At 71.6% G+C, this 56,042-nt stretch carries 58 protein-coding genes and 1 pseudogene (1 of these 59 running past the window's edge); 19 read left to right on the forward strand and 40 right to left on the reverse strand.

From position 1 onward, the window contains the following. The 4 genes from R2740_RS12150 to R2740_RS12165 all read right to left on the reverse strand — a co-directional run. On the reverse strand, positions 1 to 748 hold a 748-nt coding region (locus R2740_RS12150), incomplete at its 3' end, for an ABC transporter substrate-binding protein (RefSeq protein WP_371302952.1). A gap of 128 nt (positions 749 to 876) precedes the next feature. Further along, complete coding sequence (locus R2740_RS12155; RefSeq protein WP_371302953.1) at positions 877 to 2,826, reverse strand: M13 family metallopeptidase; 1,950 nt, start codon at positions 2,824 to 2,826, stop codon at positions 877 to 879. Between the two features lie 10 nt (positions 2,827 to 2,836). Next, positions 2,837 to 3,787 (reverse strand): FUSC family protein, encoded by a 951-nt coding sequence (locus R2740_RS12160; protein ID WP_371302954.1) that lies wholly within the window; start codon positions 3,785 to 3,787, stop codon positions 2,837 to 2,839. After that, complete coding sequence (locus R2740_RS12165) at positions 3,784 to 4,281, reverse strand: potassium channel family protein (RefSeq protein WP_371302955.1); 498 nt, start codon at positions 4,279 to 4,281, stop codon at positions 3,784 to 3,786. The genes R2740_RS12160 and R2740_RS12165 overlap by 4 nt, the downstream gene beginning before the upstream one ends. Before the next feature lie 115 nt (positions 4,282 to 4,396). Here R2740_RS12165 and R2740_RS12170 point away from each other — a divergent pair, with 115 nt between their 5' ends. Further along, positions 4,397 to 5,476 carry an AI-2E family transporter gene (locus R2740_RS12170; RefSeq protein ID WP_371302956.1) on the forward strand — a complete coding sequence of 360 codons (1,080 nt, stop codon included), beginning with the start codon at positions 4,397 to 4,399 and terminating at the stop codon, positions 5,474 to 5,476. 12 nt (positions 5,477 to 5,488) lie between these two features. Here R2740_RS12170 and cls read toward each other — a convergent pair whose 3' ends face one another. The 3 genes and pseudogenes from cls to R2740_RS12185 all read right to left on the reverse strand — a co-directional run. Next, on the reverse strand, positions 5,489 to 6,967 hold the full coding sequence (gene cls, locus R2740_RS12175; RefSeq protein ID WP_371302957.1) for a cardiolipin synthase: 1,479 nt from the start codon (positions 6,965 to 6,967) through the stop codon (positions 5,489 to 5,491). A 35-nt stretch (positions 6,968 to 7,002) separates the two neighbouring features. Continuing rightward, complete coding sequence (locus tag R2740_RS12180) at positions 7,003 to 7,344, reverse strand: zinc-binding dehydrogenase (RefSeq protein ID WP_371302958.1); 342 nt, start codon at positions 7,342 to 7,344, stop codon at positions 7,003 to 7,005. Between the two features lie 367 nt (positions 7,345 to 7,711). Further along, positions 7,712 to 7,972 (reverse strand): annotated as a pseudogene (locus R2740_RS12185) (alcohol dehydrogenase catalytic domain-containing protein); the annotation flags it as partial. Between the two features lie 60 nt (positions 7,973 to 8,032). Here R2740_RS12185 and R2740_RS12190 point away from each other — a divergent pair. Further along, positions 8,033 to 8,491, forward strand: coding sequence for an MOSC domain-containing protein (locus tag R2740_RS12190; protein ID WP_371302959.1), 459 nt, complete (start codon positions 8,033 to 8,035; stop codon positions 8,489 to 8,491). A 32-nt stretch (positions 8,492 to 8,523) separates the two neighbouring features. Here R2740_RS12190 and R2740_RS12195 read toward each other — a convergent pair whose 3' ends face one another. Beyond that, complete coding sequence (locus R2740_RS12195) at positions 8,524 to 8,670, reverse strand: M15 family metallopeptidase (RefSeq protein WP_371302960.1); 147 nt, start codon at positions 8,668 to 8,670, stop codon at positions 8,524 to 8,526. A gap of 614 nt (positions 8,671 to 9,284) precedes the next feature. On the opposite strand from R2740_RS12195, the gene R2740_RS12200 reads away from it, so the two are divergent. Next, entirely contained in the window at positions 9,285 to 9,872 is a 588-nt protein-coding gene (locus R2740_RS12200; RefSeq protein WP_371302961.1) for a hypothetical protein, read from the forward strand. Here the strand turns inward: R2740_RS12200 and R2740_RS12205 are convergent. The 3 genes from R2740_RS12205 to R2740_RS12215 form a co-directional block, all read right to left on the reverse strand. Then, a complete protein-coding gene (locus R2740_RS12205; protein ID WP_371302962.1) occupies positions 9,869 to 10,837 on the reverse strand; it encodes an electron transfer flavoprotein subunit alpha/FixB family protein in 969 nt (322 codons plus the stop codon). The two genes, R2740_RS12200 and R2740_RS12205, sit on opposite strands and share 4 nt — an antisense overlap. Beyond that, positions 10,834 to 11,604: a hypothetical protein gene (locus tag R2740_RS12210; protein WP_371302963.1), complete on the reverse strand. Its 771-nt coding sequence runs from the start codon at positions 11,602 to 11,604 to the stop codon at positions 10,834 to 10,836. Before R2740_RS12210 ends, R2740_RS12205 begins: the two co-directional genes overlap by 4 nt. A gap of 131 nt (positions 11,605 to 11,735) precedes the next feature. Further along, complete coding sequence (locus R2740_RS12215; RefSeq protein WP_371302964.1) at positions 11,736 to 14,249, reverse strand: FAD-dependent oxidoreductase; 2,514 nt, start codon at positions 14,247 to 14,249, stop codon at positions 11,736 to 11,738. Positions 14,250 to 14,388: 139 nt separating this feature from the next. Between R2740_RS12215 and R2740_RS12220 the strand changes: the two genes are divergently transcribed. Further along, complete coding sequence (locus tag R2740_RS12220) at positions 14,389 to 15,507, forward strand: DNA glycosylase AlkZ-like family protein (RefSeq protein WP_371302965.1); 1,119 nt, start codon at positions 14,389 to 14,391, stop codon at positions 15,505 to 15,507. Positions 15,508 to 15,551: 44 nt separating this feature from the next. Here the strand turns inward: R2740_RS12220 and R2740_RS12225 are convergent, their stop codons facing one another. From R2740_RS12225 to R2740_RS12280, 12 genes are all read right to left on the reverse strand, one after another. Further along, positions 15,552 to 16,061 carry a DUF2690 domain-containing protein gene (locus R2740_RS12225; protein WP_371302966.1) on the reverse strand — a complete coding sequence of 170 codons (510 nt, stop codon included), beginning with the start codon at positions 16,059 to 16,061 and terminating at the stop codon, positions 15,552 to 15,554. Next, the gene (locus R2740_RS12230) at positions 16,043 to 16,525 is read right to left on the reverse strand and encodes a DUF2690 domain-containing protein (protein WP_371302967.1); all 483 of its coding nucleotides are present in this window, start codon (positions 16,523 to 16,525) and stop codon (positions 16,043 to 16,045) included. The genes R2740_RS12225 and R2740_RS12230 overlap by 19 nt, the downstream gene beginning before the upstream one ends. Before the next feature lie 237 nt (positions 16,526 to 16,762). Beyond that, positions 16,763 to 17,734 (reverse strand): ABC transporter substrate-binding protein, encoded by a 972-nt coding sequence (locus R2740_RS12235; protein ID WP_371302968.1) that lies wholly within the window; start codon positions 17,732 to 17,734, stop codon positions 16,763 to 16,765. 48 nt (positions 17,735 to 17,782) lie between these two features. Beyond that, positions 17,783 to 19,903 (reverse strand): ABC transporter permease, encoded by a 2,121-nt coding sequence (locus R2740_RS12240; RefSeq protein ID WP_371302969.1) that lies wholly within the window; start codon positions 19,901 to 19,903, stop codon positions 17,783 to 17,785. Then, positions 19,900 to 20,805 (reverse strand): glycine betaine/L-proline ABC transporter ATP-binding protein, encoded by a 906-nt coding sequence (locus tag R2740_RS12245; protein WP_371302970.1) that lies wholly within the window; start codon positions 20,803 to 20,805, stop codon positions 19,900 to 19,902. The genes R2740_RS12240 and R2740_RS12245 overlap by 4 nt, the downstream gene beginning before the upstream one ends. Next, positions 20,748 to 20,972, reverse strand: a complete 225-nt coding sequence (locus R2740_RS12250) for a hypothetical protein (RefSeq protein WP_371302971.1) — start codon at positions 20,970 to 20,972, stop codon at positions 20,748 to 20,750. Before R2740_RS12250 ends, R2740_RS12245 begins: the two co-directional genes overlap by 58 nt. Further along, complete coding sequence (betA, locus tag R2740_RS12255; protein WP_371302972.1) at positions 20,969 to 22,738, reverse strand: choline dehydrogenase; 1,770 nt, start codon at positions 22,736 to 22,738, stop codon at positions 20,969 to 20,971. The genes R2740_RS12250 and betA overlap by 4 nt, the downstream gene beginning before the upstream one ends. Positions 22,739 to 22,889: 151 nt before the next feature. Continuing rightward, positions 22,890 to 23,444, reverse strand: coding sequence for a DUF3349 domain-containing protein (locus R2740_RS12260; RefSeq protein WP_371302973.1), 555 nt, complete (start codon positions 23,442 to 23,444; stop codon positions 22,890 to 22,892). A 30-nt stretch (positions 23,445 to 23,474) separates the two neighbouring features. Continuing rightward, entirely contained in the window at positions 23,475 to 23,774 is a 300-nt protein-coding gene (locus R2740_RS12265) for a hypothetical protein (RefSeq protein ID WP_371302974.1), read from the reverse strand. A gap of 14 nt (positions 23,775 to 23,788) precedes the next feature. Then, positions 23,789 to 24,994 (reverse strand): anion permease, encoded by a 1,206-nt coding sequence (locus R2740_RS12270; RefSeq protein WP_371302975.1) that lies wholly within the window; start codon positions 24,992 to 24,994, stop codon positions 23,789 to 23,791. Positions 24,995 to 25,082: 88 nt separating this feature from the next. Beyond that, a complete protein-coding gene (locus R2740_RS12275; RefSeq protein ID WP_371302976.1) occupies positions 25,083 to 25,865 on the reverse strand; it encodes an IclR family transcriptional regulator in 783 nt (260 codons plus the stop codon). 110 nt (positions 25,866 to 25,975) lie between these two features. Continuing rightward, complete coding sequence (locus R2740_RS12280; protein WP_371302977.1) at positions 25,976 to 27,436, reverse strand: trimethylamine methyltransferase family protein; 1,461 nt, start codon at positions 27,434 to 27,436, stop codon at positions 25,976 to 25,978. 162 nt (positions 27,437 to 27,598) lie between these two features. On the opposite strand from R2740_RS12280, the gene R2740_RS12285 reads away from it, so the two are divergent. Genes R2740_RS12285 through R2740_RS12305 form a run of 5 tightly spaced genes read left to right on the forward strand, consistent with a single transcriptional unit; the run spans position 27,599 to position 32,599 of the window. Next, on the forward strand, positions 27,599 to 28,369 hold the full coding sequence (locus R2740_RS12285; RefSeq protein ID WP_371302978.1) for an IclR family transcriptional regulator: 771 nt from the start codon (positions 27,599 to 27,601) through the stop codon (positions 28,367 to 28,369). Beyond that, positions 28,366 to 29,031: a corrinoid protein gene (locus R2740_RS12290; protein ID WP_371302979.1), complete on the forward strand. Its 666-nt coding sequence runs from the start codon at positions 28,366 to 28,368 to the stop codon at positions 29,029 to 29,031. The genes R2740_RS12285 and R2740_RS12290 overlap by 4 nt, the downstream gene beginning before the upstream one ends. A 52-nt stretch (positions 29,032 to 29,083) precedes the next feature. Further along, complete coding sequence (locus R2740_RS12295; protein ID WP_371302980.1) at positions 29,084 to 29,998, forward strand: dihydropteroate synthase; 915 nt, start codon at positions 29,084 to 29,086, stop codon at positions 29,996 to 29,998. Beyond that, positions 29,995 to 31,995, forward strand: coding sequence for an ASKHA domain-containing protein (locus tag R2740_RS12300; protein WP_371302981.1), 2,001 nt, complete (start codon positions 29,995 to 29,997; stop codon positions 31,993 to 31,995). The genes R2740_RS12295 and R2740_RS12300 overlap by 4 nt, the downstream gene beginning before the upstream one ends. A gap of 7 nt (positions 31,996 to 32,002) precedes the next feature. Continuing rightward, positions 32,003 to 32,599 (forward strand): DUF1638 domain-containing protein, encoded by a 597-nt coding sequence (locus R2740_RS12305; RefSeq protein ID WP_371302982.1) that lies wholly within the window; start codon positions 32,003 to 32,005, stop codon positions 32,597 to 32,599. Between the two features lie 93 nt (positions 32,600 to 32,692). Here R2740_RS12305 and R2740_RS12310 read toward each other — a convergent pair whose 3' ends face one another. The 14 genes from R2740_RS12310 to R2740_RS12375 form a co-directional block, all read right to left on the reverse strand. Beyond that, the gene (locus R2740_RS12310) at positions 32,693 to 33,532 is read right to left on the reverse strand and encodes a methylenetetrahydrofolate reductase (RefSeq protein WP_371302983.1); all 840 of its coding nucleotides are present in this window, start codon (positions 33,530 to 33,532) and stop codon (positions 32,693 to 32,695) included. Between the two features lie 31 nt (positions 33,533 to 33,563). Then, positions 33,564 to 34,331 (reverse strand): sigma-70 family RNA polymerase sigma factor, encoded by a 768-nt coding sequence (locus R2740_RS12315; protein ID WP_371302984.1) that lies wholly within the window; start codon positions 34,329 to 34,331, stop codon positions 33,564 to 33,566. 70 nt (positions 34,332 to 34,401) lie between these two features. After that, on the reverse strand, positions 34,402 to 34,611 hold the full coding sequence (locus tag R2740_RS12320; RefSeq protein WP_371302985.1) for a DUF2892 domain-containing protein: 210 nt from the start codon (positions 34,609 to 34,611) through the stop codon (positions 34,402 to 34,404). Positions 34,612 to 34,695: 84 nt separating this feature from the next. Beyond that, positions 34,696 to 35,769 carry a hydrogenase expression/formation protein HypE gene (gene hypE / locus R2740_RS12325; RefSeq protein WP_371302986.1) on the reverse strand — a complete coding sequence of 358 codons (1,074 nt, stop codon included), beginning with the start codon at positions 35,767 to 35,769 and terminating at the stop codon, positions 34,696 to 34,698. After that, on the reverse strand, positions 35,766 to 36,878 hold the full coding sequence (gene hypD, locus R2740_RS12330; protein ID WP_371302987.1) for a hydrogenase formation protein HypD: 1,113 nt from the start codon (positions 36,876 to 36,878) through the stop codon (positions 35,766 to 35,768). The genes hypE and hypD overlap by 4 nt, the downstream gene beginning before the upstream one ends. Next, a complete protein-coding gene (locus R2740_RS12335) occupies positions 36,875 to 37,159 on the reverse strand; it encodes a HypC/HybG/HupF family hydrogenase formation chaperone (RefSeq protein ID WP_371302988.1) in 285 nt (94 codons plus the stop codon). The genes hypD and R2740_RS12335 overlap by 4 nt, the downstream gene beginning before the upstream one ends. A gap of 37 nt (positions 37,160 to 37,196) precedes the next feature. Then, a complete protein-coding gene (hypF, locus tag R2740_RS12340; RefSeq protein ID WP_371302989.1) occupies positions 37,197 to 39,623 on the reverse strand; it encodes a carbamoyltransferase HypF in 2,427 nt (808 codons plus the stop codon). Beyond that, positions 39,620 to 40,846 (reverse strand): NHL repeat-containing protein, encoded by a 1,227-nt coding sequence (locus R2740_RS12345; protein ID WP_371302990.1) that lies wholly within the window; start codon positions 40,844 to 40,846, stop codon positions 39,620 to 39,622. Before R2740_RS12345 ends, hypF begins: the two co-directional genes overlap by 4 nt. Before the next feature lie 4 nt (positions 40,847 to 40,850). Continuing rightward, positions 40,851 to 41,810, reverse strand: a complete 960-nt coding sequence (locus R2740_RS12350) for a NifU family protein (RefSeq protein WP_371302991.1) — start codon at positions 41,808 to 41,810, stop codon at positions 40,851 to 40,853. Then, positions 41,807 to 43,222 (reverse strand): hypothetical protein, encoded by a 1,416-nt coding sequence (locus tag R2740_RS12355; RefSeq protein WP_371302992.1) that lies wholly within the window; start codon positions 43,220 to 43,222, stop codon positions 41,807 to 41,809. Before R2740_RS12355 ends, R2740_RS12350 begins: the two co-directional genes overlap by 4 nt. Beyond that, entirely contained in the window at positions 43,219 to 44,373 is a 1,155-nt protein-coding gene (locus R2740_RS12360; protein WP_371302993.1) for a hydrogenase maturation protease, read from the reverse strand. The genes R2740_RS12355 and R2740_RS12360 overlap by 4 nt, the downstream gene beginning before the upstream one ends. Then, positions 44,360 to 45,988 (reverse strand): nickel-dependent hydrogenase large subunit, encoded by a 1,629-nt coding sequence (locus R2740_RS12365; protein ID WP_371302994.1) that lies wholly within the window; start codon positions 45,986 to 45,988, stop codon positions 44,360 to 44,362. Before R2740_RS12365 ends, R2740_RS12360 begins: the two co-directional genes overlap by 14 nt. Before the next feature lie 28 nt (positions 45,989 to 46,016). Then, complete coding sequence (locus R2740_RS12370; protein WP_371302995.1) at positions 46,017 to 46,988, reverse strand: hypothetical protein; 972 nt, start codon at positions 46,986 to 46,988, stop codon at positions 46,017 to 46,019. 15 nt (positions 46,989 to 47,003) lie between these two features. Next, entirely contained in the window at positions 47,004 to 47,618 is a 615-nt protein-coding gene (locus R2740_RS12375) for a DUF1641 domain-containing protein (RefSeq protein ID WP_371302996.1), read from the reverse strand. A 252-nt stretch (positions 47,619 to 47,870) separates the two neighbouring features. Between R2740_RS12375 and R2740_RS12380 the strand changes: the two genes are divergently transcribed. Genes R2740_RS12380 through R2740_RS12405 form a run of 6 tightly spaced genes read left to right on the forward strand, consistent with a single transcriptional unit; the run spans position 47,871 to position 51,529 of the window. After that, positions 47,871 to 48,947 carry an AraC family transcriptional regulator gene (locus R2740_RS12380; protein ID WP_371302997.1) on the forward strand — a complete coding sequence of 359 codons (1,077 nt, stop codon included), beginning with the start codon at positions 47,871 to 47,873 and terminating at the stop codon, positions 48,945 to 48,947. Next, positions 48,940 to 49,311, forward strand: coding sequence for a hydrogenase maturation nickel metallochaperone HypA (locus R2740_RS12385; RefSeq protein WP_371302998.1), 372 nt, complete (start codon positions 48,940 to 48,942; stop codon positions 49,309 to 49,311). The genes R2740_RS12380 and R2740_RS12385 overlap by 8 nt, the downstream gene beginning before the upstream one ends. Beyond that, on the forward strand, positions 49,311 to 50,099 hold the full coding sequence (gene hypB / locus R2740_RS12390) for a hydrogenase nickel incorporation protein HypB (protein ID WP_371302999.1): 789 nt from the start codon (positions 49,311 to 49,313) through the stop codon (positions 50,097 to 50,099). Before R2740_RS12385 ends, hypB begins: the two co-directional genes overlap by 1 nt. Before the next feature lie 7 nt (positions 50,100 to 50,106). Next, positions 50,107 to 50,952, forward strand: a complete 846-nt coding sequence (locus R2740_RS12395; protein ID WP_371303000.1) for a hypothetical protein — start codon at positions 50,107 to 50,109, stop codon at positions 50,950 to 50,952. A 54-nt stretch (positions 50,953 to 51,006) separates the two neighbouring features. Continuing rightward, the gene (locus R2740_RS12400; RefSeq protein WP_371303002.1) at positions 51,007 to 51,177 is read left to right on the forward strand and encodes a VOC family protein; all 171 of its coding nucleotides are present in this window, start codon (positions 51,007 to 51,009) and stop codon (positions 51,175 to 51,177) included. Between the two features lie 22 nt (positions 51,178 to 51,199). Next, positions 51,200 to 51,529 (forward strand): YbjQ family protein, encoded by a 330-nt coding sequence (locus R2740_RS12405; RefSeq protein ID WP_371303003.1) that lies wholly within the window; start codon positions 51,200 to 51,202, stop codon positions 51,527 to 51,529. 16 nt (positions 51,530 to 51,545) lie between these two features. Here the strand turns inward: R2740_RS12405 and R2740_RS12410 are convergent, their stop codons facing one another. Together R2740_RS12410 and R2740_RS12415 are read right to left on the reverse strand one after the other, a co-directional pair. Continuing rightward, positions 51,546 to 52,028 (reverse strand): SRPBCC family protein, encoded by a 483-nt coding sequence (locus tag R2740_RS12410; protein ID WP_371303004.1) that lies wholly within the window; start codon positions 52,026 to 52,028, stop codon positions 51,546 to 51,548. Next, positions 52,025 to 52,399, reverse strand: coding sequence for an ArsR/SmtB family transcription factor (locus tag R2740_RS12415; RefSeq protein WP_371303005.1), 375 nt, complete (start codon positions 52,397 to 52,399; stop codon positions 52,025 to 52,027). Before R2740_RS12415 ends, R2740_RS12410 begins: the two co-directional genes overlap by 4 nt. 188 nt (positions 52,400 to 52,587) lie before the next feature. Here R2740_RS12415 and R2740_RS12420 point away from each other — a divergent pair, with 188 nt between their 5' ends. Then, positions 52,588 to 53,583, forward strand: coding sequence for a class I fructose-bisphosphate aldolase (locus tag R2740_RS12420; RefSeq protein ID WP_371303006.1), 996 nt, complete (start codon positions 52,588 to 52,590; stop codon positions 53,581 to 53,583). Between the two features lie 232 nt (positions 53,584 to 53,815). Next, positions 53,816 to 54,559, forward strand: a complete 744-nt coding sequence (locus R2740_RS12425; RefSeq protein ID WP_371303007.1) for a DUF4184 family protein — start codon at positions 53,816 to 53,818, stop codon at positions 54,557 to 54,559. 111 nt (positions 54,560 to 54,670) lie between these two features. Here R2740_RS12425 and R2740_RS12430 read toward each other — a convergent pair whose 3' ends face one another. Beyond that, positions 54,671 to 55,045, reverse strand: coding sequence for a potassium channel family protein (locus R2740_RS12430; RefSeq protein WP_371303008.1), 375 nt, complete (start codon positions 55,043 to 55,045; stop codon positions 54,671 to 54,673). A gap of 233 nt (positions 55,046 to 55,278) precedes the next feature. Here R2740_RS12430 and R2740_RS12435 point away from each other — a divergent pair, with 233 nt between their 5' ends. Together R2740_RS12435 and R2740_RS12440 are read left to right on the forward strand one after the other, a co-directional pair. After that, positions 55,279 to 55,431, forward strand: a complete 153-nt coding sequence (locus R2740_RS12435; protein WP_371303009.1) for a hypothetical protein — start codon at positions 55,279 to 55,281, stop codon at positions 55,429 to 55,431. Positions 55,432 to 55,940: 509 nt separating this feature from the next. Next, positions 55,941 to 56,042 carry the start of an alpha/beta fold hydrolase gene (locus tag R2740_RS12440; RefSeq protein WP_371303010.1) on the forward strand. 309 nt of this gene lie beyond the right edge of the window, so 102 of the gene's 411 nt are visible here — the first part of the coding sequence; the start codon lies at positions 55,941 to 55,943; the stop codon falls past the right edge of the window.

The following is a 56,042-nucleotide window of genomic DNA, read 5'->3' on the forward strand; positions in this document are numbered from 1 at the left end:
TGGCCTCGGCGACGACGCCGGGCGCGGTCATGCCGAACTCCTCGAGGAACCCGGGCCGGGTGTCGTGGGAGGTGTAGAAGCCGATCTGGCTGAGGTCGCTGGTGTCCAACCAGCTGACGAGCACCGAGGACCCCTGGAGATCGGGATGCTCGGCGAAGGCCTCGGCGACGTCGTCCTCCAGCCCGGCAACCAGCTCCTCCCCCTCGTCCGCCAGCCCGATCGCCCGGCTGTTCAGCAGCGCCATGTCCTGCCACGAGGTCCCCCAGGCGACCTCGGGATAGGCCACCACCGGCGCGATCGCACTCAGGGTGTCGTAGTCCTCCTGGGTGAGCCCGGAGTACGCCGCCAGGATGATGTCCGGGGCGGTCTCGGCGACCGCCTCGAAGTCGATCCCGTCGGCCTCGTCGAAGAGCACCGGGGTCTCGGCGTCGAGCTCCTCCAGCCTGTCCTCGACCCAGGGCAGCACGCCGTCGCCGTCGTCGTCGCCCCAGGCGGCCCTGCTCATCCCGACCGGGACGACTCCGAGGGCCAACGGCACCTCGTGGTTGGCCCAGGCGACCGTCGCGATCCGCTCGGGCTTCGCGGGGATCACCGTGTCGCCGTAGACGTGCTCGATCGTCACCGGAAAGTCGGCGGCCGCCGCGGCGGTGCCACCTGTGTCGGGTCGGTCCTCTCCCTCGTCACCGCACGCGGTGAGCACCGAGGCGACGAAGAGGGCAAGGGCGGGAAGGCCGAGGGAGGGACGCATCGAGGCTCCTGAGTAAGGTGAGGCTAACCAAACTTGCTTAAGGTAAGGCTAACCTAACTCACCCATCGAGTGGGCGCGGCGTCTCCCCCACCGGACGCTCCATGGTCGGTGGGGGTCGGCTCAGCGGATCACCAGATGCGGACCCGCAGCTCGGGGTCGAGCCACAGACCGTCACCCGGCGCGGTGCCGAAGGCGGCGTGGTACTCGTCGAGGTTGCGGACGATGTTGGCGCGGAACTCCGCCGGCGAGTGCGGGTCGATGGTGAGGTACTGCAGCTCCTGCTCGCGACGGCGCTTGGTGCGCCAGCAGTAGGCCCAGTTGAGGAACAGCATCTGGCTCTCCTCGACCGGGACGTCGCGGCCCACGAACAGGGAGTAGGCGGTGTGGGCGATGGTCAGCCCACCGAGGTCGCCGATGTTCTCCCCCACCGTCAGCGAGCCGTTGACGTGGTGGCCCGGCAGGTTGCGCGGCTCGAAGGCGTCGTACTGGGCGATCAGCATCTTCGACTTCACCTCGAACGCCGCCTTGTCGTCGGGCGTCCACCAGTCGTGCAGGTTGCCGGCGCCGTCGTACTGCGCGCCCTGGTCGTCGAAGCCGTGCCCGATCTCGTGGCCGATGACGGCGCCGATGCCGCCGTAGTTCTCCGCAGGGTCGGCGTCGGGGCTGAAGAACGGCCTCTGCAGGATGCCCGCCGGGAAGCAGATCTCGTTGGTGCCGGGGTTGTAGTAGGCGTTGACCGTCTGCGGCAGCATGAACCACTCGTCACGATCGACCGGCGAGCCGATCTTGGCGAGCTGTCGGGCGGTCTCGAAGTACGACGCCGCCACCACGTTGCCGACCAGGTCGTCGCCCACCTCGAGCGAGGAGTAGTCGCGGAACCTCTCGGGGTAGCCGATCTTGGGCCGGAAGGTGTCGAGCTTGTCGTAGGCCCGCTGCTTGGTCTCCTCGCCCATCCAGTCGAGGGCGCCGATCGACTGCCGGTAGGCGCGCAGCAGGTTGGCCACCAGCTCGTCCATCATCGCCTTCGACGACGGGGGGAAGTGCCGGGCGACGTACTCCCGGCCGACGGCCTCGCCGATCGCGCCCTCGACGAAGGCGACGCCGCGCTTCCACCGCGCGCGCAGCTCGGGCGTGCCGCTCAGGGTGCGGCCGTAGAAGTCGAAGTTGGCCTCGACGAACTCGTCGGAGAGGTAGGCGGCCATCGAGCGGAGCACCCGGGAGACCAGCCAGTCCTTCCAGTCGTCGATCGAGACCTGCTCGAGCACGGTCGAGAGATGCCCGAAGAACGACGGCTGCTTGACGACCGTCTCCGCGACGGTGGCCGCCGTGCCGCCGATGTTGGTGACGTAGGCGTCCCACTCGAACGCCGGCGCGAGCGCGCGCAGCTCCTCGGCCGTGGTGAGGTTGTAGGTCCTCTGCACGTCGCGGGTCTCGGCCCGCTCCCAGTGACCCTCGGCGATCAGCGTGTCGATCTCGAGGATGCGCGCCGCCGCGGCCTCGGGGGCGGCGTGCCCGGCGAGGCCGAGCATGGTGGCGAGGTAGGCGACGTACTTGTCGCGCACCTCGGCGAAGGTCTCGTCGCGGTAGTAGGACTCGTCGGGCAGGCCCAGACCGCCCTGGTAGAGGTGCACCAGGTAGCGGTCGGAGTTGCGGTCGTCGGTGTCGACGTAGGAGCCGAAGAGGCCCACCCCGCCGTTGCGCTCGAGCTCCCCGACGAAGGCCGCCAGGTCACGCTTGTCGCGCAGCCCGGCGACGGCGTCGAGCATCGGGCGCGCCGGCTCGAGCCCGCGAGCGGCGATGGCGTCGGTGTCCATGAACGAGCCGTAGAGCAGCGCGATCTTGCGCTGCTCGTCGGTCAGCGAGGGGTCGTCGGCGGCGGCCCGCTCGGCGAGCTCCTCCACGATGGCGTGCACCTGCTGCTCGGCCTCGTCGGACAGGGTCACGAACGGTCCCCAGCTGGACCGGTCGGCCGGGATGTCCTCGGTGGCCAGCCAGCTGCCGTTGACGTGGCCGAACAGGTCGTCCTGCGGACGGATCGCCGGGTCCATGCCGGCGCGGGCGTCGTCGAGAATCGTCACGGGGACGACCCTAACGCGCGAGGTCGACCGATCGCTGCGCCGCGGCGTCCCCACGACGCAGCAGCCAGGCGAGCCCGACCGCCGCGGCCGCGGCGGCCACCGTCAGCAGCAGCCGTTCGGCGGCCACGTCGACGGCCGAGCCGGCGACCCCGGACGATCCCGCCAGCACCACGACGGGGGTGCTGAAGACGGTCTGCCGGAGCACATCACGACCGATCGCCCAGCCCAGGCTCATCAGCAGGCAGGCCGCCGCGAGCACCGCCAGCAGCGCCTGCGGCAGCAGCAGGACGCCGGCCATCGCCAGCAGCGAGCCGATCAGCGTGCCGAGCGTGCGGTCGCGGGCGCCGCGCGCGGTCTCCCCGGGGAAGGGGCGCAGGATCAGCGCCAGCAGCACCACCAGCCAGTAGCCGTGCGTGAGCCCGGCCTCCATGCTCACGACGATCGCGGTCCCGCAGGCGGCCGCACTGACCAGGGCATGCCGCCGGGCCGGCCCCGGAGCGACGGGGACGAGCGGCGCCCGCACCTTCAGCAGTGCCACCAGCAGGAAGAGGACGGCGACTCCCACCGCTGCTCCCACGGCGAACCCGGTCGAGTCGGTCACCCCGATCGAGGCTCCGAGCGCGGCGACGACCGGGAGCAGCGACAGGGCCGCTCCGAGCCGCGGTCCGGTCGGCCACAGCAACAGGGCGAGGCCGGCGACCAGCAGCGCGGCCGGCAGCACCCGACCCGCCGCGAGCACACCCAGGCCGGCCGCCGCCGGCACCGTGGCCGCCCACAGGAGTCGCGGACGCCAGCCGAGGTCGAGGACGGCCAGCTGCAACCCACCGACCACACCCAGCACGACGCCGATCGCCGGCGTGGCCCCGCCCAGCCGGCCGGCGAGGGCTGCGGCGCCGAGCACCGGGAGCAGGAGCACCACCGCGGCGCGCAGCGCGCCGCCCGGAGGCAGTACCCGGCTCACTCGACCGGTGGCTCGGCCGGAGCGTGTCGGCGTTGCCGGATGCTGTCCTGCAGCAGGCCCGCGAAGGCGCCCAGGAAGATCAGGTTGAACGCGATCTGCGCGGTGACCAGGCCGCGGGCGAGCTGGCCACTGGCGTGGACGTCACCGAAGCCGACGGTCGACAGCGTGGTCATCGAGAAGTACAGCGAGTCGAGTCGGGTCGCGAGCCCCTCGAACTGCCCGGCGTCGGTCGAGGAGACCACGTAGTAGGCCGCGGAGAAGGCCGTGAGCATCGCCTCCAGCGCCAACACCAGGTGCAGCGCGGTCAGCCGCCGCTCCTCCCGGCGTATCTCCATCACCACGACGACCGTGACGCCGACCATCGCAATCACGCTCGCCAGGATGCCGACGGCGACGCCGACCGGCGCCCGCCTCGGGTCGAGTGGGAAGGTGAAGTAGAGCAGCATCATGGCCGCGCCGAGGAGCGCCCCACTGAGCCAAGGATGCCGCCGCACGGGGTCGACACTAGTGCCCCGGGCGCTGGGGAATCGCGTCTCCGCGGCGGTCCGCGCGGCGGGTCCCGCCGAAGGGTCGTCCCTCTCGGACGCTCCTGGGTCTAGGGTCTCTCGCATGACGGATCGCTTCCCGCGCGCCGCGTTGGTGCTCATCGTCGCCGCCGCCCTGGTCATCACGCTGGCCGGGCTGCGCGCCACGGCCGGCATCGTCGGCCCGACGCTGCTGGCACTGGTGCTGACCATCACCGTGCACCCGGTGCGCCGCTGGCTGGCCGAGAAGAACCTGCCCGACTGGGCGGTCTCGTTGATCGTCGTCACGACCGTCTACATCCTGCTCATCCTGCTGACCCTGTCGCTGGTCTACGCCGGCGCCCGGATGGCCACGCTGCTGCCGTCGTACGTGCCGAAGATCCAGGAGTACATCAACGACGTCGGCGGCTGGCTCGAGGACAAGGGCGTCGGCGACTCGCAGGTGTCCGCCGCGGTCAACGCCCTCGACGCGAGCCGGCTGCTGTCCATCGCCACCTCCCTCGCCGGCGCGATCGTGGCGCTGCTCTCCAACCTGTTCTTCATCGTGACCCTGGCGCTGTTCATGGCCTTCGACACCCGCAGCACCGAGCGGGTGCTCGACCGGGTCCGCGGCGATCGGCCGCATCTGGTGGACGCCCTCGTCAGCTTCACCCAAGGCACCCGCAACTACATGGCCGTGTCGGCGGGCTTCGGCTTCATCGTCGCCGTCATCGACGGGGTCGCCCTGTGGGTGATGGGGGTGCCCGGCGCGTTCGTCTGGGCGGTGCTGGCGTTCGTCACCAACTTCATCCCCAACATCGGCTTCGTCATCGGCGTCATCCCGCCGGCCATCATCGGCCTGCTCGAGGGAGGGCCCGGGCTGATGATCGGCGTGATCATCGTCTACTCGGTGATCAACGTGGTGATCCAGTCGGTGATCCAGCCTCGCTACGTCGGCGACAAGGTCGGGCTCAGTCCGACGATCACCATGCTGTCGTTGGTGTTCTGGGCCTGGGCGCTGGGCGCGTTGGGTGCGTTGCTCGCGGTGCCGCTCAGCCTGCTCGCTCGCGCGTTGCTCGTCGAGGCCGACCCCGAGGCGCGCTGGGCTCTCCCGCTGATCGCGGGCAAGCCCGACTTCAAGATCGAGACGGGACCCGACGAGGTCGAGGCGGCCGCGGCCGACTGAGCCGAGCCCGCCTCACTGCAGCCCGGCGGTCAGCCGCATCACGTTGTCGACGTACTTCTTGCGCATCGGGCGCTGCGACCACTCCTCCGACGTCAGCTCGCGCGAGGCCGCGCGATAGCCGTCCTCGACCTCGCGCATCGCGGTGACGACGTCGGCCCCGAGCATCATCATGCTGACCTCGAAGTTGAGGGCGAAGGACCGCTGGTCCATGTTGCTGGACCCGATCACGGCGATGTGGTCGTCGACGGTGAAGTGCTTGCCGTGCAGGATCCACGGCGCGGGGTAGAGGTAGATGCGGACGCCGGCCTCCAGCAGCGCGCGGTAGTACGACGCCTGGGCGTGGCCGACCATGAACTGGTCGGACACCTCGCTGACGAACAGCTCGACGGCGACCCCCCGCCGCGCAGCCGTGGTCACCGAGTAGAGCAACGACTCGTCGGGCACGAAGTAGGGGCTGGTGATCGACAGCCGCCGGCGCGCGCCGTAGAGCAGGGTGTTGAACATCCGCAGGTTGCTCTCCCAGACGTAGCCCGGGCCGCTGGGCACCACCTGGCAGGCCACGGCGGTGAGGGCTCCCTGCGGGGTGGTGGCAGGGGTCTCCGCCGGCAGGACCGAGCTGACCTCGTCGGTCTCGGCGTACCAGTCCTGCGCGAAGACCGCGGCGAGCGAGGTGACCACCGGCCCGGTCACGCGCGCCATCAGCTCGACCCACTCGCGGCCCACCGCGTGGTTCTTCGGCTTGTTGTACCCGGGTTCGGTGAGGTTCTGCGATCCGGTGAACCCCACGCGGCCGTCGATCACCGCGAGCTTGCGGTGGTTGCGCAGGTCGGGGCGCCGGAAGCGGCCCTGCAGCGGTCGCACCGGGAGCATCGGATGCCAGGCGATGTCGGTGCCGGCGAGCCGCTTGAGGAAGTCCTGGTAGCCGGGGATGCCGCGTGAGCCCAGGTGGTCGAAGAGGAAGCGGACCCGGACTCCTCGCGACGCCGCGTCGGCCATCGCCTCGAACACCGGCGCCGTCACGTCGTCCCAGGCGGAGATGTAGAACTCGACGTCGACGGAGGACTCCGCCCCGCGGATCGCCTCGGCCATCGCGTTGATCGACCCTCGGTAGTCGGGCAGCAGCTGCACGGTGTTGTCGAGGGACAGCGGCAGCGATCCGAGCTGCTGGTTGAGATGGACCAACCCGGGCACGATGTCGGGGAGACCGTCGGGGATGGGGACGGCCGGCAGCGCGGCCACTCGGTCCACGATCAGGTCGTTGGCCCGCTGCTGTCGTTCGTGGCGGCGACGCTCCAGCTTGTTGCTGCCGAAGAAGAAGAACGCCAGCACCCCGAGCCCCGGGCTGAGCAGCACCAGCAGCAGCCACGCCATCCCCGTGGACGGCTTGCGGTTGCCCGGGATCACCCCGAGCGCGACGACGCGGATCGCGAGCCCGCCGAACACCAGGAGCAGCGCGAGGATGGCAGCGACCACGGACCAGTCGATCGACATGGGGTGACGCTAGCGGGTCGGTCGGCCGGGCGCTGTCAGTCGTGGACCCGCACCACGAGCTTGCCGGTGGCTCGTCGCTCGGCGAGGTCGGTGAGGGCCGCGGCGAACTGCTCGAAGGCGTACGTCGCGCCGAGGGGAGGCCTGACGATGCCGGACTCGATCATCGGGAGCAGCTCGGCCCACTGCTGCTGCATGAAGCCCGGCGTGACCATGGCGTAGGCGCCCCAGCCGACCCCGCGCACGTCGACGTTGTTGAGCAGCAGGCGGTTGACCTTGACCTCCGGGATGCCCTGGCCCGCCGCGAACCCGATCACGAGCAGGCGGCCCTGGGTGGCCAGCACCCGCAGCGAGTCGGTGAACGAGTCGCCGCCGACCACGTCGACGACCAGGTCGACGCCCTTGCTCTCCGGTCAGCTCCTGCACGGACTCACGGAAGCCGTCGAGGAGCACCACGTGGTCGGCGCCGGCGGCCTTCGCGACCAGCCCCTTGGCCTCGGTGGAGACGACGGCGATGGTCGTGGCGTCGTACCCGCGAGCGACCTGGAGGCTGGCCGTGCCGACGCCCCCCGCGGCGCCGTGGACCAGGACGGTCTCGCCGGGCCGCACCTGGCCGCGGGTGTGCAGGGCGAACTGCGCGGTGAGGTAGTTCATCGGGATCGCGGCCGCCTGGTCGAGGCCGAGCGTGTCGGGGATCGGGAACGTGAACGCGGCCGGCACCACGGCCAGCTCGGCCGCGCCGCCGTGGGGGACGACACCGGCGACGCGCTGCCCCGGAGTGAACGGCGCCGGCCCGGAGACCACCTCACCGGCGATGTCGACGCCGAGGGTGAACGGCGGTTCGGGACGCAGCTGGTAGAGCCCCTGGCTGAGCAGCAGGTCGGGGAACGAGACGCCGATGGCGTGCACCCTGATGAGCACGTCGGTGGGTCCGGGTTCCGGATCGGGGACCTCGCGCACCTCCACTCCCGACGGGCCGGTGGTCGTGGTCACCTGGATCGCGCGCATGGGGCGAGGCTACTGGTGCGTACGACGACGGGTGCTGGCGCGCGTGCCAGCATGTCCGTCGTGACCAGCCGACCGCCGACCGTGGCCGCGATCCACCTCGCGCCCGGAGCCCGGCTCCCGCAGAAGTCGGTGGAGCGGGTGACGGCCGAGGCCGGCAAGGGGCTGGTCGGCGACCGCTACCACGGCACCCGCCATCGCCATGTCAGCGTGCAGTCGGCCGAGCAGCTGGCCGCGGCGGCGGAGGCGCTGGGCCGTCCGGTCCCGCCGGCGGCCACCCGACGCAACGTCACGATCAGTCACGGCCTGGTGCCGACCGCTCCCGGCAGCCGGATCACCCTCGGCGAGGTCGAGCTCGAGGTGGTGCGCATCGCCGCCCCTTGTCGTCTCCTCGACGACAACCTGGGACCGGGAGGCGCCGCGGCGCTGCGCCGTCGGGCAGGCTCGATCTGCCGGGTGCTCGTGGGTGGGGAGATCGCCGTCGGCGACACGGTCACGCTGGCCGAGGCCCCCAGCGCCTGACGTCGACGCCTCACCGCACCGTCTGCGACGCCTCACCGGGGCTGGACGACGGCGTTCATCTCGAAGTGCATCGGGTCGGTCCAGGCCCAGTCGCCGCCCCAGGTGAAGCCCCACTTCTTGAAGATCCGGACCACATCGCGGTCGATCTCGCCGCGGGTGCCGCGGAGGTTGCCGGGCACGTTGAGGTCGAGGGCGATGCCGAACGCGTGCAGGGAGAGCTGGGTGGTGCCGGCGATGAAGCGCGGGTAGTAGCAGCCGGCGTACTCGCCGGGGTGGATCTTGTCGGCCAGCCCCGCTGCACCACCTCGGTGAGCGCGGCGCGCAGCTGCGGGAACAGGATCTTGTGGCAGGTCACGTCGCCCAGGATCGGCACCCGCTCGGTGCGGATGTTGGCGCGCACCCAGGCCGGGTCGGGCGCGATGCGGCCGCCGTCGAGCACGCGGTAGGAGAACGAGCCGACCGCCGACGCCACCGAGCCGCCGGTGAGGAACGCCGTCTGCTGCACCGAGATGTCCAGGTCGGGGCCGAGGATCTGCACCGACGCGTCGGAGCCGACGATCTTCTCCAGCACCGGCTGGACCTTCTGGGGCGAGGTCTCTCCGGTCCAGACGAGCAGCGCGTTGCCCAGGGGCAGCCCGAGATCGGCGGCCCAGGCGTCGTTGACGACGGCGTCGACCCGCGGTGCCTGGGGGCCACCGCGCCGATGTGGACGTCGGGGGCGGTGACGTCGTTGCCGAGTCGCAACCAGCCGTCCTGGTCGGTGAGCCGCGACAGCTGTCGGCTCAGGGTCGGCGTGACGGCAAGCTCACCGCCGGCCACCCGGTCCCAGACCGCCTCGAGCTGGGCACTGCCCTGCGGCGTGAAGCGCCGGTACGACGCCGGGTCGACGGCCGCGACCGAGATGACACGGTTCTGGATCGCCATGCTGCCGAGGCCGATCACGTCGGTGCCTTCGACGCCGGCGGCCGCCGCGACCTGGCGCCGCTGCTCGGCCGTGAACGGCTCGGCCCTGGACACCAGGAGGTCGGCGCCCGCGAGCCCCTCGGTCAGCGGACCCGGCGGGGACACGGCGTGGCTGGGGTCGACGACCGTCGGCGTGGCCGAGCCCGGTCCCGTGGACGCGGACGTCGACGGGGAGGAGGTGGAGACCGAGGGACCGAGCGACGTCGACCCGCTGGGCGCCTCGGTCGCCGACCCGGACGGCCCGGGGGTGCTGGCCGGCGCCGAGCCGCAGGCGGCGGCGACCAGGGCCACGGCGGCCAGCAGCAGCGCTCCGCGCCGCCGCGACACCCCCCGCGACCTGGGCATGCGTCCCCCCTCGACCCTGACTCCTCGACCTCCAAGGGTAGGTCGCCGAGGCAATCGAGCGGGAGCGGACTAGCCCTGCTTCAGCGCCTCGTTGATCGCGGGCACGATCTCGTGCATGTCGCCGATGACGGCGTAGGTCGCCTTGGTGACCATCGGCGCCTCGTCGTCGGTGTTGATCGCCAGGATCACCTTCGACGAGGCGCATCCGGCCCAGTGCTGGATGGCACCACTGATGCCGCAGGGGATGTAGAGGTCCGGCGAGATCCGGGTGCCGGTCTGGCCGACCTGCTCGTGGTGGGGTCGCCAGCCGAGGCTGGTGACGACCCGGGAGACGCCGAGCGACCCGCCGAGCAGGTCGGCGAGCTCGACCACCGCGCCGAAGCCGTCGGGGCCACCCGCGCCGCGGCCGGCGCCGACGACGACCTTGGCGGTCTTCAGGTTGCCGCCCTCGCCCTGCGGCCGCTCCTCGGTGGCGACGACCCGCGCGACCAGGTCGGCCTCGGCGACCGTCGGTGCCACCGGGACGACGACCGGCGTGGTCGGCGCCTCCGCCGGCACCGCCTCGACCGCGTGGCCGGCGACGGTGAACACCGCGGGACGCCCGTCGAGCTGCATCTCCTCGAGGACGGCGCCGCCCATCACCTGGCGGTTCACCGTGAACGGCGCCAAGCCGTTGAAGGCCACGACGTTGGCGGCCATCCCGACGCCCGCCCGCGCGGCCACGTGGGCCAGCACCTCGGTGCCGCGGTTGGTGCCGCCGGCCATCACCACGACCGAGCCCTTGGCCCGCTGCACCTCGAGGACCGCGGCCGCCCAGGCGGCGGCGGAGTAGGCGGAGAACGCCTCGCCCCCGACCTGATGCACCTCGCGGACGGCGTAGCGTCCCAGGTCGGCGACGTCCTCGGGCGTGACCTCTCCGACGACGACCGCGTCGATCGGCACGCCACCACCGGCGGCCGAGAGGGTGCGGGCGAAGGTCAGCGCCTCGCGCGAGACCTCGAGGGACTCCTCGTCGAGCTCGACCAGCACGATGATCATCGGGTCACCCCCAGCTCGGCGAAGAGGTCGACCACGGCGCCGGCGGCCTCGGGGCCCTGCCCGAGCACGGAGACCTGGCTCGGCACGGCGGGCGGCAGGAACAGCTTGACGCGCTGGGGTCCGGCCGGCGCCGCCGCCGGCTGACGCTGCTCGATCTCGATCTTCTTGGCCTTCATCCGGCCGGACACCGTCGGGTAGCGCGGCTCGACGCCGCCCTCGAGCACGGTCACGACCGCAGGCACGGGCAGTCGGTAGGTGTCCTGGCCGGTCGGCCCCTCACCCCGGGCGACGACGGTGTCGCCCTCCATCTCGACGGTCTTGACCCCGGTGACCACGGGGCGCGCGAGCTCGTAGGCCAGCCGGATGCCCACCTGGAAGTCACCGCTGTCGGCCGCGTCGTTGCCGAGCAGGATGAGGTCGTGCGCGCGGCCCGCCGCCTCGTGGTCGCGAACGACGGCGGCCAGCTCGCGAGCCACGTCGGCAGGGCCGTACGCCGGCGCGTCGGCGACGACGTGCGTGGCCGCCGTACACCCCAGGGCGAGGACGCCGCGCAGCTGCTCGCCCGCCTCCTCGGTGCCAAGGGTCACCACGGTGGCCTCACCGCCGGTCGCGCCGGCGACCTGCACGGCCAGCTCGACCGCGCAGTTCTCGTGCGGGCTCACCGTGAAGCCGGCGTACCGCCCGTCGACCGCCTGGGCGTCGTCGGTCAGCACCACGTCGCTGGAGGAGTCGGGCACCCGCTTGATGCAGACCAGGACGTTGGTCATGCGTGCTCCTGGGGGGTTGGTGCTTCATCAGGAGAAGCAGGTGAAACGTCGCTTCCCATGGTGAGTACGCCGTGTGAAGTGACAACTCGTCTACTTAACATGGTGAACCTCCACACGCCGAGCCCCAGCCCTCACGACCGGATCCGGTCGTTGGCGGGGTCGAAGAGGGAGGTGGCGTCGACGGAGCCGACGGTGACGGGGTAGAGCTCCTCCATGTAGGACACCGCGAGCTCGTTGCCGATCACCGCCTCCTCCGGAGGCAGGTAGGCCATCAGCACGTGCTTGCCCAGGCTCGGAGCCGAGCCCGCGGAGGTGACGTAGGGGTGGTGGCCGTGGCCGTCGGTCAGCGTGGAGCCGTCACGGCGCAGGATCGGCTCGCCGCCGAGCATGTAGCGCTTCATCCCGCTGGCCGAGGTGTGGTCGTCGACGGTCATCGTGCACAGCACGGTGGCCGGCGCGGCCTCACGCTGCGCGAGGTAGGGCTCGCGGCCGACGAAGTCCTGCGCCTTGACCTTGGGCCGCTGCATGCCCGCCTCGACGATGGTCCGCTCGGCGTCGAGCTCGGCGCCGAACGCGCGGTAGCCCTTCTCGATGCGGCCGGTCGTGCCGTAGACACCGATGCCCACCGGCACCGCGCCCACGGACGACCCCGCGGCGAGCAGCGCGTCCCACAGGGCCGAGGCGCCCGACATCGGGACGTAGAGCTCCCAGCCCAGCTCGCCGACGTAGGAGATCCGCGAGGCCAGCACGGGCTGCCCGCCCACGGAGATCTCCCGGCAGGAGCCGAAGCCGAAGCCCTCGTGCGAGACGTCGTCGTCGGTGAGCGACGCGAGGATGTCGCGCGCCTTCGGTCCCCAGATGCCGACCGTCGAGATGTCGGCGGTCAGATCGGTCAGCGTCGTGTCGGGGTCGGTGACCAGGTCGGCGAACCACTTCTTGTCCACCATGCCGTGCGCGCCGCCGGTGACCACCCGGAAGTGGTCGTCGCCCAGCCGCATCACGGTGAGGTCGGACACGAAGCCGCCGTGGGCGTCGAGCACCGGGGTGTAGATCACCTTGCCGACGGCGACGTCGCACTGCGCCACGCAGGCCCGCTGCACGGTGTCGAGCGCACCCGGGCCCTCCAGGTCGAACATCACGAACGCCGTCAGGTCGACGATGCCCGCCGCCTCGCGCATCCGGAGGTGCTCGGCGTTGATGATCGGCGACCACCAGCGAGAGTCCCACTCGTGCTCACGCGGCATCACCGCGTCGCCGTACTCCTCGACCAGGCCGGCGTTGGACTCGTACCAGAACGGCCGCTCCCAGCCTGCCGCCTCGAAGAAGAACGCTCCGGCGGCCTTCTGCTGGTCATACATCGGCGAGGTGCGGATCGGACGCTCCGACTCGTACTGCTCGGCCGGGTGCACGATGCCGTAGGTCTTGTTGAACGCCTCCGAGGTGCGCGCCTGCACGTGGGTGCGGGCCCGCTGGTGGTCGTAGAACCGCGCGATGTCGGAGTGGCTGATGTCGATGTCGGACCAGCCGCGGGTCATCTTCTCCGCGACCGCGCGGCCGGTGCCGGGACCCTCCTTGATCCAGATCGCCGCCGCGCTCCAGAGGCCGGCGACCTCGGGCGTCTCGCCCAGGATCGGGAAGCCGTCGGGGGTCAGCGAGAGCAGGCCGTTGATGGCGTAGCGGATCTCCGCGCCCTCGGCCCCGAGCAGGTCGGGCATCAGCTCGAAGGCCTGCTCCAGCTGCGGGTCGAAGTCGTCCTCGGTGAAGGGGAGCTCGGTCGGCGACAGCTTCGACTGCTCGATCGACGGGATGTCCTCGGGCTCCATCAGGATCGGCCGGTGGGCGTAGGAGCCGACCTCCATGTCGGCGCCGTGCTGGCGCTCGTAACAGAAGGTGTCCATGTCGCGCACGATCGGGAAGGAGATCTCCCCCTCCTTCTCGGCCAGCTGGGGGCAGGGGCCGACGGAGATCATCTGGTGAACGGCCGGGGTGAGCGGGATGGCCGCACCCGCCATCGCCGCGATCTTCGGGCTCCACACACCGCAGGCGACGACGACCGTCTCGGCCTCGATGTCGCCGCGGTCGGTGCGCACCCGCTTGATCGCACCGTCCTCGACGTCGAGGCCGGTGACCTCGACGTTGGGGACCACGGTCAGCGCGCCGAGCTCGAGCGCGCGCTCGCGCATGATCGTGCCCGCGCGCAGCGAGTCGACGACGCCGACGCTGGGCGTGTAGAACCCGCCGATCACCATGTCCTTCTCCAGGAACGGCACCAGCTCGGCGATCTCGTCGGGCGTCACCAGCCGGGCGTCGATGCCCCACGCCTTGGCGCTGGACATCCGGCGCCGGAGCTCCTCCATCCGCTCCTCGGTGCGGGCGACCTCGATGCCGCCGGACTGGGTGAAGACACCCATCTCCTGGTACTGCGCCACCGAGTCGAACGTCAGGTCGGTCATCTCGCGCGAGTGGTCGACCGGGAAGATGAAGTTGGACGCGTGGCCGGTGGAGCCGCCCGGGTTGGGCAGCGGGCCCTTGTCGATCTGGACGATGTCGCGCCAGCCGAGGTTGGCGAGGTGCCAGACCAGGCTGTTGCCGACGATGCCGGCGCCGATGACGACGACGCGTGCCGAGGCGGGGAGCTCTGCCATGGAGGGTCCTTGAGTTGGTGCGTCATGCGCAACGCGTTGCGCGATAGGGAACAGGGATGAGTGTTCAACCTTCGGGCCGGAGTGTCAAGGCTGGCGCCCTCCGGTCCACGCCTCGGGTGGCTCCGCCTACGTTGGTCCCATGCCGGTGGAGCTCACGCGCGAGCAGGCGCGGCGGATCGCGGTGCGCGCCCAGCTGCTGACCCAGGACCGGCCGCCGGACGTGGCCGAGGTCGCGCGCCGGCTCACCGTGCTGCAGGCCGACTTCACGGCGTACGTCGCTCCCCACGCGCACCTGCTGCTGTGGAGTCGGCTCGGCTCGGACTACGACCGGGGCGAGCTCGACGCCGCGCTGGAGGACCGCAGCCTGGTCGAGCTGCGCTCGATGATCCGACCCGGGGAGGACATCTCCCTGTTCCGGGCCCGGATGCGGGCGTGGCCCGGGCCGGAGCCGCTGCGCGACTGGCAGCGCGAGATCGCCGACTGGGTCGAGGCCAACGACCTCTGCCGTCGAGAGATCCTGCAGCACCTGCAGAGCGAAGGGCCCCAGCCGGCCCGGGCGCTGCCCGACAGCACCGCGGTGCCGTGGCGCTCGTCGGGGTGGACCAACGCCAAGAACGTCCAACGGCTGCTGGACTTCCTCGAGCAGCGGGGCGAGGTGGCGGTCTCGCACCGAGAGGGCCGGGAGCGCATCTGGGACATCGCCGAGCGCGTCTATCCCGACGACTCCGCGGTCCCCGTCGACGAAGCCGACGCGGTGCTGGCCCGGCGGCGGCTGGCGGCCCTCGGCCTGGCCCGCCCGAAGGTGGCCGAGGTTCCGGGCGAGCCCTTCGACGTGGGCGAGATCGGCGAAGAGGCCGTGGTCGACGGGGTCAGGGGCAGGTGGCGGGTGGACCCCGACCTGCTCGAGCGCGAGCTCGCCGGGTCGTCGTTCGACGGCCGGGTGGCACTGTTGTCGCCACTGGACCGGCTGGTGTTCGACCGCAAGCGCGCGACCGAGCTGTTCGACTTCGACTACCAGCTGGAGATGTACAAGCCCGCCGCCAAGCGACGCTGGGGCTACTTCGCGCTGCCGATCCTCGACGGCGACCGGCTGGTCGGCAAGCTCGACGCCGAGGCCGACCCGGCCGGCGGCGTGCTGCGGGTGTACGCCGTCCACGAGGACGAGCCGTGGCCGGCCGCGCGCCGCCGAGCCGTGGACGCCGAGATCGCCGGACTGGCCACCTGGCTCTCCCTCGCGGTCACCCACGAGGAGCACTAGGGCCGCCGGCCAAGGTCGGTCGGCCGCCGTTCGCGCCACCGGGGTCAGGCGAGCCGGAACCAGGTCGTGCACGCCCACTTGTTGGTGAACGGATCCTGGATGCAGGCCCGGATCTTGGAGCCCGAGGTCCAGCCAGCCATGTTGGTCCACTCCCACGGGTTCGCACATCCCGAGCACCCGGAGTAGACCGTCACCCGGTGGGAGTAGAGCGCCGCGTTGTCGGAGGTACGGTGCTTGACGATCTTGATGTCGAAGTCCGACTTCGGCAGCGACCTGCCCCGGGCCCACATCGCCTTGCAGGCCTGGCTGTACTCCAGCTGCACCTTGGTGTAGCCGTCCCCGGTGGTCATCGGGACCTCGGCGATGGCCGACGCATCGTTGTCGCAGCCTTGGGACACCGGGCCCTTGCCGGTGCAGGAACCGGCGTAGCAGCTGGCTGCCGTGGCCGGAGCAGCCAGGCCGACCAGCCCCACGCCCACGAGGAACGGGACGGTCACGAGAGCGGCCATCCGACGCCGCCAGCGGCCGGTGATGGTCATGCGAGCTGGAACCATGACGTGCACCTCCAGACCCCGGCGTCGATCGGGCTCTCGACACAGGCCTTGATCTTGGACCCCGACGTCCACCCGGCCATCTTGGTCCAGTGCGGCGACTCGCTGCCGGAGCGAGGGACGGTGATCCGATGGTTGTAGAGCAGGGCGTCGTCGGAGGCGCGGCGCTTCACGATCTTGATGTCGTAGGCGTACCACGGGGTGGAGAAGCCCTTGGCCCACATGGCCTTGCAGCTCGAGTTGTACCTCAGCAGGACCTCGGCGTACGGCGGTGACGCCGTCGCCCAGTCCGCACTGTCGATGGTGCTGTCACCACCGAGACATCCCTGCACGCCCGGATCCTTGCCGGTGCAGTTCGATCCCTTGCAGCTCGCCGCCTCGGCCGGGCCGATGGTCGCCACCACCGATCCGACGCCGAGAAGCGCGGCCACGAGGACGCCGAGTGCGCGTCTCCATCGTGCGGTCATGCAGTCACCTCCGAGATAGGTGCCCGGTCGCTCGATGGGCCCGGGTGAGCCACCCTGCCTGACCGGCTGGCCACATCCTGTGGCACCGGCCGATGGCCGTCAACCATGGTCCCTTCGGCTCGCGGTGTTCCTTCGGCCCGCGGCCCGACAGCCCCTGCGCGGCACGACCCGGACGCGGTGGGCACCCCTGTCCGGCGGGCTCGTCTCGCGCCCGCCGAACAGGGGTGCGGTGTCAGCTCAGCCGAGCCAGGCGTCCACCTTGTCGGGGTTCTCCTCGACCCACTTCTTGGCCGCGTCGTCCGGCGTCATGTTGTCGCGGGCGATCCACGTCGACACGAGGTTCTGGTCGTCGTTGGTCCAGGTGAAGTTCTTGATCAGGTCGACGGCCGGTGAGCCCGACTCGGCGAACGAGGTGGCGATCAGCTTGTTCAGCTTGTAGGGCGGGTAGTCGCAGGCGACCTTCGCCGCGTCGGCGTCGCAGCCATCGGTGTAGGGCGGCAGCTCGACCCGCACCAGCTTCATCTCGGAGAAGAACCACTGGGGCTCGTAGAAGTAGGCCAGCAGCGGCGTCTTGTTCTTCTCCGCGGAGCGGAAGGACTGGATCAGGCCCGCCTCGGAGCCACCGACGACCACCTTGTAGTTGAGGTCGAGGTTCTTCACCAGCGCCTCGTCGTTGGTGACGTACGACGGGTCGCCGTCGAGCAGCTGACCCTGGCCGCCGGACTCGGAGGTCTTGAACAGGTCGGCGTACTTGTTGAGGTTCTCCCAGTTGGTGATGTCGGGGTACTTCTCCGCCATCCACGGCGGGACGTACCAGCCGATGATGCCGTCGTTGCCGGTGAGTCCCGCGTCCTGGACGGTGCCCTGCTCGTCGATGTACTTCTTGATCAGGTCGTTGTGACCCCAGTTCTCGACGATGGTGTCGATCGAGCCGCTGGCCATGCCCTGCCAGCCGACCTCCTCCTTCACCTCCGGGTAGGTCACGTTGCAGCCCAGCTTGGTCTGGGCCACGTAGCCGATGACGTGGGCGTTGGAGACGTACCCGGTCCAGGGGTTGATGGCGATGCGCAGGTCACCGCACTCCTTGCCGCCGCTGCTCTCGCCGCCGGTTGAGCTGCTCTGGATGTCCGAGCCGCCACAGGCCGACAGCCCGACTCCGAGGAGGGCGGCGACGACAACCAGGCGGAACCGGCTGAGTCCTCGCGTCATGCGTTCTTCCTTCCTTCTGCCCGCGCTCGCCGCGGGAAGCTCAACTCGTCAACGGCCCAGCCGGGCCGCGGCGAAGCGGGTGATCCGGTCGAGCATGATGCCCAGCGCGGTGATCGCGATGCCGGCCGCCAGCCCCTTGCCGAACAGCTCGGCCTGGGAGAACCCGGCCACCACGATGTAGCCCAGGCTGCCGCCGCCCACCATGCCGCCGATGACGACCATCGAGAGCACGTAGAGCAGGCCCTGGTTGGCGGCCAGCACCAGCGACTCGCGGGCCATCGGCAGCTGCACCTTCGTGATCATCTGCCGGGTGGTGATGCCACTGGACCGAGCCGCCTCGACCGTGGTGGCCGAGACGCCGCGGATGCCGTCGGCCACCAGCTTGGTCGCGATCGGCAGGCCGTAGGCGAACGCCGCGACGATGGCGGTGAACCGGCCGACGCCGAACAGCGCCAGTGCAGGGACCAGGTAGACGAACGGCGGGATCGTCTGGAACGCGTCGAGGAACGGGCGCGCGATCAGGTCGACCCGGCTGCTGCGTCCCATCGCGACGCCGAGCAGGATGGCCACGATCATCACCATGACCGTGGCGACCAGCGTCATGGTCAGCGTCACCATCGCGTCGTTCCACAGGCCGGTGCCGAGGATCACGGCCTCGCAGACGAGGGTGACAGCGGCCGGCCGCCAGCCGCCGAGGACGTAGGCGAGCGCGAGCAGTACCGCCGCCATCAGCCACCAGGGCGAGTCGGCCATCAGGCTCTGCAGGCCGTCGAGGGCCGTCAGGGTCACCGCGTCCTTGACCGCCGTGGTCACGCCCTCGAAGGTGTCGACGATCCAGTTCGTCGCGTCGTTGATCCACGTCGTCAGCTGCGGCCCCGAGACCCACTTGAGCACCGGGGTGTCGGAGACGTCGGGGAACTCGGCCAGGGCCAGCCGCTGCCGCGACAGGACGATCGCGATGACGACCGGCAGCAGCAGCAGCGCCAGCATCGCGCGCCGACCCCAGGCGGTGAGCCGCAGCCGGGAGGCGCCCTTGCCGGCGTCCTCGGTGGCCCACCGAGGCAGCTTCTCCAGCACCACGCCGGTCAGCATCACGCCGGGTCCGCTCACCGACGCGATGCTGCCGCGGCTGGCGGCCTCGGACCGCTGGCTCGCCGCGGTGGTCGTCCGGTCGAGCATGATCGCCATCAGCACGATCGCCAGTCCCGCCACCGAGGCGGCGCCCACGTTGAGGGTCTGCAGCGCCGAGACCACCGCCCGTCCGAGCCCGGGACCGTTGACGAGCGCGGCGATGGTCGCCATGGACAGCGCCGCCATCGTGCACTGGTTGACCCCGACGATGATGGTGCGCTTGGCCATCGGCAGCTGTACGTCGCGGAGCAGCTGCCGGCGGGTCACGCCCAGGGAGCGGGCGGCCTCCACCGTGGTGGCGGGCACGCTCTTGATGCCGTGCTCGGTGATCCGGATCAGCGGCGGCAGGGCGTAGACCAGCGTGACGGCGATCGCACAGGCGGGACCGATCCCGAACAGCAGCGCCATCGGCGTGAGGTAGGCGAACGCCGGCATCGTCTGCATCCCATCGAGCACCGGGGTGATCGTCGACGAGGCCACCTTGTTGCGCGCCATCAGGATGCCGACGGGGAGCCCGATGACCACGCTGATGGAGACGGCCATCAGGGTGATGATCAGCAGGTCGATGCTGTCCTGCCACAGCCCGGTGGTCCCGAAGAACAGCATCGCCGCCGTCACCAGCAGCATGGACCGGACGCCGGCCAGCGCGTAGCTCACCCAGGCGGCCAGCGCCACGACGCCCAGCCAGCCGATCTGGGGCACCGGACGGGGGAAGGCCGGCGTGCTGAAGAGGTGCTGCAGGAACTCGGTGATCGTGTTGAGGGTGTCGCTGATGAAGCCGATGACCCCGCCGAAGAACCAGTTGTCGGGGCCGTTGAGCTGCACCCAGTCACGGACCGAGTTGATCCAGTCGTGGAAGGCGGTCGTCTCGGCGAACGGCAGCGCCAGGGTCTGCTGGCCCTTGAAGATGAAGTAGAGGACCACCCAGACCACGAGGATCGCGGCGAGCTTCGGCCCGGTGTAGCGCTTCGGTGACGGGTCGACGTACGGCTGCTCCTCCTTGGTGGCAGCAGGCGGTGGCGCGGTGGCCGTGCTCACGCCTCCTCCTCCGCGACCACGACCCGGAGGATGTCCTCGTCGTCGACCACGCCGACCACACGGTCGCCCTCGACGACCCGGACCGGGCCCTGGTTGGCGAGGACGGCCCGAGCGGCGTCGCGCACGATCTGGTCGGACTGGAGGGTGGGTGAGCCGGCCGCCTCGTCGCCCTGCAGCGGGCGCATGACCCACTTGAGCGTCAGCACGTGCGACTTCGGGACCTCGCTGACGAAGTCCTTGACGTAGTCGTCGGCCGGCGCGCCCACCACCTGGTCCGGCGAGCCGATCTGCACGATCTCGCCGTCGCGCATGATCAGGATGCGGTCGCCGAGCTTGAGCGCCTCGGCCAGGTCGTGGGTGATGAACACCATCGTCTTGCCGACCTCGTGGTGCAGCCGGATGACCTCGTTCTGCATGTCGCGTCGGATCAGCGGGTCGAGGGCGGAGAAGGGCTCGTCGAACATCAGCACGTCGGGGTTGGCGGCGAGCGCGCGGGCCAGACCGACCCGCTGCTGCATGCCGCCCGAGAGCTGGTCGGGGAAGTTGTTCTCGTAGCCGGACAGGCCGACCAGGTCGACCATCTCCTGGGCGCGGTTGCGGCGCCCCGACCGGTTCTCGCCGCGCACCTCGAGGCCGAACGCCACGTTGTCGATCACCTTGCGGTGGGGAAGCAGGCCGAAGTGCTGGAAGACCATCGAGACGCGGCTGCGACGGGTCTCGAGCAGCGCCCGGTCGTTCATCGAGGTGATGTCCTCGCCGTAGAGCGTGACCGAGCCGGCGGTCGGCTCGATCAGCCGGGTCAGCAGGCGCACCAGCGTGGACTTGCCCGACCCGGACAGCCCCATCACGACGAAGACCTCGCCCGGCACGACGTCGAAGGAGACGTCGCGGATGCCCACCACGTGGCCGGTCTTCCCTGCAGCTCCTTGCGCGAGAGGTTCGCGTCGGGGGTGCCGATGATCGAGCCGGCCTTGGGGCCGAAGATCTTCCAGAGACCGCGGACCTCGAGCGCCGCGTCCCCCGTGGCTGAGGTGTCGGTCGGGACGGCGGAGCTTTCGGTGGCGGTCATGACCGCACCTCCCCTGGTGTGACGGCGTCCTGCTGGTCGCCGGACGGCTCCTCGTTGCGAGGGTCGCCTGGTGGATAGAGCGGTAGTCCTTGGCCGTGACGGTAGTACGTCGCCTCGGCCGGCGGCAGGGGCGTGTTGCCGCGGATCAGGTCGGCGGCCTTCTCGGCGACCATCATCACCGGCGCATAGATGTTGCCGTTGGTGACGTAGGGGAAGACGCTGGCGTCGACCACGCGAACCCCCTCGAGGCCGTGCACCTTCATCGTGGTCGGGTCCGTCACGGAGTCCTCGCCGACGCCCATCTTCGCCGTGCACGACGGGTGGAGAGCCGTCTCGGCGTCCTCGCGGACCCAGTCGAGGATCTCCTCGTCGGTCTCGACCGACGGGCCGGGCGACAGCTCGCCGTCGTTGTAGGCGGCGAAGGCCGGCTGGTTGAGGATCTGCCGCGCGGTGCGCACCGCCTCCACCCACTCCTTGCGGTCGGTGGGCGTGGAGAGGTAGTTGAACAGCATCTTCGGCTTGGCGGTCGGGTCGGTGCTGGCGATCCGCACCCAGCCCCTCGTGTCGGCGTACATCGGGCCGATGTGGACCTGGTAGCCGTGGCCCTTCGTGGGCGAGGTGCCGTCGTAGCGGATCGCGATCGGCAGGAAGTGGAACATCAGGTTGGGCCAGGTCACCTCGTCGTTGCTGCGGCAGAAGCCGCCGCCCTCGAAGTGGTTGGTGCTGCCGACGCCGCGCCTGAGGAACAGCCACTCGGCGCCGATCTTCGGCCGCTTCCACCAGGCGAGCCCGGGGGCGATCGAGACGGGCAGCTTGGAGGCGTACTGGATGTAGACCTCGAGGTGGTCCTGGAGGTTCTCGCCGACGGCGGGCAGCTCGTGCACCATGCGTACGCCGAGTGGTTGCAGGTGGCCGGGATCGCCGACACCGGAGAGCTGCAGCAGCTGCGGGGTGTTGATCGCGCCCCCGCAGAGGATCACCTCGCCGGCGGACACGCTGCGGTGCAGGCGGCCGCCGCGCAGGTAGTCGACGCCGACGGCACGGTTCCCCTCGAAGCGGATCTTCGTCACGTGGGCGAGGGTCTCGACGCGCAGGTTGGGCCGCTTGCGTGCCGGGTGGAGGTAGGCCCGGGCCGCGGACCAGCGGCGGGTGTCCTTGATGTTGCGGTCGAAGGGCCCGAAGCCCTCCTGCCGGTAGCCGTTGACGTCGTCGGTCCGCGGGAAGCCGGCCTGCTCGGCGGCCCGGAAGAACGCCTCGAACAGCGGGTTGCTCGCCGGACCGCGCTCGAGGTGGAGGGGGCCGTCCCCGCCACGCCAGGTGTCGGCGCCCACGCTGCCGTCGGCGAGGTGGAGCGACTCCATCTTCTTGAAGTAGGGCAGGCAGTGGAGGTAGTCCCAGCTCTCCATGCCCGGGTCGGCGGCCCAGCGCTGGTAGTCCATCGGGTTGCCGCGCTGGAAGATCATCCCGTTGATCGACGAGGAGCCGCCGAGCACCTTGCCCCGGGCGTGGTAGATGCGCCGACCGCCCATCTCCGGCTCGGGCTCGGTCTCGTAGCGCCAGTCGTAGAGCGGGTTGCCGATGGGGAACGGCAGCGCGGCCGGCATGTGGATGAACGGGTCGATCCGGAAGTCGGAGCGACCCGCCTCGAGCACCAGGACGGACGTGCCGGGGTCCTCCGAGAGGCGGGCCGCGATCACCGAGCCCGCGGAGCCGCCGCCCACGACCACCACGTCGTAGGCGCTGTGCTGCCCTCGTCGACCGGCCACGGCCCTCCTTGAGTTGCGTCATGCGCAACGCGATGCTTCAGTCGCAACGCCTGCCGTTGGCAGCATGGTGGGCCGACGCGGCGCCAGTCAAGGGACCGGGCCTGGTTGTGACCAGGGTGCAACCCGGCCGAAACACCCGCCGTGGGATCGATCAGGACAGCTCGACCGGCCAGCCCTTGCGCTGCAGGTGGGCCGTCACCCGGGCGATCTCCTCCTGGCTCGGCGTCTCGTTGATGACGTCGATGATGGCGTCCTCGATGTCGCCGATGTTGGGCGAGAGCAGGCCGTTGGCCTTGAGCTCCTTGGTGACCGCCTTGACCTCGCGCTTGGTCAGCCGGCGCTCGAGGATGGCCACCAGCGGGATGTAGTCACGGTCGGGCACGCCTTCGGGGTAGCCCGAGCGGAGCCAGGTGACCACGCCGGTCAGCGCTCGGGCGATCACGGTGGCATCCGCGCCCTCGTCATCGGGGTTGGCCAGCGGCCAGCCGCCGGCGAGCAGCCGCCCGGAGACCCGGGCCACGTCGTCGACCCCCGGCGGCGGGCCGTCGGAGGGGACCCCGAGCAGGGTCGCGAAGCCCGCGGCCTGGTCGCCGGAGAGGTGGTCGCCGATGACGACCAGCAGGGCGGCGCGATCCTCCGCCGGGACGCCGTCGGGATAGGCGGCGTGGACCCATCCGAGGATCCTGTCGAGGGCGCTGCGAGCCACGTCTGTCTCCTTCTCGATGCCGGGGAGCGGTCAGCCCTTGGGGACCAGGGTCGGGAAGACGTGCTCGAAGCTGACGACCTTGCCCTGCCCGGCCCCGATGATGACCAGCAGCCCGACCAGGACGCCGTACGCGACCACGGCGAAGCACAGCCACGCCAGCAGCCGGCTGCCGGGTCCCGGGCGGTACGCCGGCGCGTCGTCGCCCTCGGGGGCCGGCCCCGCGAGCAGCCGCACCCCGAGCGCGAACATGATCGGCAGCCCGGCGCCGAGCAGCAGCCCGACGTAGAGGACCTTCCAGGCGGCCTCGACCGCGAGACGGACGGTGTCCATGGCTCAGGCTCCCCTCATCCGACCTTCGACTTGCGGACCTTGGGCCCGCCGTCCCAGACCTCGCCGACGTTGTGATGCGTCACGGCGTGGTGGCGGGACTGGTAGAACATCCCGCCGGCGCCCACGAGCAGCAGCGCCATCACGACGAGCGGGCCGGCCAGCCCGCCGAGCACGTCGCCGATCCACCACATCAGCGCGCCGGCGAGACCCGCGGCCGGCAGCGTGGTGAGCCAGGCGAGCACCATCCGGCCCGCCACGCTCCAGCGCACGTGGGCGCCCGGACGGCCCACGCCGCTGCCGAGGATCGAGCCGCTCGCCACCTGCGTCGTCGACAGCGCGAAACCGAGGTGGCTGGAGGCCAGGATCACCGCAGCCGACGCGCCGTCGGCGCTCATCCCCTGCGGCCGGGTGATGTCGACCAGCCCCTTGGAGAGCGTCCGGATGATCCGCCAGCCACCGAGGTAGGTGCCGGCGGCGATCGCCACCGCGCAGACCACCTTCACCCAGAGCGGGATCGAGTCGGTCGAGGTCCAGGAGCCGTAGCCGATCAGCGCCAGGGTGATCACACCCATCGTCTTCTGGGCGTCGTTGGTGCCGTGGGCGAGCGAGACCAGCGAGGCCGCCCCGATCTGCCCCCACCGGAACCCGGCGTCGGTGCGCGCGGTGTCCCGGCTGGCGACCAGGTGCGCGACGACGAACGTCGCGATGGCCGCGATCAGCCCGGCGATCACCGGGGACAACACCGCCGGCATGATGATCTTGCCGAGGACGCCGTCGATCTTGGTGCCGTCGCCGTTCCACTTCACCGCCTGACCGGCGGCCAGGGTGGCGCCGATCAGCCCGCCGAAGAGCGCGTGCGACGAGCTCGACGGCAGCCCGAGCAGCCAGGTGAGCATGTTCCAGAGGATGCCGCCGACCAGGCCGGCCAGGATGATGAGCAGCAGCGCCTCACCGTGGTTGGCGGTCAGCTCGGTGATCGGCGTGCCGTCGTCGTTCTGGAGCTTGACGACCGAGTTGGTGACGGTCAGCGCCACGGCCACGGACAGGAAGGCGCCCAGCAGGTTCATCACCGCCGACAGCGCGACGGCGACCCGGGGCTTCAGCGCACCGGTCGCGATCGACGGTGCGACCGCGTTGCCGGTGTCGTGGAAACCGTTGGTGAAGTCGAAGAACAGCGCGGTGCCGATGACGCACACCAAGACGATGAAGGACGCGTCCACGGCCCACACTGTGCTGGTTCACGAAGGATTTTCCAAGTCGTCGCCCAGCGTTGGTTGACACCGGTTCCGACGGGCGCCCCCTCCACGCTCAGCGATGGCCCCAGCCGAGCCGGTGCGAGACCTCCGTGGCGGCCTCGACGAGCAGCTCCGTCGCAGATGCGACGGCCTCGTCGTGCAGGCGGAAGGTGGGCCCGGACACGCTCATCGAGGCGATCACATCGCCGTGCGCGTTGCGGATCGGCGCCGCGACCGCCGTCAGCCCGACCTCCAGCTCGTCGACGGCGACGGCGTACCCGTCGCGGCGTACGCCGTCGACCTCGGCGCGCAGCTGGCCCTTCTTGGTGATCGTCATGTCGGTGTAGGCCTGCAGCGAGCCGAGCAGGTCGTCGAGCTCGTCGGCGCCGAGGCCGCTCATCAGCACCTTGCCGTTGGCGGTGGCGTGCAGCGGGATGTGCTGGCCCACCCAGTTGTGCGGCTGCAGCGCGGAGGAGCCGGCCACCTGGTCGAGGTAGAGCGCCGCCCGGTCGGCGAGCACGGCGATGTTGACGGTCTCCCCCGTGTCGGCGGCCAGCTTGCGGCACACCGGCCGGGCCTCCTGGACCACATCGAGCCGCGCGGTCGTGGCCCCGGCCAGCCGCAGCAGGCCCACCCCCAGCCGGTACTTGCCGCGATCCTCGGTCTGCTCGACCAGGCCGTGGGTCTCCAGCGTGGCCACCAGCCGGAACGCCGTCGACTTGTGCACGCCCAGGTCACGGGCCAGGTCGGTGACCCCCGCCTCCCCGTGCCGGGCCAGGTTCTCCAGGATGCTCAGCGCCCGGTCGACCGACTGCACCGTGCCCGTTGTCTCGCTCTCCGCAACCCCGTTGCTCATGGTGCAACGCTAGCGGGTACGCCGGCCCGGGTGGGGCATCCCGTGGGCGGCATCCCGTGGGTGCACGCGTGGACGAGACCCCGACCCGGGCGACGAACGACCTGGATGCCTCAGTCGCCGAGCTCGGCGCGCCGGCGGACGACGTACTCCTCCAGCTCGGCGCGGATGGCCTCGTCGAGCGGCGGCGGCTCGTAGGCCTCGAGCTTGTCGCGCCAGATCTTCCCGGCCCGGGCGGCGGTGTCCTGGCCGCCGTTGCGCATCCAGCGCTCGTAGTTCTCCGAGGAGGAGAGGAACGGTCGGTAGAAGCAGGTGCGGAACCGCTCCATGGTGTGCATGGCCCCGAGGAAGTGGCCGCCGTGGCCGACCTCCTCGTGGGCGTCGAAGGCCATCGACGCCTCGTCGATCTCGAGCGGTGTGAACTCGTGCTGGAGCATCTCCACCAGCTGCACGTCCATGATGAACTTCTCGTAGCCCGCGACCAGCCCGCCCTCGAGCCAGCCCGCCGAGTGCATCACCCAGTTGGTGCCGGCGAGGAAGGTCGGCAGCAGCGTCATCAGCGCCTCGTAGCCGGCCTGCGCGTCGGTCACCTGCGAGGAGGTCAGCCCGCCGCCGGTGCGGAACGGGAGCCCGAAGTGGCGGGCGATCTGCCCGGTGCACAGCAGCCCGATGCCGGACTCGGGGGTGCCGAACGTCGGCGAGCCCGACTGCATGTCGATGTTGGAGAGGAACGACCCGAAGACCACCGGAGACCCCGGGCGGATCAGCTGCGACAGCGCGATGCCGCTCAGGGCCTCGGTGATCTGCTGCACCAGCGCCGCGGGGATCGTGACCGGCGACATCGCGCCCATGAGGATGAACGGCGTGAGTACGACGGCCTGGTTGGCGGCGGAGTACTCGAACTGCGCCTCCAGCATCCGGTCGTCCCAGCGCAGCGGGCTGTTGCAGTTGATGAGGGAGATGGTGGCCGGCGTGGCCTCGATGCTGGCGCGGCCGTGCTCGCGGCCCTGCCCGGCACCGAAGAGGATCGAGGCCATCTCGATGGTGTCGCGGGCGTTGACCCCGGAGACGACGTTGCCCATGAAGAGCTTGTCGGTCAGCGTCGCGAGCGCGTAGACCATGTCGAGGTGTCGACTGTCGAGCGGGGTGTCGTTGGGCTCGTTGATGACGCCACCGGCGGAGTCGAGCGCGTCGTAGGTCTGCGCCAGCTTGGTGAAGTTGCGGAAGTCCTCCATCGTCGCGTCGCGGCGGACCTCGCCCTCCCGGGTGAACGGCGGACCGTAGACCGCACCGAACGCCATGTGGTCGCCGCCGATGTGCACCGAGCGCTCGGGGTTGCGGGCCTGGACGTCGAACTCGCGCGGTGCCTTGGCGACCTGCTCCAGCACGAAGTCGGGGTCGAGGAAGACCTTGTGCTCCTCGACCCGCTGCCCGGCCTGGCGGAACAGGTCGAGGGCGCGGTCGTCCATGAACTCCACGCCGATCTCGGTCATCAGCCGGCGCCAGCCGCCGTCGAGGGTGGCCATCGCCTCCTCGCTGAGGATCTCGTAGCGAGGCATCTTGTTCACGAACATGGGCGAATCTCCTGGGCGGCGGGTGGTCGGCGGACCACGAGCGGAGGGCGGGTGGGCGGGGCGCTTGACCGTCAGAGCACCGTGGCCCCATGATGTGGAATCACAGTTCCACATCATGGAACCTCCCGGCAAGCATCGGCGACCACGAAAGGCCCCCAGGCGATGAGCGACACCACGACCGCGAGCGGCACCCAGGCGGTGGACCGCGCCGCGCTGCTGGTGTCGACGGTCGTCGAGGCGGACACACCGCTGGCGTTCGCGGAGATCGCGGAGGAGTGCGGGCTGCCCAAGTCGACGACGTCGCGGCTGCTCACGGCGCTGGAGCGCACGGAGCTGCTGGAGCGCGACCCGTCGGGGGCCTATGTCGCTGGCCCCCTGTTCTGGCGCTACGCCAGTCGCTTCGACCCGTTCACCGAGCTGTCGCAGCTGGCCCTCCCGACGCTCGAGGCGGTCGGCGAGGCCACCGGCGAGACCGTCACCCTCGGCATGCCCCGCGGGGACGATGTCGTGCACGTCGCGCAGGTCGACAGCCGCTTCCACCTCGGCACCCGCGACTGGACCCAGGTGCAGGTGCCCTCCCACGCCTCCGCGCTCGGCAAGGTGCTGTTCGCCTACGCCGCGCTGCCGCTGCCCGACGGGCCGCTCGAGCAGCTCACCGAGCAGACCCGGGTCCAGGTGGCCGCCCTGCGGGCCGACCTCGACGGCTGCCGGCGTCGCGGCTATGCCACCACCGTCGACGAGCTCGAGCTCGGGCTCAGCGCCGTCGCCGCTCCGGTCCGCGACCACCACGGCGACGTGGTCGCCGCTCTCGGGATCTCGGGACCGACTGCCCGACTGCAGTCGCACCTCGCCGCCCACGGGCGGCTGCTGAAGAATCAGGCAGAGCAGCTGACCGAGCTGCTCGTCCACCGTCGAAAGGCCGGTGTCGCATGACCCCCGACGAGATCCTCCGCGCGCTCTACGACGAGACCCTCGTGGGCAACGGACCACGGGTCCTCGAGCTGACCCACGAGGCCCTGGGCCAGGACATGGAGCCGCAGTCGCTGCTCTTCGACGCACTCATCCCGTCGCTGGAGGAGGTCGGCGCCCGCTTCGAGCGCGGCGACTTCTTCGTGCCGGAGATGCTGATCGCCGGCAAGGCGATGGCCGGCGCGATGGAGGTGCTCCGGCCGCTGCTGGCCGACACCGGCGTCGAGACGATCGGCAAGTTCCTGATGGGCACCGTCAAGGGCGACGTCCACGACATCGGCAAGAACCTGGTCAACATCATGCTGGAGGGCGCCGGCTTCGAGGTGATCGACCTCGGCGTCCAGGTGGCGCCCGAGAAGTTCGTCGCGGCCATCGAGGAGCACCAGCCCGACATCGTCGGGATGTCGGCCTTCCTCACCACGACGATGCCGATGTTCAAGGCCAACATCAACGCCCTCGAGAAGGCCGGCCTGCGCACCGCGGTCATCGTGATGGTCGGCGGCGCCCCCGTCACCCAGGAGTACGCCGACGCGGTGGGGGCCGACGGCTACGCCGCCGACGCCTCGGCCACCGTCAAGCGCGCCAAGGACCTGCTGCACCAGCGTCGGTCGATGGTCCCCGCCTGAGCCGTCGCAGCCACCCCGCCTGCCGTCGTACCCGACCCCTGAAAGGACCGCCGTGAGCGCCGAGAGCGTGCACTTCGAGACCCGCATCCGCTCCGCGAACCAGGAGGTGGTGATCGGGCGCGGCCATCGCTTCTGCCTGATCGGCGAGCGGATCAACCCGACCGGGCGCCGGATCTTCCAGGAGCAGCTGCGGGCCGGCGACCTGTCGGCGATCGATCGCGACGTCGCGGCCCAGGTCGCCGGTGGCGCCGATGTCCTCGACGTCAACATGGGCGTCCCGCTGACCGACGAGGCCGACCTGCTGGCCAAGGCGATCATCAAGATCCAGTCGCTGACCGACAAGCCGATCTGCATCGACTCCTCGGTGGTCGAGGCCCTCGAGGCGGGGCTGTCGGTCTACCAGGGCCGGGCGCTGGTCAACTCGATCACCGCCGAGGACGAGCGGATGGAGCAGATCCTCCCGCTGGTCAAGAAGTACGACGCCGCGGTGATCGCGCTGCCCAACGACGTCGACGAGATCCCGATGGAGCCCGAGAAGCGGCTCGACCTGGTGCAGAAGATCATCGACGTGGCCACCAAGGAGTACGGCATCGCGATGCACGACATCGTGATCGACCCCCTGGCGATGCCGATCGGAGCAGACACGGCCTCGGGAGTCGCCACGTTCGAGACGATGCGACGCATCCGCGACGAGCACGGCCTCAACATGACCTGCGGCGCGTCCAACGTCTCCTTCGGGATGCCCGAGCGCCACTCCCTCAACGGCACCTGGCTGCCGATGGCGATGATGATGGGGCTGACCAGCGCCATCATGGACGCCCGCACGCCGCAGATCGTGCAGGCCGTCAAGGCCGCCGACCTCTTCATGGGCCACGACGACTGGGGCATGGAGTGGATCGGCCGGGCGCGGGCGGCGAAGGCCGCCGCCGAGGCGGCGGCGAGCCAGGAGGCGGCGGCCGGAGCGTGAGCCATGACCGCTCCACCGGCTCGGGGGACGACCCCCGGGACGATGCCCGGCACGAGCTCGGCGACGGGCCGGCGTTCTCCGTCGACCACCTGCGCCGCGAGGGGCTGATCGAGCCGCCCGCGGAGGCCGAGGGGACGCACGACGGCACCGGCAGGGTCGACCTGTCCTTCGCGGTCCGGGCCGCCGACGGCAGCTCCTCGCCCCGGGGTGCCCGGGTGCCGCCGGGTGTCAGCGTCTTCGACGCCGCGTCCTGGAACGGCATCGCCATCGACTCCACCTGCGGCGGCCACGGCACCTGCCGCAAGTGCAAGGTGCGCGTCAGCCCGTCGGGGGCGCCGGTGCCGGTCACCCGCCACGACGAGCGGACCTTCAGCGCCGAGCAGCTCGAGGACGGCTGGCGGCTGGCCTGCCTGGTGCGGGCGACGCAGGACCTCGAGGTCGACGTACCCCCGCTGACCACGCGCCCCAAGGCCGCCACCGTCGGTGTCGGCCGCCAGGTGATCCTGCGGCCCGCGGTGCAGAAGAGGTACGTCGAGCTGGTCGAGCCGACACTGTCGGACCAGCGCACCGACCTGGTGCGGCTGCGCGAGGCGATCGACGACCTGGAGCTCACCGTCGACCTGGAGGTGCTGCGCAGGCTGCCGGTCGTGCTCCGGCAGGCCGACTTCAAGGTGACCGCCGTCGTGGTCGACGAGGCACTGATCGACGTCGAGCCGGGCGACACCTCGCGGGTGCGCTACGGGCTGGCCTTCGACCTCGGCACCACCACCGTGGTCGCGACCCTGCTCGACCTCGAGTCGGGGACGCCGGTCGCGGTGGCGTCGCGGCTCAACCGCCAGCAGCCCTACGGCGGCGACGTGATCACCAGGATCTCGGCGACGATGATGGACCCCGAGGCGCTGGGCCGGCTGCAGGCCGCGGCCGGGCGGACGCTCGCCGAGCTGGCCGCGGAGGTGTGCTCGGAGGGCGGGGTCGACCCGTCGAGCGTCTATGAGGTGGCGCTCGCCGGCAACGCGACGATGACCTCGCTGGCCCTGGGGATCGACCCGGAGCCGCTGGGGGTGGCGCCGTTCGTGATGGGGACGGCGGCCTACCCCACGCTGCTCGCCGCCGACCTCGGCCTGTCCCTCCATCCGCGGGCCCGGGCCACCGTCTTCCCCTCGCTCGGGGCCTACGTCGGCGGCGACATCGTGGCCGGCATGCTGGCCACCGGCATGGACCGCGACAAGCGGGTCCGGCTGCTGATCGACGTCGGCACCAACTGCGAGATCGTGCTCTCCGACGGCGACCGGATCGTCGCCACCGCCGCCCCCGCCGGGCCGGCCTTCGAGGGCGGTGCCATCCGTTGCGGGATGCGCGCCGACGAGGGCGCGATCGAGGTGGTGAGGCTGGGTGACTCCGTCGAGCTTGGCGTGATCGGCGACGCGGAGCCGCGCGGGCTGTGCGGCTCGGGCCTGGTCGACGTGGTCTCCGAGCTGGTGCGGGTCGGTCTGCTCGACGCCACCGGACGGCTGGTGCCCGACGACGTGGCGGCCGAGATCGCGCCCGGGCTGGCCGACCGGCTGACGAAGGTCGGCGAGGAGCGGGTCTTCGTGCTCCACCGGCCCGCGGCCGACTCCCCTCCCGAGGAGTCGGTCTATCTGTCGCAGCGCGACGTGCGCGAGCTGCAGTTCGCGAAGGCCGCGATCTCCACGGGCTGGACGCTGCTGCTGGAGGAGCTGGGGCTGGCCGGGGCCGACGTACAACAGGTGCTGTTGGCGGGGTCGTTCGGCTCCTACCTCTCGCCCGCGGCGGCGATCCGCATCGGCCTGGTGCCGACGCTGCCGGTCTTGCGCATCGTCAGTGCTGGCAACGTGGCGGGTGAAGGGGCGAAGATGGTCCTGCTGTCGTTGCGCGAGCGGGCCGGAGCCGAGGCGCTCCTGGAGGAGGTGACCTATGTCGAGCTCTCCGACCGAGCAGACTTCAACGACCGCTTCGTCGAGCAGCTCGCCTTCTGAGGTCCCCGTGCAGCCCCGGCACCGCATCGCCGTCATCGCCTGCGGCGCGCTCTCGCAGCCGGCCGCACAGATCGCCGAGCGGCGTGGCTGGGACGTCGACGTCCACCCGCTCCCCCCGTTGCTGCACAACCGGCCGCAGCGGATCGCGGGCGAGGTGCGGGCGCTGGCGGAGCGGCTGCTGCCGGCCTACGACGCGGTCGCGGTGGGCTACGCCGACTGCGGGACGTACGGCGCCCTCGACGAGGTCTGCTCCGACCTCGGGATGAAACGGATCCCCGGGCTGTCGTGCTACGACATGTTCGCGACCGGGGAGCGCGTCGAGGCCTACTTCGACGAGCAGCCCGGCACCTACCTGCTCACCGACTTCCTGGTGCGCTCCTTCGAGCGCACCGTGGTCCGCGAGCTCGGCCTGGACCGGTGGCCGGAGCTGCGCGACGACTACTTCGGGCGCTACACCCGGGTGGTCTGGCTGGCCCAGGACCCCGACGACGAGCTGCGCGCCCTCGCCCAGGCCGCCGCCGACCGGCTCGACCTCCCCCTCACCGTCATCGAGACCAGCAACCGGGGCCTCGAGCGCGCCCTGGAGGCGCTGATCGCGGACTGACCCGTCAGAAGTTCGGGTTGACCCGTCAGAAGTTCGCGAAGTTGTGCCGGGTCAACCCGAAGTTGTGCCGGGTCAACCCGAAGTTGTGCCGGGTCAAGCCAGCTCGGCGAGCCAGTCCTGGCGCCACTTCTCGGTCTCGGCGACCTGGTTGAAGGTGTAGACGTGCAGCCCCTCGACGAGCGCGTCGGGCTGGCCGAGCGCCGGGGCGCACTTCTCGAGGAACCGCTGGCCGGTGAAGGCGCCGGGCGCGAACAGCTTGGCGACGAAACCCTTGTGGGTCTTGAGGAAACGCGTCGAGTCACCGACGCCGATCCGGGTGGCCATGGTCAACAGCTTGGCCTGGTCGACCGGCCCCGGCACGCCGAGCAGCAGGGGCATGGTGACGCCCCGCGCCCGGAGCCGCTCCAGCCAGTGCTTGACCACCTTGGGGTCGAAGGTCAGGTTGCTCACGATGTGGGTGGCGTGACGCCGCTTGTCCCACATCGACTGGATCGTCAGGTCGTCGTGGATCGTGGGGTGCGACTCCGGGTAGCCCGCGATCCCGACGTGCTCGAAGGGCCGGCCGAGGTCGGAGAGATCCTCGAGCAGCGCCAGTGCGTCGGCGTAGGTGTCGTCGGACTGGGCGTCACCGCCCGGCACGAAGATGCTGGTGACGCCGGCCGCCCTGAGCCTGGCCACGACCTCCTCCAGCTCGGCGCGGCCGTGCACCATCCGCGCGGCCAGGTGGGGTACGACGTCGTACCCGGCCGAGCGGAGCCGTTCGGCCGTGGCCAGCGTGGTCTCGAGCCCCTTGGTCGGCGAGGCCGTGACCGTCAGCTGCACGCTGGTGGGCACCCCGGCGAGGAGCTTCTCCTCGATCGTGGGCGTGGGCAGCACCTCGTAGCGAGCGTGCTCCAGGAGGCGGCGGATCGTCGCCGCGTCTGTGTTGCGCATCGTGCACCCTGTTCCGTGATACGCACCGATATCAGGGAGATGCTAGCCGCGCACGGACCTGTTCCGCCAGACGTGCGGGCACCACAGAATCCGGGTCGCGCCAGCCCCCGAGGGCGCTGGTGACACCGACGATGCTGGCATAGAGCGCCGGACAGGTCGGACAGCCGGCGAGGTGCTGCTCGACCATGGTGCGGTCGGCGAGGCTCAGCTCGCCGGCGAGGTAGTCGTCGATGCGCGAACGCGCCGACCAACAGGTCATCGGAACCCCCTTCGTGGCCTCGCGGCGCTCCACGCCGCCGGCCAGGGCGGAGACCAGCATGGTGCGGCCACGACGCAGCCGCTGCTTGGCCGCCGGGAGCGAGATCTGCTGCACCTCGGCGACCTCGGAGGACGTCAGCCCCTCGACGTCGTGCAGCACCACGGCGGACCGGTAGTGCACCGGCAGCCGCACCAGCGCGTCGTACAGCTCGTCTCGGGTCTCGGCCCGCAGCAGCACGGCCTCCGCGTCGACGGTGTAGTCGTCGTCGCGCCAGGCGTCTTCGACGGCGCGGACCAGCACCTCGTCGTCGACGGGGTCGGTGCGATCGCGGCGGACCCCGTCGATGAAGCGGTGGTACATCACCCGGTGCAGCCAAGTGGCCACCGAGGAGTCGCCCCGGAACTGCTCGCCACGCTCCAGCGCCCGGGTGACGGTGTCCTGGACCAGGTCCTCCGCGCGGTCCTGGTCGCGGGTGAGCGCGAGGGCGTAGCGCAGCAGTCCCGGCAGCTCCGCCACCACCCGCTCGGCGGGAAGGGTCACGTGGCGACCCTAGTGGCGGTCGCTGAGCGGGCGGCGGGGTGGGCTCGGGTCTTCACACCCCCGCCAGCGATCAGTGGGCGCTGATCTTGCAGGTGTTGATGCCGACGATGCGGTAGAGCGGGCAGAAGCCGGTCAGCGCGGTGACGACCAGGATCGCGGCGACCACGAACAGGATGATGCCGAGCACCGAGGCGGGGCCGACCAGGAAGGCGACGACCGCGGCGACCACGCCGAGGACGATGCGGGCGATCTTGTCAGGGCTTCCGACGTTGGTGGTCATGGGTCTCACTCCTCTGGGACGGGGGCTTTCCTGACATGGACGCACCAGCCCCGGAAAGGGAGACAACCCAACGGGAGCCGCCGGTCAGCAGATGCGCGGGAGCTGCTCACCGAGGGGGAGGTCGATCACCCGGGTGCCGCCGAGCCCGGTGCGGGCGACGACCATCCGCGGGTGGTCCTCGACGACGGTCCCGATCCGGCAGGCCCCGGACCCGAAGCGGTGGGCACGCATCGCCTCGAGGACGGCGTCGACGTCGGCCGCGGGGACGATCGCCACCAGCTTGCCCTCGTTGGCGACCTGCAGCGGGTCGAGCCCGAGCAGCCCGCAGGCGTCGCGCACCTCCTCGGGCACCGGCAGGTCGCGCTCCACCAGGTCCATGCCGACCCCCGAGGCCCGGGCGATCTCGTTGAGCGAGGCCGAGACGCCCCCTCGGGTCGGGTCGCGCAGCACGCGTACGTCGGCCCCGGTGGCGAGCATGTCGGCCACCAGCCCGTGCAGCGGCGCCGAGTCGCTCTCCACCGGCGTCGTGAACTCCAGCCCCTCCCGGCAGCTCATCACCGCCACCCCGTGGACGCCGATCGCGCCGCTGACCAGCACGGCGTCGCCCGGCCGCGCGCGCTCCGGCCCGATCTCGACCCCGTCGGGGATGACGCCGACCCCGGCGGTGTTGACGTAGATCCCGTCGCCGCTGCCGTGGTCGACCACCTTGGTGTCGCCGGTGACCAGCTGGACGCCGGCCTGCTCGGCCGCCTTGCCGACCGCCATCGCGACCCGGCCGATGTCGGACATGGGTGTCCCCTCGGCCAGGATGTAGGCCGTCGACAGGTAGAGCGGCTGCGCGCCCACCATCGCCAGGTCGTTGACGGTGCCGTTGACCGCGAGGTCGCCGATGCTCCCGCCCGGGAAGAACATCGGCTTGACGACGTAGGAGTCGGTCGAGAACGCCAGCCGTCCCGACACCGGCGGGAGCACCGCGGCGTCGGCGAGGTCGGCCCGCGCCGCGCCGCCGTACGCCGGCAGGAACAGGCTCTCGACCAGCTCCCCCGACATCGCACCACCGCCACCGTGGCCCATCACCACGGTCGGGGTGTTGCGCAGCGGCGCCGGACAGGTCCAGCCCTCGAAGTCGAGGTCGTTCGAGCCGCCGTCGGGGCTCACGACGCGCTCCCGGCCGACACCAGGTCGAGCCGCCGGTAGGTGTAGTAGGCCGCGCAGGCTCCCTCGGAGGAGACCATGGTGGCGCCGAGCGGGTTGCGCGGCGTGCACTCCTTCCCGAACGCGGGGCACTCGTGGGGCTTGATCAGCCCCTGCAGCACCTCGCCCGACCGGCACAGGGGTGACTCGTCGGTCTGGATGTCGGTGACCTCGAAGCGCAGCTCGGCGTCATAGTCGGCGTAGCGGTCCGACAACCGCCACCCGCTGCCCGGGATCATCCCGATCCCGCGCCAGGTGCGGTCGGTGACCTCGAAGACGTCGCGCAGCATCGCCATCGCGGCCGGGTTGCCCTCGGCCGGGACCGCCCGCGGATAGGCGTTCTCCAGCTCGTGCCGCCCCGCCTCCAGCTGGACCAGCGTGCGCCGGATCCCCTCGAGGATGTCGAGCGGCTCGAAGCCGGTGACGACGATCGGGACGGCGTACTTCTCCGCGAGCGGTGGGTACTCCGAGGTCCCCATCACGCTGCACACGTGCCCCGCCGCGAGGAAGGCCTGCACCCGACAGGTCGGCGACTCCATGATCGCGGCGATCGCCGGCGGCACCAGCACGTGCGAGACCAGCAGCGAGAAGTTGGGGATGCCCTGCTGTCGGGCCTGGTGCACCGTCATCGCGTTGGCCGGCGCCGTGGTCTCGAAGCCGATGCCGAAGAACACGACCTGCTTGTCCGGGTTGTCACGGGCGATCTGCAGCGCGTCGAGCGGGGAGTAGACGACGCGCACGTCGCCGCCCTCGCTCTTGACCGTGAACAGGTCGTCGTGGCTCCCCGGCACTCGCAGCATGTCGCCGAAGGAGCAGAAGATCACCTCGGGCCGGCGCGCGATCGCCAGCGCCCGGTCGATGGTCTCCAGCGGCGTCACGCAGACCGGACAGCCGGGACCGTGGATCATCTCCACGCCCTCGGGCAGCAGCTGGTCGATGCCGTGCCGGATGATCGAGTGGGTCTGGCCGCCGCAGACCTCCATCATCGCCCACGGCCGGGTGGTGACGGCGTGGATCTGATCGAGCAGACGCCGGGCGAGGTCGGGGTCGCTGAACTCGTCGAGGTACTTCACAGCTCCACCCCCTTCTCTCGCGCCGCGGCCGCGAACCCGTCGCCGAACTCCTCCTCGAGGATGCCGAGGCGCTCGAAGGTCGCGAGCGTCTCCTTGGCCGACTCCTCGTCGAGGCGCTGGATCGCGAAGCCGACGTGGACGATGACGTACTCACCGACGCCGGTCTCCGGGAGGTAGGCCAGGCAGACCTTCTTGCGGACGCCGCCGAAGTCGACGTCGGCCATGGTGGTGCCACTCTCCTCGAACACCTCGAGGACTCGTCCTGGGACGGCCAAGCACATGGTGATCTCCTCCGGTTTCCTGGTTGCCGGGTTGCTGTCAGTCTGCCGGGCAGACGGGGTCGAGGCGGACGCCGGGCTCTGCGCCTGCCGGGCCGGCCGCCCACCGGCGTACGCCGACCGCGACCTGGCCGAGCGCCAGCCCGCCGTCGTTGGCCGGCACCCGCTCGTGGGTGAGCGCGTGGAGTCCGTGTCCGGCCAGGTGGTGGCGGGTGCGTTCGAGCAGCACCCGGTTGACGAAGACGCCGCCGGTGAGCCCGACGACGCTGGTGCCTCGTGCCTCGGCGGCGGCCGCGGCAGCCGTCGCTGCCGCGCAGGCGAGGGCGTCGTGGAAGGCCCAGGCGAGGGCACCGCGGTCGACGCCCTCGCGGACAGCGCCCGCGAGGGCAGCCACCAGCGGGTCAGGGTCGAGAACCCCATGGTTGAGAGGGAAACTCAGCGACGGAGCATCGACGGTGGGGTGCTCGGTCCGCCACCGGCGGGCGGCGGCCTCCAGCTCGATGGCGGCCTGGGCCTCATAGCTGATCCGGTGCCGGACGCCGAGCAGCGAGGCGGCGACGTCGAACAGCCGACCGGCGCTGCTGGTGTCGACGAAGCCGGTGCCGGCCGCGTGCGCCCGGGCGAGCAGCTGTGCCTCAGCGGTGCTCAGCTCCTCGCCGACCGGCGTCCCGTCCCATCCCTGGCCGGCGGCCAACAGGGCGAGGGCGGCGACCCGGACCGGGTTGCGGACGCCGGCGTCGCCGCCGGGGACGCGCACGCTGCCGAGATGGCCGAGCCGCTCGAAGCCGGCACCGCCGTCGGTCAGCGCGAGCACCTCGCCACCCCACACGGTGGCGTCACAGCCATAGCCGGTGCCGTCGAGGACCAGGCCGACCAACGGCTCGTCGAGGCACCCGTGCTCGGTCGCCAGCGAGGCGAGGTGGGCGTGGTGGTGCTGCACCTCGAGGAGCGGGACCCCGTGCGCCGCGGAGTACTCCTGCGCCGCGGCGCGGGAGGCATAGCCCGGGTGCAGGTCGGCCACCACCAGCGCGGGCGGCCGCCGGTGGAACCCGACGAGCTGGTCGATGACCCGGCGATGGGTGACCCGGCTCGGCCACGACTCCAGGTCGCCGACATGGGCCGACACGAACGCCCGTCCGTCGCGGGCCAGGGCCACGGTGTTCTTGAGCTCCGCACCGGCGGCCAGGACCGTCGGCTGCGACCCCTCGCTCGTCGGCTCGCCGAGCTCGACGGGGAGCGGCGCCAGGCCACGGGAGCGCCGGACCGGCACCGGCCCCGCGTCGGACCAGGCGATCACCGAGTCCTCGACCGGCACGGCGATCGCCCGGTCGTGGCTGATGAACAGGTCGGCGATCCCGCCCAGCCGGTCGAGCGCGTCGTCGTCGGCATGGCACAGCGGCTCGCCGGACACGTTGCCCGACGTCATCACGAGCACCGGCGGCGCGCCGAGCGTGCCGTCGGGGAGGTCGGCGAAGAGCAGGTGGTGGAGCGGGGCGTAGGGCAGCAGCACCCCCAGCTCGCCCAGCCCGGGCGCCACGGCCGCGGCCAGCGGAGCCCCGGGCCGCGCGGGCAGCAGGACGATCGGCCGCTCGGGTCCGGTCAGCAGCGCCGACGCATCTCCGACCTCGACCAGCGTCTCGGCGACCGTGAGGTCCCGAGCCATCACCGCGAACGGCTGGTCGGGCCGCCCCTTGCGGCGCCGCAGCTCCTCGACCGCCGAGGGGTTCGCGGCATCGCAGGCGAGGTGGTAGCCGCCGATCCCCTTGACCGCCGCGATCCTGCCCTCGCGCAGGGCGGAGACCGCGGCCGCGAGCACCGGTTCGCTGCCGGCGGCCAGCACCTCGCCCGCGGGGTCCGTCGCGACCAGACGAGGCCCGCAGTCGTGGCAGGCGATGGGCTGGGCGTGGTAGCGGCGGTCGGTCGGGTCGGCGTACTCCGCGGCGCAGGCGGCGCACATCGGGAAGCCGGCCATCGTCGTCGCCGGCCGGTCATAGGGCAGGTCGAGGGTGATCGTCAGGCGGGGGCCGCAGTTGGTGCAGGTGACGAACGGGTGCCGGTGGCGGCGGTCCGCCGGGTCGGCCAGCTCGGTCAGGCAGTCGGCGCAGACGGCCGTGTCGGGGGCCACCAGGGTGCGCTCGCCGGCCGCCTCGGCCGAGGCGACGATGGTGAAGCCGACGACCCCCGCGGGCGCCAGGTCGGTCGCGGCCACATCCTGGATGCGGGCCAACGGCGGGGCCTCGACGGGGAGCCGCGCCTCGAACGCCGCGACCTCCTCGGCGGTCCCCTCCACCTCGACCACGACACAGGTCGCATCGTTGCGGCACCAGCCGGCGACGCCGGCCGCGTCGGCCAGGCGGGCGACGTAGGGGCGGAAGCCGACGCCCTGCACCAGGCCACGCACCTCGATCCGCCGGCGGACGCGCCCACGCAGCAGCGACCGCGCCGGTGCCTCGAGGTCAGCGGTCATGCCTCATCCTCGACCGGCCGCTCCCAGAGCACCACCCGGTTGTTGCCGGAGTCGGCCACCGCGAGCAGCTCGCCGACCGCCGGGGCAGCCGACCAGTGCAGGCCGTAGGGCCAGCACAGGGTGTCGGCGGCGACCCGCTCCCAGCGGTTCTCCCCGTTGGCGGTGTACGTCGGCTGCGCGAGCACGCCGGACGGCCGGTCGTGGGTCGTCGCGGAGTGCGGGTGGAGCAGCACCCGGTTGTCGGCGGTGTCGGCCACCGCGATCCCGTCGGCGGTGGCCGTGAGTCCGTAGGGGAACCGCAGCCGACCCTCCTGGGGGACGTAGGGGAACTCCTCCCCGGTCGCGAGGTCGGGCTGTCCGAGCACCGCGTCGGCGGGCCGGTCCACGTCGGGGTGCTCGAGCCAGCGCAGCAGCCGGTGGTTGCCGGCGTCGGCGACCCAGACTCCGCCCGCGCCGTCGGAGGCGAAGGCGTGCGGCCACCGGAAGGATGCCGGCCCGACGCCCTCGCCCCGGTTCTCCTCGCGCGCGCCGGGCGTGGGCTGCCCGAGCACCACGTCGGCCGGCTGACCGGCCTCGGGGAGGCCGTCACGCCAGACCAGGACCCGACGGTTGCCGGTGTCGGCGACGTAGCAGCGACCGTCGACGACGGCGACGCCGAACGGCCAGTAGAACGACGCGGCCGTGGGCTCACCGCCCGCGTTGGGCTCGACCTGGTCGGGGTCCGGCTGGCCGAGCACGTGGTCGGGCGGCGTGCCGGTGGCGTCGGGCAGCGTGTCCCAGACCAGCAGCCGGTGGTGCCAGGCATCGGCGACGACGAGACGGCCCTCGTGGACGAGCACACCGGTCGGGAGGTTCATCCCCTCCGACGGGCCGCGGCCTCCCGCCGCCGGTCCCTCGGTGTGGTCGTCGAGCTGGCCGAGCACGACGTCGGCAGGAGTGCCGTCGGTCTCCGGGAGCCGGTGCCAGAGGAGCACCCGGTGGTTCCCGGTGTCGGCCGCGACGACCCGGGTGCCATCGGTCCAGACGCCGCGCGGGGCATACATCGTCGCGGCGCTGGGGTGGGCGGGCGGCAGCGCCAGGCCACCCGGGGAGTCGGCGCCGAGCACGCAGCGCGGCCGCCACCCGGCGTACGTCGACGGCGGCGACGCCGGCTGGTCGGGCACCCCGAGGCCGGGCACGACGCCGGTGTGCGTCTGCCCCGCCGCGATCACCTGGACCTTCATCGGCTCAGGCTCCGGGGCCTACGGCGAGCGTGCCGGAGCGGCGCACCCACACCCGCCCACCCTCGACCCGCAGCGGCAGCGGCTCGAGCTGGGCGCCCGGCATGGTGAGGCACTCACCGCTCGCCACGTCGTAGCAGAAGCCGTGCCAGGGACAGGTCAGCGTGCCCTCGGTGGCGTCGACGAGGGCGTCGTCGAGGGGGTTGCCCTGGTGGGCGCAGGCGTTGAGGTAGGCCGACAGCCGGCCGCCGAGGTTGACCACGATGACCTCGAGGCTCCCCTGGTCGGTGACCAGGGTGAGCGGCTGGAGCGAGCCGTCGGCGACCCGGTCGACGGCGCACGCGTCGGTCCAGCCGGACGCGGCCAGGTCCTCGCCCGACGACGGGGCGCCGACGCCGATCGAGCTCAGCGGGATGAGCGTGGGTGATGGCTCGTTCGGGACCACCTCGACCGCGGAGATCCCTGGGACCCCGGCCACCAGCGCCTCCTCGACGCCGTCGCGGAGCGTGACCGCGGCCATCGAGCAGCCGTTGCAGGCGCCCTGCAGCCGGACGTACGCCGTCGCGTCGCGGACGTCGACCAGCTCGACGTCGCCCCCGTGGGACTGGAGGTTGGGCCGCACCTGCTCGATCACCCGAGCGGCCAGAGTCATCGGGTCCGGGCGGAGGATGCCGTGCATCATCAGCACCAGTCGCAGCTGCGGGTCGTCGACGAGCTCGAAGAGCAGCTCCTTGCCGCGCGGGTCCTCCTTGAGCCGCCGGACGATGGTGGTGAGCACCTCGCGGTGCACCTCGTCGCGCGCCTCGATCGCGGCGGTCGCCACCTCACGAGCGGCGCCGTCGAGGCCGGCCACGGCGTCCTCGGTCTCGTCGAGGCGGCGAGCGGTCTCGTCGAGCGCGTCGGCCGACGACGGGTGGGCGGCCCCGCGGGCGGCCCGTTCGGCAGCCCGGTCGGCGGTGGCCGTCATGGCGACCCCACCTGCTGGTCGGGATGGGTCTGTCCGGGCTCGAGCACGGTGACCGTGGGCTTGGGTGGTGGGCCGGTGAGGTCTCCGGCGGTCACCGTCACCCCCATGCCCGAGGTGAACGCCCCGTCGCCCTGCGGCATCCGGGCCATCTGCTCGGCCTGCCGGGCCAGGTCGGCCAGCTCGTCGTCGGGGTCGGCGACCGTGGCCTTGGCGATCTCGTCGAGCACCCCACGCACGGCCATCACCGAGTCGTGGTCGCCCTCGGTCTCGAACAGGTAGCGCGCCTCGACCAGCTTGGCCTTCGCGTGGTCGAAGGCCCCGAGGTGGGCCAGCGCGTTGCCCTGGTTGGCCAGCAGGCGGGCCTTGCCCTGCGCGTCGTGCTCGCGGACACCCGAGACGAGGACCTCCTCATAGAGCTCCACGGCCTCGACCAGGTTGTCGCCCTGATGGGTGGAGGGGGTGTAGACGAGGGCGTTGGCGAGGTTGAGGGTCGCGGTGGACCACGGCACCGGCGCGTGCTCGGGGGTGTAGACCCGGCGCGCCGCCCGCAGCGACTGGGTGGCCACGCCGAGCCGGAGCTGGTCGGAGGCCTGGCTCATCGGCGAGGCGAGGTGGGCGGTGGCGAGGTTCATGTTGAGCGCCGCCCAGAGGTAGGGCGCGGACTGCTCGTCCACCAGCTGCAGCCCGTCGTAGTAGTGCTGCATGGCGTCCTGCAGCAGTGAGCGGGAGTCGCCCCGGCCCGACGCCGCCCGCTCCTGGGAGAGCGAGCCCCGTTGCAGGAGCAGCTCGGCGCGGACCTCGGGAAGGTCGGTGCTGTCGAGCGCCTCGACGGCCGCCGCCAGGTCGGCGGCCGCGCGGTCGTCGGCAGCCTCACGGCGAAGCAGGCCCGCGTTGCCGCGGAGTACGCCGGCCAGCACCGGGCTCACCTCGGCCGCTCGGTCGGCCGCCGCGGCGAGCAGGTCGCCGGCCTGGCCCGGCAGGCCACGCTCGGCCTGCTCGGCGGCCCGGGCCGCGAGGACCAGGGCGGCCACCTCCGGCTCGAGCCCCTCGGTGTCGGTGGGTGCCGGGCCGGCGCCGAGCGTGGCGGCGGCGACGTCGACCAGGGGTGCGAGCCTGGCGGGGAGTCCGGCCCGCACCGCGGCGGGGTCGTCGGTCGTCGGGTCGAGCAGCCAACGGTGGTAGCGGGTGAGCGGGTCATCGGTCGGCTCGTCGGCGAGCGCAGCCAGCGCGGCGCCCTCGTCGCCGGCGTAGGCCAGCTCGTGGGCGCGCAGACCCTCGGGCCAGTCGGTCGGCAGCCGCCCGGCCAGCAGGCCGCGGCGCACCTGGTCGGCAGCCGGGTCGTCGGGGAGGACCATCAGACCCGCCGGAAACCCGAAGATCCCCAGGGGCTGCGGGTGGACCGGTTCACTCATCGGACGCCTCCCGAGGCGCTCGTCGGCGCGCGGCCGTCCGGCGTACGACGTCCGCTGCCAGCCGCGCCCGCGCCTCCGTGCGGTGCGTCTCCAGCGGCCGGCGGTCGACGCCCTCCGGGGTGATCACCACCAGATAGACCGTCCACTGGCCGTGCTCGGCCACCACCTCGGTGTGCACCTCGGTCTCCATGGCGGCTCCCGTCGGCGTGCGGGCGGCTGCCCAACGACACGAGCAGGGCGCCGCGGGCGTCGTCCCACTCGACCTCGAACCTACCCGCGACCGGCGCGAACCCGAGCTCCTGGTGGATCAGCGCCGACCGGTCACCCGCGGCGTTGCGCCGCTTGAGCAGCAGCCCCCCGTGCCCGACCGACACCAGCGGCAGCAGCTCGAGCGTCTCCCCGTCGAGTCGTGCGACCACCGCGTCGCCCGGGAAGTAGCGCTCCGCCAGGTCCGCGGGGAGGTGGAGGTAGCCGTCGTGGGTGAGCTCGATGGTCGCTGGTGGTTCTGCCGTTTCGGCACAAACGTCGTCATTTCGCGACGACACGCTGCTGTTTCCGCACAATCGTGGGCCTGCGGGACCGGCGGCGTCGCGCCCTGCGCCGGGGTAGTGGTCCCGCTCGATCAGCTCGACCACCCGCCACATGCCGGCCTCGACGGCGGGCGTCAGCGGCGCGCCCGGCTCCAGCGATGATGCCTCGACGAGATAGACCGTGATGTCATCCGGGCGCTCGGGCCCCAGCAGCCAGGTGGAGAACGACAGGGCGTGGTCCCAGCGGAAGTTGTGGGTGTGCAGCCCGTCGATCGGCGGCAGGTCGGCCAGCTCCTCGGCCGGCACCCGATAGACGGTGCCGGGCTCGACCCCCGTCGAGGAGGCGTCGACGATCACGACGCGACCAGCGCCGCGCATGCCGAAGGCCACGTCCATCCCGGCGGTCCCTCCGTCGACCAGCCGCACCCCGTCGGGCACACCACGCTCGAACAGGTGTCGCACCAGCACCGGCCCGACCGCGTCGTCCCCGCGCAGGATGTTGCCGCAGCCCACGATCAGCAGGTCGCACGGCTCCGGGGCGAAGCCGTCGTCGAGCAGCTCGTGGGGCGCGGGCCGGCCCTCCTCGGACCGGCCCGACGGCTCGGGCTCAGACCATGCCATTGATGACGAACTTGTTGAGCTCGCGCCCGGTCTTGCCGTCGTAGGCGTGCACCGTGCACACCAGGCAGGAGTCGAACGAACGAGCCACGTGACCCAGCTCCACCGGGTCCTCCATGTCCACGACGGGGGTGCCGACCAGCGCCTGCTCGATCGGCCCGAGGCTGCCCTCGCTGTCGCGGGGACCGATGTTCCAGGCCGTCGGCGTGACCACCTGGTAGTTCTCGATCTTGCCGTCCTCGATGACGATCCAGTCCTGGAGCGCGCCGCGTGCGGCCTCGGTGCCACCCCAGCCCTTGCCGGACTCGAGCTCCTCGGGCTTGGTGTAGAACGACCCGCTGAGGTCGATCTGCGAGAGCCAGTCCATCACCCAGGTGAAGTACTTCGGCGCCTCGTGCATGCGCGCCATCTGCCGGACGAAGACCGACGGGCCGAGCTTGTCGAGCATGTCCATGAACAGCGGGTCGTTGTCCTGGTGGTCGAGGGCGTCGGGACCGCCGGCCGCCACCCGACGCGCCAGCGGACCGGCCTCGAGGGGGATCCGACCCAGGTCGGGCACGTCGTAGCGCGGCGACTTCGCCCAGGAGTACTTGTCCTGCTTGCGGCCGTCGAGCGGGTCGACCGGGATGGTCTCGCCGTCCCAGGGGTGCAGCGGGCGGTCGCCCTTGAAGAACGAGTGGGTGACGTCCTCGGACACCCGCAGCTGGTCGTAGCCGTAGTGCGTGCCGCCGGCATAGACACCGCCCCGGCCGATCAGCGCGTCCATCCGGCCGTCGACGGTGGGGTTCTCGTACATCGACGGGTTGAGGTAGGTGCCCGAGGCGATGTAGTTGCCGACCCCGGCGCCGTACTTGTCCAGCCCGATGTCGAGGCAGTAGCGGATGAAGAAGCCGCAGTCGGAGTTGTACTGGGACTCGTTCTCCTCGACCCAGGCCTGCATGTCCTCCCAGGTCTTGACCTCCAGCCACCGCTCGACCGAGCAGCCGAGCCACTCGGCCTCCAGCCAGTTGTCCTTCCAGTGGTTGAGGATCGCGGTGGCGCGGGTGATGTCGGCCAGGTTGGGCGAGCTCATCACGCCGCCCGGCACCATGAACGAGCTATGCGGCCACTGCCCGCCGAAGATCGCATAGACCTCGACCGGCTTGCCGGAGAGCACCACGCCCTTCTGGTACGCCGACCCGACGTACGGCGCGAAGCGGCGCACCGCCTCGTCGTACATCGGGGACGAGGCGTAGTTCTTGTTGACCAGGTCGATCGCGAACAGCGCGTAGAAGTAGCGCGGGATCGACTGGAGCGTCTCGCACGCCTGGGCGATGTTGCGGATCAGCGTGGCGTTCTGCGGCACGTGGGTGTTCCACGCGGTGTCCAGGGCGTAGCAGGCCTTGTAGAGGTGGCTGCCGCCGCAGATGCCGCAGATGCGCGGGGTCACGATCAGGCCGGCCTGCGGGTCCTTGCCCTTGAGGATGATCTCGAAGCCACGGAACATCGCGGCCTCGGTCCAGGCCGAGGTGACGACGCCGTCCTCGATGGTCACCCGGACGTCCAGGTCACCCTCCACGCGCCCGAGCGGGGAGACGAACAGGTCCACCGACGAGGCGGGGTTCTGCACTGCGGTCATCGGGTTGAGTCCTCTCTCGACATGTCCGTCAGACGACGAACATGTCCTCCTTGGCCCACTGCGGGGCCGCGATCCGAGCGGCGGCGGCGTGCGCCATGTAGGTGATGTGGTCGGCGCCCTCGGGAACTTCCTTCGGGATGGTGCCGGAGACCTTCTGGGTCTTGAAGACGGTGCCCGCGGCGAGGTCGAAGAACGGGAACTCCGGTTCGGTGCAGCCGATGCAGGGCATCCCGGCCCGGGTCTTCGACGACTGGCGGTTCCACAGGATCCGGTTGCAGGAGCTGTGGGTCATCGGGCCACGGCAGCCGAACTCGTAGAACAGGCAGCCGGTGCGGGTGCCCTCGCCGAACGACATCGTCGACTGCTTGTACTCGAAGAACTGCACCCGCGTGCACCCGGTCTGGGTGAAGGTCTTGAAGAAGGTCTGCGGGCGGTGCAGGTCGTCGAGCGCGATGTCGCCGGCGCGTCCGGTCGCGAGCGCCACCAGGATCTGGGTGATCCAGTCGGGGTGGGCCGGGCAGCCGGGGATGTTGATGACGGGCAGGCCGGCCTTGGAGCGCCAGTCGGGGCCGAGGAACCCGCCCTTCTCACGCTTGTGGAACTGCAGCCCGGTCGAGTCGCTCGGGTTGGGCTCGGTCGCCGGGATGCCGCCCCAGCAGGCGCAGTCACCGATCGCGACGACGATGCTCGCGGCGTCGGCGAGCTCGGTCACCCACTCGATCATCGGACGGTCGGCGAACATGTCCATCCGCCCGGAGCCGTCGGGGCCGCGGATGACGGTGCCCTCGAGCACGAAGATGTCCAACGGCCGCTCGCCGGAGGCGCAGTCGTTGAAGATCTTCTTCGCGTTCTCACCGAGCTCCATGCCCAGCGAGGGGTGCCAGAGGAGCTCGAGCCCGAAGTCGACGATCAGGTCGACGACGTTGGGCTCCTCGGCGTTGAGGAACGACATGGTGTTGCCCGAGCAGGCACCGGCTTGGAACCACAGCACTGATGACATCCGGAGGGACCTTCCTTACTGCTGGGTCGAGGTGGTGGTGGGCTTGGCGAGCTCCTGACCGACCGCCTTGGCGACGGTGGCGAAGTAGCTGAGCGCGCGGTTGACGTCGGGGTCCTTGAGCAGCTTGGGCAGCGCCAGCAGCCCGCCGACCTCGACCGGCCGGTTCGCGAAGTCCTCCTTGCCGCGGGCTAAACCCCGGGCGAGCACCGCGATCTGGTCGACGGCCTCGGGACTGACCAGGTCGGAGCCGAGCAGCCGGTCGATGGCGCCGGACTCCACGGCGGCGACCATGCCCGGCGCCGCCTTGGGGAGTACGGCGGCCAGGCTCGCCGCGGACTCCGCGACCTCCTGGACCCCGACCCCCGAGCCCTTCAGCCCCGGACTGTTCTCGACGGTGGTGCGCAGGTCGGTGATGTTGGCGAGCAGCGAGTCGCCGATGATCTCCGAGCGCGAGACGAGCTGGTCGAGCCCCTCGACCAGGATCGCGAGCAGGTCGGCGTGGTCGAGCAGGCTGGCCAGGGCGTTGGCCACCTGCGGGTCGGCCAGCCGGTCGGCCAGGGCGTCGGGCGCCGCCGTCGGCGCGGCATGGGCCGGGACCGGGGTGGCGGTGGTGTCGGGGGACAGGCTCATCGAGTGCCTCCTCGGGAGCCCGGAGACGGTCGGGCCCTCGCTGGTGAATGTAAGCCCGGTCACTGAGGGTCGCCTATCCTCATCCCGCAGTCGCTATCCCATTCGCGCAACTTTCTTGATTCACATGCGCAACCCGATCACTCTGGACCCTGCGGGCGCATCGGACGACCACCCGCGTGGGCCACTCGGGTGGGCCGTCAGATGGGTCAGGTGGGCAGGGTCGGCGAGGGTGAGGCGTCAGGAGGTGGGCTGGTGACGAGGCTGTCCCGGCTGCGCTTCATGGACGTCGACCGGACCCGGCTCCCGGTCCGGCGGCGGATCCGCTCCCGCGGGGTGCCCAACGCCCTGCAGGCGCATCCGGTCGCCTACACGACCGAGTGCGCGGAGGCCGCGCAGGTCACCTCGCAGCTGCTCGGGCCGGCGACCGTGACACCGGTCCGGGGCGCCCGCCGGGACTTCCAGTGCACCTTCAACGCGGTGCAGTTCCTCGACGTGACGATGGCCTACCTCGACTATGCGGTGGCCACCGACATCGCGGTGACGCACGCCGCCGACGCCTACTCCGTGCACATGACGACCTCCGGCCAGGCCCACGTGCACGTCGACGGGACCGACCACCTGATCACGGCCTTCTTCGCGCTCGTCGTGTCCCCCGGGATGAGCTATCGACTCCACGTCGAGCACGACAGCCCCCAGCTGATCGTCCGGATCGAACGGCCGGCGATGGAGCGGCAGCTCTCGCGGATGCTCGGCCGTTCGCTCGACCACCCGATCGAGTTCGACCCGGTGGGTGACCTCACCGCCGACACCGCCTCCCGCTGGCACGGCGCGCTCAACATCCTGTCCGCCGAGGTGATGTCCCCCTCGTCGCTCATCCAGCAGGGCGTGGGGGCGTCCAGCCTGGAGGAGCTGATCATCTCCACGCTGCTCTACATCCAGCCCCACACCTACACCGACAGCCTCGTGGGGGAGCCGCGGCGCAGCGGCCGGGCCGCCGTACGACGGTCGCTGGAGTACATCGAGCGGCACCTTGCCGAGCCGATCTCCCTCGACGACCTCGCGACCTACTCACGGATGAGCCCCCGCTCCATCCAGGCCGGCTTCCGCGAGGACCTCGACACCACCCCGATCGCCTACATCCGCGACCGGCGCCTCGACCGGGTGCGCCAGACGCTGATGTCGGCACTGCCCGAGGACGGCATCAACGTCACGGATGCCGCTCAACGGTGGGGTTTCACCCACCTGGGCAACTTCTCGGGCCTCTATCGCCGGCGGTTCGGTGAGTCGCCGTCGCAGACCCTCCGGCGGCGGGCGGTCGCCGATGCATGAGCTGTCGCTGTGCCAGAGCATCCACGGCATCGTCGATCGCGCCCGCGACGGCCGGCCGGTCGAGACGGTCAACCTGCGGGTCGGCCGGCTGCGGCAGGTGGTGCCCGAGACGCTGGTCTACTGCTGGACGCTGGTCACCGACGGCACCGGCCTGGCCGGATCGCGGTTGGAGGTCGACCACGTGCCGGTGGTCCTCGACTGCGCCGACTGTGGCCGGCGAACCACGATCGCGGACGCGCTGCTGCTCAGCTGCGGCTCATGCGGGTCCGGCACCATCACGGTCGTCAGCGGCGAGGAGCTGCTGGTGACGTCGATCGACCTGGCCGATCCGGCCACCCTCACCCCGTCCCCCGAGGAGTCCTGATGGGCCGCTTCCACCGCCACGACGACGGCACGGTGCACGACCACGACCACGACCACGACCACGACGGCCATGATCACGACCATGACCACGGCGACCACTCGGCGTACGCGACCGGACCGGAGCGGATCGTGGTCCTGGAGCGGATCTTCGACGAGAACGACCGGGCCGCCGAGACCAACCGGGCGGCGCTCGACGCCGCGGGCGTGCGTTGCGTCAACCTGATGTCGTCGCCGGGTGCCGGCAAGACCACCCTGCTGGTCCACACGCTGCGCCACCTGCGCGACGCGGGCATCCGGGCAGGGGTGGTCGAGGGCGACATCGAGACCTCCCTCGACGCCGACCGGCTGGCCGGGCTCGGCGCGCAGATCTCGCTGCTCAACACCGGCGACGGCTTCGGTGGTGAGTGCCACCTCGACGCGCCGATGGTGGCCCGCGCGCTCACCCGGCTCGACCTCGACGACCTCGACCTGCTGCTGATCGAGAACGTCGGCAACCTGGTCTGTCCCGCGGAGTTCGACGTCGGCGCCCACGCCCGGGTGATGGTCTATGCGATCACCGAGGGCGAGGAGAAGCCGCTGAAGTACCCCGTGATGTTCCGCTCCGTCGACGTCGTCCTGATCAACAAGATGGACCTGCTGCCGCACCTCGACTTCGACCTCGACCTGTTCCGCCGCAATGTGGCCGCGGTCAACCCCGGCGCCCGGCTGATCGAGGTGTCCGCGCGCACCGGCGCCGGGCTCGAGGAGTGGCACGGCTGGCTCGCCGACCCGGCCCGAGTGGCCGGCTGACCCGCCGATGGCGCTGCCCCGCATCCACGCCACCGACGACGAGCTCGGCTTCCACTGGCGAACACCCGATGACCGCCCGGCCCGGCTCGCCGAGCTCTTCGCGCTGCCCGGTGCCGAGCCGCACCGCTGGCTGCCGACGCACGCGGAGGCGCTCGACGACGTGCTGATCGAGGTCGCCGGTCGGTACGGCGAGGTGCTCGGCGGCGGCCGGGGCCCGAGGCCCGGGGAGCACGAAGGGCTGGGAGCGGCCTACCGTGCGATCGACCGGGCCGTGGTCGACTACGCCGCCGCCCAGCGTGCCGCGGGGCTCCCCGACGACGTGCGTGCCGGGCAGATCATCGGGACCGCCGCGCTGCTGGGGATCCGGGCCCGCTGGGCGCTGGGCCTGACCGGTCCGGCGCCGTTCGACGGCGAGCTCGACACTCCGGGGGTGGGGATGGTCGGTGGGCGAGCGGGGCTGCACTGGGTGGCGGAGGCCGAGCCGTGGCGCGGCGCTCGCTGGCTGGTCGTCACCGACGACTCGCGTCGGCTGCCCGCGACCCTGTCGATGCTGCTGCACGACTCCTCGGGGGTCGACCGCGAGGCGACCCTGACCGAGCACCGCGAGGCGCTGGCCGCGGTGACCGACGCGGTGCTCGCCCCGGCGGCCGAGCCGATGGTGGCCTCGGGCGCGGTCGACTGGCTGCTGTTCGACTGGGTGATGGCGCACCGGGAGTCGACCGAGGGCGGCGACTCGGGCGCGGTGGTCCTCCCCACCGGTCGCGAGGCCGACGCCTCGCTGATCGTCGCCGCCGCCGACGCGTCGGCCCGCGTCCGCGCCCGCTTCGACCCCGGCCTGCTGTCCTTCCCCTGAGGCGTCGCAGATCACGCGGGTCGACGAGGTCCCGGCGGCGCAGACGGTGGATGGGTGGTCGACCTCGTCGGCATCGAGGTGGACCAGCTGGTGCGCGCCGGCGTCGTGGTCAACCGGTACGACGGCCTGGGCCAGGACGAGCGCGGCATCTGGACAGCCCCGAGCGGCACCCGCATCGCGTGGTTCCACGACCCGGACGGCAACAACCTGTCCCTGCAGCAGTGAGGCCGCGGCTAGGCTCGCGCGCATGCTGATCGTCTCGACCAACGACGTCCCCGGAGCCCGCATCACGCACACCTTCGGTGAGACCTTCGGGCTCACCGTCCGGTCCCGCAACGTCGGCTCCAACATCGGGGCGAGCTTCAAGGCGCTGGCCGGCGGCGAGCTCAGGGGCATCACCCAGCTCCTCCACGAGTGCCGCCAGGAGGCGCTGGCTCGGCTCAGCCAGGAGGCGGAGGCCAAGGGGGCGAACGCCGTCGTGGCGTTCCGCTTCGAGACCACGGAGTTCGCCGGCACCGGCATCGAGGTCTGCGCCTACGGCACCGCCGTCACCATCGAGCCGGTCACCCCCGCCTAGGGGCCGGCGCCGGGGCTCAGCCGGCGAGCAGGTCGTCGAGCTTCTCGTAGCCCGCCACGACACCGGACTCCATGCCCGAGGCGACGAAGGCGTCGCGGCCCTCCACGGAGCTGGTCACCGAGCGGGCGCGCAACCGGCAGCGGCCGCCGTCGAGCGGGTCGAGCTCGAGGATCTCCAGCGAGACGCCGTCGGGGAACCCCTCGTAGGTGAAGGTCTGCACGATCCGCTGGCCCGGCACGAGCTGGTGGAAGCAGCCGCGGAACCAGAACTCGTCGGTGCCGCGGCGGGCGACGTAGCGCCAGGAGCCGCCGTCGCGGGCGTCCCAGTGGTCGATCTCGTTGACCAGGTCGTGCGGTCCCATCCACCGGGAGACCAGGTCGGGCTCGGTGTGGGCGCGGAAGACCTGCTCCGGCGTCGCGTCGAACTCGCGCTCGATGTCGACCCACGGCAGGCCGTCGGGGGCGGTGATGGTCACCGGGTGGTGCTGGATCGTGCTCATGACGCTGCTCCTTCGTCGGGGGCGGCGCGTCCGGCGCCGCGGTCGTCGTCCTGCATCTGCGCCAACACGGCGTCGAGTCGCTGGTAGCGCTCCTCGGCCTGGCGGCGGTAACGCTCGATCCACTTCGTCATCAGGTCGAACACCTCCGCCTCCAGGTGGACCGGTCGGCGCTGCGCATCGCGGGAGCGCGACACCAGGCCGGCGTCCTCGAGCACCTTGAGGTGCTTGGAGACCGCCTGCAGCGACACGGCGTACGGCGCCGCGAGCTCGCCGACGGTGGCGTCACCGCCGGCCAGCCGGGCGACCAGGTCGCGGCGCGTCGGGTCGGCCAGCGCGGCGAAGACCCGGTCGAGCTGCTCGGGTCGAGCCATGTCCGCCTCCTGTTCAACCAATGGGTTGAACACAACGTAGGCGCCGTCTCCGCGTTTGTCAACCAATTGGTTGAATGCCGCGGGCCCGATGCGACGGCGCCGTTTCACACCCGGGCTCGCCCGCAGGGGTGAGGGCGTCCCGGCCGCGGTCGCCGATGCTGGGCGGCGCGCCCATCCAAGGAGGAGTCGTGACCATCAGCACCGCCACCGACCTGCACGCGGTCGCCGAGCAGATGACCTCGGGAGGCCGCGGCCTCCTGGCTGCCGACGAGAGCATCCCGACGATGTCACAGCGGCTCGAGGCGGCCGGCGTGACGGCGTCCGACATCGCCCGCCGCGACTACCGCCAGCTGTTGCTGACCGCTCCCGGCCTCGCAGCGACGGTCAGCGGGATCATCCTGTGCGATGAGACGTTCGGCCAGTCGCTGACCGACGGTCGGCGGTTCCCCGAGGCGGCGCACGAGCTCGGCGTCCTGCCCGGCATCAAGGTCGACACCGGCACCGTCGCGTGCCCCGGCGTCGACGGTGCGCTGCTGACCCAGGGCCTCGACGGGCTCGACGAGCGGCTGGAGTCCTACGCCGCCCGGGGCGCGGCGTTCGCCAAGTGGCGGGCGGTGCTGTCCGTGGAGACGCTGGTGCCCCAGGTGGCCGAGGGCAACGCGGCCGCCCTGGCGGCGTACGCCGCTGCCTGCCAGCGCCACGGCATCGTCCCGGTCGTGGAGCCGGAGGTGCTGGCCGCCGGGTCCCACGACCTGGTCGACTCGGCACGCGCCACCCGGATGATCCTGGAGGCGGTGTTCGCCGAGCTCGACCGGGCCGGCGTGGACCTGAGCGGGATCGTGCTGAAGCCCAACCTCGTGACGCCCGGCCTGGACAGCCAGCAGGTGTCGCCGCGGACGATCGCGACGGTGACCTACGACGTGCTCCGAGCGACCGTGCCGGCCGCGGTCACCGGGATCGCGTTCCTCTCCGGCGGCCACCCGACCCATCGGGTCACCGCGGCGCTCGCCGAGCTGAACCGGATCGAGGACGCGCCCTGGCACCTGACCTTCTCCTTCGGTCGTGCACTCGTCAACGACGCACTGGCCACCTGGGAGGGCAGCCCGGCGCACGTCACCGCCGCCCAGCGGGCGCTGCTGGCCAACTGCCGGGAGGCGGCCGGCGCGGCTGGCTGCGGTTGTTGACGTTTGGGCACAAACGTGGCGATCTGGCGGCCTCGCGCTGCCACTTCTGCACTATCGATCGTTCCAAGAACCCGGGCCGACCCTGGCCCGCCGCCCACGGACCGGCGGCTGCCGACGACCACCACAGGCATCGTGGCCGGCGCGTGGCCGGAGTGTGCAGGGTCCGCGAAGGTCGCGTGAAGACCCGGCGGCGCGACCCCCGCGGGCACCCGACCGGACCTAGCGTGCCGCTGTGCCGATCACCTTCGCCCATCCCGCCGCCGTCCTCCCGCTCCGTGGCCTCGGCCTGCCGATGTCGGCGCTGGTGGCCGGGTCGATGGCGCCGGACCTGCCGGTGTTCGTCCACCAGTGGCGGTGGTACGCCGTGACGCACTCGTGGCCGGGCGTCGTCACCGTGGACGTGGCGCTGGCCCTGGTCGCGCTGGCCGTCTGGCTCGGTCTGGTCCGCGACCCGGTGGTCGATCTGATGCCCCAGCGGGTGCGGGACCGTCTGACCACGAGCGTGCGGTGGCAGGTCCGCGCCTGGCTCCTCGCCCTGCCGGCCGCCGCGCTCGGCGCCGCGACCCACGTCGGCTGGGACCAGTTCACGCACCCCGGCCGGTGGGGCGAACGGCACGTCCCGTGGCTCGCGGCACACGCCGGCGGGATGCCGGGCTACCTCTGGCTGCAGCTGGCATCAGGGCTGGCCGGCATGGCCGTGGTCGCCGCGGTCGCCGTCGGATGGCTCGCCCGCCAGCCGGTCCGGCCGCGCCCGCGGCTGGTCGCGGGGGGCCCGCTCGCGGCGGTCGGCGCGCTGCTGCCGGCCGGCGTACTCACGCTGTTGGCGGTGCTCGCCGCCGAGCCGCCCAGCGTGCACGCGCTGGCGTTCACCGCAGTCACCCGGGGCGTGTTGGTCACGGCGATCGCGATGCTGGCGCTCAGCCTGTGGTGGCAGCGGTCGGCCCGAGGGACCGGCACTCAGACGCCGAGCCCCTGAGCGACCAGCATCGCCTCGAGCTCGACGAGCACGAGCTCGCCTTCGACTCGATCATCGGCGAGATGGAGGAGCGACGCGCTGCTCGGGCGCGGGCACTCGCCGACTGACGGCTCAGCCGGAGGACCCCGCGACCGACCGGCCCTCCTCGAGGAGCCGGGGTACCTCCCGCAGCTCCACCAGCACCTCGGCCAGCTTGGCGTCGGTGACGGCGCCGGCCTCCTCGATGGCCGCGTCGACGGCCTCCTCGGTGCCCTCGAGCTTCTCGACGAACCAGGTGGCGATGCTGCCGGTCACCACACCGATCAGCGCGATGCCGATGAGCATCAGGCCCACCGCGATCAGCCGGCCGAGCGGCGTCGTCGGGTAGTAGTCGCCGTACCCGACGGTGGTCACCGTGGTCACCGCCCACCAGATGCCGTCCCACACGTTGGCGATGTTCGCGTCCGGCGAGCCCCGCTCCGCCTCGCGGACCGCGATCCCGGCCACGACCAGCGACGATGACCGCGGAGAAGACGTACGTCGTCACCTGCGCGTGCAACGACCGGGTGGCCCGTCGCTGCGCCACGCCGGCCACCGCACCCAGCCGCAGGATGCGCACGACCCGCAGGGCCCGGAGGGGACGCAACATCGGCAGCAGCACGATGGCCAGGTCGAGCAGGTGCGTGCGGACGAACCGCCATCGCTCCGGGGCGAGGTAGAGGCGGACCAGGTAGTCGACGGTGAAGACCGCCCAGAGCGTGGCGTTGGCCCAGAACAGCGCGACCTGCTGCTCCGCGCGCAACGGCACCAGGACCGGGAGGACCAGGAAGACCACGAACAGCAGCGCCAGCACCAGCAACGGCGTCTCGGTGCGCGCGACCCAGCGCTGGTAGCCGTCGCGGGTCCGGAAGTCTCGCAGAGCGTTCAGCATGGCCGGCGAAACTACCAACGGTGCTCGACCTGGGCCAGTGGTTGCGGAGACTCCAGCGGACCGGCAGCGTGACGGAGATGGAAGAGTCACACCTGGTCTCCGTCGGTGACGCCGACGTGGAGGTCGTCGTCGTCGGAGACGGCGCCCCCTGCTCGTCATCCAGACGGCGCTCACGGTCGACGAGCTGCAGCCGCTGGCCCGCGAGCTGACGCGGGCGCGGCGCTTCCGGGTGATCCACTGGCACCGGCGAGGCTACGGCGGCAGTGCGCCGGCGCGGGGCCCACGAACGATCGACGCCGAGGCCGAGGACGCCGCCGCCATCCTCGAGGCGCTGGACCTGACGCCGGCGCACCTGGTGGGGACGAGCTCAGCGCCACGATCGCACTCACCCTGGCCGCCACCCGTCCGGACCTGGTCCGGCGGGCAGCCGTCGTCGAGCCCCCGCCAGCCGGCACTCCGGGGGCCGAGCAGATGCGACGCAGGACGCGAGAGCTGCTCGACACGCAAGCGGCCCGAGGCACCGAGGCCGCGCTCGACGAGTTCATGACCATGCTGGTCGGGCCCGACTGGCGG

The sequence above is a fragment of the Nocardioides sp. genome (assembly GCF_041393715.1).
Lineage (GTDB): Bacteria > Actinomycetota > Actinomycetes > Propionibacteriales > Nocardioidaceae > Nocardioides.

Bases quoted from the DNA above. Each gene is read 5' to 3' on its own strand.
- R2740_RS12170 (WP_371302956.1), top strand. From the start codon at position 4,397: ATGACGGATCGCTTCCCGCGCGCCGCGTTGGTGCTCATCGTCGCCGCC.
- cls (WP_371302957.1), bottom strand. From the start codon at position 6,967: ATGTCGATCGACTGGTCCGTGGTCGCTGCCATCCTCGCGCTGCTCCTG.
- R2740_RS12205 (WP_371302962.1), bottom strand. From the start codon at position 10,837: ATGATCATCGTGCTGGTCGAGCTCGACGAGGAGTCCCTCGAGGTCTCG.
- R2740_RS12210 (WP_371302963.1), bottom strand. From the start codon at position 11,604: ATGACCAACGTCCTGGTCTGCATCAAGCGGGTGCCCGACTCCTCCAGC.
- R2740_RS12215 (WP_371302964.1), bottom strand. From the start codon at position 14,249: ATGGCAGAGCTCCCCGCCTCGGCACGCGTCGTCGTCATCGGCGCCGGC.
- R2740_RS12220 (WP_371302965.1), top strand. From the start codon at position 14,389: ATGCCGGTGGAGCTCACGCGCGAGCAGGCGCGGCGGATCGCGGTGCGC.
- R2740_RS12225 (WP_371302966.1), bottom strand. From the start codon at position 16,061: ATGGTTCCAGCTCGCATGACCATCACCGGCCGCTGGCGGCGTCGGATG.
- R2740_RS12230 (WP_371302967.1), bottom strand. From the start codon at position 16,525: ATGACCGCACGATGGAGACGCGCACTCGGCGTCCTCGTGGCCGCGCTT.
- R2740_RS12235 (WP_371302968.1), bottom strand. From the start codon at position 17,734: ATGACGCGAGGACTCAGCCGGTTCCGCCTGGTTGTCGTCGCCGCCCTC.
- R2740_RS12250 (WP_371302971.1), bottom strand. From the start codon at position 20,972: ATGACCGCCACCGAAAGCTCCGCCGTCCCGACCGACACCTCAGCCACG.
- R2740_RS12265 (WP_371302974.1), bottom strand. From the start codon at position 23,774: ATGGACACCGTCCGTCTCGCGGTCGAGGCCGCCTGGAAGGTCCTCTAC.
- R2740_RS12275 (WP_371302976.1), bottom strand. From the start codon at position 25,865: ATGAGCAACGGGGTTGCGGAGAGCGAGACAACGGGCACGGTGCAGTCG.
- R2740_RS12280 (WP_371302977.1), bottom strand. From the start codon at position 27,436: ATGTTCGTGAACAAGATGCCTCGCTACGAGATCCTCAGCGAGGAGGCG.
- R2740_RS12285 (WP_371302978.1), top strand. From the start codon at position 27,599: ATGAGCGACACCACGACCGCGAGCGGCACCCAGGCGGTGGACCGCGCC.
- R2740_RS12290 (WP_371302979.1), top strand. From the start codon at position 28,366: ATGACCCCCGACGAGATCCTCCGCGCGCTCTACGACGAGACCCTCGTG.
- R2740_RS12310 (WP_371302983.1), bottom strand. From the start codon at position 33,532: ATGCGCAACACAGACGCGGCGACGATCCGCCGCCTCCTGGAGCACGCT.
- R2740_RS12320 (WP_371302985.1), bottom strand. From the start codon at position 34,611: ATGACCACCAACGTCGGAAGCCCTGACAAGATCGCCCGCATCGTCCTC.
- R2740_RS12335 (WP_371302988.1), bottom strand. From the start codon at position 37,159: ATGTGCTTGGCCGTCCCAGGACGAGTCCTCGAGGTGTTCGAGGAGAGT.
- hypF (WP_371302989.1), bottom strand. From the start codon at position 39,623: ATGACCGCTGACCTCGAGGCACCGGCGCGGTCGCTGCTGCGTGGGCGC.
- R2740_RS12345 (WP_371302990.1), bottom strand. From the start codon at position 40,846: ATGAAGGTCCAGGTGATCGCGGCGGGGCAGACGCACACCGGCGTCGTG.
- R2740_RS12350 (WP_371302991.1), bottom strand. From the start codon at position 41,810: ATGACGGCCACCGCCGACCGGGCTGCCGAACGGGCCGCCCGCGGGGCC.
- R2740_RS12355 (WP_371302992.1), bottom strand. From the start codon at position 43,222: ATGAGTGAACCGGTCCACCCGCAGCCCCTGGGGATCTTCGGGTTTCCG.
- R2740_RS12360 (WP_371302993.1), bottom strand. From the start codon at position 44,373: ATGGCATGGTCTGAGCCCGAGCCGTCGGGCCGGTCCGAGGAGGGCCGG.
- R2740_RS12365 (WP_371302994.1), bottom strand. From the start codon at position 45,988: ATGACCGCAGTGCAGAACCCCGCCTCGTCGGTGGACCTGTTCGTCTCC.
- R2740_RS12370 (WP_371302995.1), bottom strand. From the start codon at position 46,988: ATGTCATCAGTGCTGTGGTTCCAAGCCGGTGCCTGCTCGGGCAACACC.
- R2740_RS12375 (WP_371302996.1), bottom strand. From the start codon at position 47,618: ATGAGCCTGTCCCCCGACACCACCGCCACCCCGGTCCCGGCCCATGCC.
- R2740_RS12385 (WP_371302998.1), top strand. From the start codon at position 48,940: ATGCATGAGCTGTCGCTGTGCCAGAGCATCCACGGCATCGTCGATCGC.
- hypB (WP_371302999.1), top strand. From the start codon at position 49,311: ATGGGCCGCTTCCACCGCCACGACGACGGCACGGTGCACGACCACGAC.
- R2740_RS12395 (WP_371303000.1), top strand. From the start codon at position 50,107: ATGGCGCTGCCCCGCATCCACGCCACCGACGACGAGCTCGGCTTCCAC.
- R2740_RS12405 (WP_371303003.1), top strand. From the start codon at position 51,200: ATGCTGATCGTCTCGACCAACGACGTCCCCGGAGCCCGCATCACGCAC.
- R2740_RS12410 (WP_371303004.1), bottom strand. From the start codon at position 52,028: ATGAGCACGATCCAGCACCACCCGGTGACCATCACCGCCCCCGACGGC.
- R2740_RS12415 (WP_371303005.1), bottom strand. From the start codon at position 52,399: ATGGCTCGACCCGAGCAGCTCGACCGGGTCTTCGCCGCGCTGGCCGAC.